The organism is Desulfuromonas sp. (assembly GCF_002868845.1).
Classification (GTDB): domain Bacteria; phylum Desulfobacterota; class Desulfuromonadia; order Desulfuromonadales; family BM501; genus BM501.
The window spans coordinates 1-53,634 of record NZ_PKUB01000046.1; the positions used below are offsets into that span (position 1 = coordinate 1).

Genomic DNA, 53,634 nt, shown 5'->3' on the forward strand with positions numbered 1-53,634 from the left:
TAAGATTAAGTAAACGCATGGCGTTTTGCAAGAATTAATTTGTGCCGCGGCCGCAGCGCACTTTTGGCTCCTCATCCATCGCGGTTCTGCTATAATACGGATCTTTCATTATGCACTGAAACCTTACAGGAGGATCCTTCCATGCAAAAATCCTGGAAAATCGAAACCCAGGCGGTCCAGGGAACCTACGCGCCGAAACCGACCGAGCCGCGCATCCCGACGATCTGCCAGAGCACCACCTACAAGTACGACAGCGCAGACCACCTCGCCAAGCTCTTCGACCTCGACCTGCCCGACCACATGTACACCCGCCTCAGCAACCCGACCAACGACGCCTTCGAGCAGAAGATCGCCCTGATGGAAGGGGGCGTTGGGGCCCTTGCGACCTCCTCCGGGCAGGCTGCAACGACCCTGGCGATCCTCAACATCGCCCGCGCCGGGCAGCATGTGGTCGCCGCCAGCACCCTCTACGGCGGGACCTACTCCCTCTTCGCCAACACCCTGCCGAAGCTCGGCGTCGAGGTCACCTTCGTCGACCCCGAGGCGCCCCTGGAGGAGCTGAAACAGGTCTTCCGCCCCGAGACCCGCTGCCTCTTCGCCGAGACGATCGGCAACCCGGGGCTGAACGTCCTCGACTTCGAGAAGTTATCCGCCCTGGCCAGGGAGATGGGGGTGCCGCTGATCNGCTGAACGTCCTCGACTTCGAGAAGTTCTCCGCCCTGGCCAGGGAGATGGGGGTGCCGCTGATCGTGGACAACACCTTCCCCACCCCCTACCTGTGCCGTCCCCTGGAGCACGGCGCCGACATCGTGATCCACTCGGCCACCAAGTACATCGACGGCCACGCCACCAGCGTCGGCGGGGTCATCGTCGACGGCGGCAAGTTCGACTGGACGGGGGGCAAGTACCCCGAGCTGACCGAACCCGACGCCAGCTACCACGGCCTGCGGTACACGGAGAAGTTCGGCCCGGCCGCCTACATCGTCAAGGCGCGCGCCCAGTACATGCGCGATTTGGGGGCGACCCCGGCGCCGATGAACGCCTTTCTCTTCAACCACGGCCTGACCACCCTGCCCCTGCGCATGGAGCGCCACAGCGCCAACGCCCTGGCGATTGCCAAGTTCCTCGAGGGCCATCCCCTGGTCACGTGGGCCAACTACCCGGGCCTGGAGAGCCACCCGAGCTACGCCCTGGCGCAGAAGTACCTGCCCCTCGGGCAGAGCGGCGTGCTCTCCTTCGGCATCAAGGGAGGCCGCGAGGCCGGCGTCAAGTTCATGGAGGCGACCGAACTCATCGCCCTCGTGGTCCACGTCGGCGACGCCCGCAGCTGCGTGCTGCACCCGGCCAGCACCACCCACCGCCAGCTCACCGACGAGCAGCAGGTCGCCTCGGGGGTCACCCCCGACCTGATCCGGCTGTCGGTCGGGATCGAGAACGTCGACGACCTCATCGCAGACATCGAGCAGGCTTTGCAGGCGAGTCAGGGGTAATTGCCCGCCGACAACTTGAACAAACGGACGGCCTCCTTCTCGGGGGCCGTTTTTTTTGTTCAAGCGATACCCTGGAAGGCGGTCTCACGCCCGTTCGCTTCGCTCACTCAAGACGCAAAGCCGCAAAGGAAGTCCTGAAACCGTCTCACGCCCGCTCGCTATGCTCGCTCATGGCCGCAAAGGTCGCTAAGGATATCCAAGGCCAAAAGCCTCTTTTCTGTTAAAGGCCAAATGCTGTCCCCCCTCTCGCCGCCGCCGGAGCGGAGCGGATGAATTTGGGGCTAAGCGGACGATTGTCCGAAGCCGCAGGCGAGTTCTCGTCCGCGCCCAATTCATCTGCGCAGCAGAGGGAACCCGCTGTCGCCGAAGGCGATGGCGGGCAAGACGTCGGGGGCGCCCCGGGGTCCAGGGGATGGGGCGGTCAATCCCCTGGTCGCCTGCGGGGGCGAGTCCCCGCGGTTGGTCGGTTATGGTTCACCACAATCGCAACCCACCCCGAAAAACCCTGCCTCACGCCCGTTCGCTTCGCTCTCTCAAGACGCAAAGCCGCAAAGGGAATCCTCAAATCGGCCTCACGCCCGCTCGCTATGCTCGCTCATGGCCGCAAAGGTCGTTAAGGAAACCGGAAACCAAACGCTGCTCTTTTCCCCTGGGCCTCCGCGCGCCTACGGTGCTAATCCTTCGACAGGAGGCCTGTCCCCCTGCATATATCCCCCCCAAGACCCGATTCGCTCAACCTCTCTGGTATAATTTTGGGGAACAAAAACTTATTCTTGACTCGGGGGATATGGTTTACTAATATCTTTTTCCACACTTCCTGGATCATAAGGAGACATCCATGTCCGACGACACCCCGAAAGGCCTCGGCACCCAGGCCGTGCACGCCGGCCAGTTCCCCGACCCGACGACCGGCTCGCGGGCGGTCCCCATCTACCAGACCACCTCCTACGTCTTCAATTCCACGGAGCACGCCGCCGACCTCTTCGCGCTGAAGGAGATGGGGAACATCTACACCCGCCTCATGAACCCCACCACCGACGTGCTCGAGAAGCGCCTCGCGGAGATGGACGGCGGGGCCGCCGCCCTGGCGCTGGCCTCGGGATCGGCGGCGATCACCCTGGCGATCCTCAACCTGGCCCGCTGCGGCGACAACATCGTCTCCTCGAGCGGCCTGTACGGCGGCACCTACAACCTCTTCCACCACACCTTCGCCCGCATGGGGATCACGGTGAAGTTCGTCGATTCGGGGGATCCGGCCGCCGTCGCCGCGGCCATCGACGACGACACGAAGGCGGTCTACACCGAGACGATCGGCAACCCGAAGAACAACGTCGACGACTTCGAGGCCGTCGCCAAGGTCGCCCACGACCACGGCCTGCCCCTGATCGTCGACAACACGGTCGCCACCCCGGCTCTGTTCCGCCCCATCGAGCACGGCGCCGACATCGTCTGCTACTCGCTGACCAAGTTCATCGGCGGCCACGGCACGAGCATCGGCGGCGCGGTGGTCGACGCCGGCACCTTCGACTGGTCGAGCGGCCGCTTCCCCGAGTACACCGAACCCGCCCCCTCGTACCACGGCCTGGTCTACCACGAGGCCCTCGGCAACCTCGCCTACATCCTGAAGATGCGCATCACCCTGCTGCGGGACATGGGGCCCTGCCTTTCCCCCTTCAACGCCTTCCAGTTCCTGCAGGGCCTGGAGACCCTTCACGTGCGCATGCCCCGCCACTGCGAGAACGCCCTTGCGGTGTCCCGCTTTCTCCAGGAGCACCCCTGCGTGGAGTGGGTCAACTATCCCGGCCTTCCGAGCCACCCCGACTTTGATCGGGCCCGGAAGTACCTGCCCGCCGGGGCCGGCGCGATCCTCGGCTTCGGCATCAAGGGGGGCGCACAGGCGGGGGCCCGCTTCATCAACGGAGTGAAGCTGGCCAGCCACCTCGCCAACATCGGCGACGCCAAGACCCTGGTGATCCACCCGGCGACCACCACCCACCAGCAGCTCTCCGCCGAGGAGCAGCTCGCCGCCGGGGTCACCCCCGACTACATTCGGGTCTCGGTCGGCATCGAGGACGCCGCCGACATCATCGCGGACCTCGACCAGGCATTGAGGGGGAGTCAGGGCTGAGGCTTTTACGGGGGATGAAACGACAAAAGCGGATCCTGCAACGGATCCGCTTTTGTATTGGGGCCGGCGACCCCTTGTTTGTCCGCGAGGGCACGACCTCCCCTTCATGAAAAGCCTTTTTATTGCCCTGCCGGACCCCTCATGGTAATGTTCCGTGGTCGATTCGAAAAGACTCACTCGCCCAGGACCCACCTCCCATGCCGAAACGCTTTCTGAAAAACATCGCCGAGTACGGAATGTTCCTCGTTCTGGCCCTGGTTGTCCGGGCCCTGCCGCGAGGGGCCGCCTTCCGCCTCGGCACCCTCCTCGGCCACCTCTCCCGGCACCTGCAGCCGGGCAGGCGCCGCACCGCGGCGGAAAACCTGCGCCTGGCCTTCCCCGACATGCCGGAGAACGAGGTGCGCGAGACGCTCCGCAAAATCTTCGTTCACCTCGGAACGAGCGGGGTGGAGATGCTGCGGCTCGACCTGTTCAAGGGAAAGGCGGACCTGGAGAAGTATTTTTCCTTCGAGGGGATGGAGCACCTGGAGGAGGCCTTCGCCATGGGCAAGGGAGTCTTCCTGCTGAGCGGTCACGTCGGTTTCTGGGAGGTGGGGACCTTCTTCATGCCGACCCTCGGCTTTCCCGTCGACTTCGTCGCCAAGAAGATGAAAAACCCCTACGTGGACCGTTTCTTCACCCGGGTGCGGGAAGCGGCCGGGGGGCGCTGCATCGACAGCAAGAAGGGGGCGCGCAGAATCGTCCGTTCCCTGGCCGAGAACCGCGCGGTCGCGGTTTTGATCGACCAGCACGCCCGGCCGAAGGAGGCGGTGGTGGTCGATTTCTTCAACCGCCCGGCGCACACCACCCCGATCATCGCCCGCATCGCCATGAAAAACGGCACCCCGATCGTCCCCGTCTTCGTCCACCGCACACAGGACAACCACTACCGGGTCACCATCGAGCCGATGATCCTCCTGGAGAAAAAGTCCGACGAAGAGGCCGTCACCCGCGGGACCTCCCTGCTGACCGGGGTCATCGAGGCGGCGGTCCGCGAGGACATCAGCCAATGGTTCTGGGTCCACCGCCGCTGGCGGGCGCAGAAACCGCCGAAAAAGACGGCCGCCTGAGGCCCGCCCCCCTTTCCCACCAGGAATCCCGCCGGCCATGCCGTCAGAGACCCCCTTTCACATCGTCCTCATCGAACCGGAGATCCCCCCAAACACGGGGAACATCGCCCGGCTGTGCGCGGCGACCGGAACCGCCCTGCACCTGGTCGGCCCCCTCGGGTTTTCCCTCGACGACCGCTACCTGCGCCGCGCGGGCCTCGACTACTGGCCGGCGGTGAAGCTGCAGCGCTGGGACAGCTTCGACGAGCTGGCCCGGGCCCACCCGGACGGCCGCTTCTGGTACGCCACGAAACGGGCGAAGATCTCTTACGCCGATGCGGCCTTCGAAGAGGGCGACTTCCTCGTCTTCGGCAAGGAGACGGCCGGGCTTCCGGAGGCGCTGCTGGAGAAGAACCCCGGACGGGCGATCCGCATCCCCATCTTCACCGAGGCGGTGCGCAGCCTCAACCTCTCCACCGCGGCCGGCATCGTCCTCTACGAGGCGCTGCGCCAGGCCGGACGCCTGAGCGACTAGGCGCCTCCCTTCCTTTCGAAATCGAGCAGCCACGCCTTGGTGGCGATCCCCTCCCCGGCCGAATAGCCTGTCAGCTTCCCCCCGGCCCCCATCACCCTGTGGCAGGGAATCGCCAGGGGGTAAGGGTTGGCGGCCATGACCCGGCCCACGGCCCGGGCCGCGCCGGGACGGCCCGCCAGAGAGGCCAGTTTCCCGTAGGCGACGGTTTCGCCGTAGGGTACGTTCGCCAGGGCCAGGGAGACCTGTCGGGCGAAAGGACTGAGCCGCGCCAGGTCGAGGGGGAGGTCGAAGGAGCGCCGCTCCCCGGCAAAGTACTCCTCCAACTGCTCCGCGGCCGCGTCGAGGACGCCGCCGGCGCCCGGCACGGCATTCGGGTGGCGTTCAGCGATCTCTTCTTCGGCGTCCGCCCTGTTTCCCCGGAGAAGGAGCTCCACGAGGGTCCCCTCCCGGGCGACCAGGCCGACCCACCCGACCGGGACCCGGCAGAGGGCGTAGGCCGTCCCTTTCCCGACATCCCCCCTGTTCATCCTCTTCCCCCGAGCCGGCCCCGAACCATAGACAGCGCCTCGCGCGCCTCGGGAATCCCCAGCGCCAGGCACCCCAGCCCGTAGACGAGCACCCCGGCGGCGAGGCCGCCTCCGAGAACCGCCCCCTTCGCCAGGGCGGCGCCGGGAACCGCCCAGGCGCCGTAATCGAGGATATGCCGCACGACGAGGACCATGAGGGCGGTGACGACCCCGACCCGGGCGAGGCTCCAGGCCAGGGGACGAAGCCCGAGGGGGCCGACCTTGCGGCGCAGCGCCACAAGGAGGGCCAGGCCGTTGAAGGCCGAGGCGAGGGTCAGGGCGACGGCCAGGCCGACGTGTCCCAGCGGCCCCATGAGGGCGAGGCCGAGGCCAGCGTTGACCAGCAGGGTCCAGAAGGAAATCACCACCGGGGTGCGGGTATCCTTGCGGGCGTAGAAGGCCGGCACCACAACCCGGCTGACCCCGACGAAGAAGAGACCCGGGGCGAAGGCGGCCAGTGCCGCGGCGGTCTGCTCCACGTCGCCGAAGGAGAAGGCCCCCTTCATGAAGAAGAGGCTGTAGACCGGCTCCGCGCAGAGGACCAGCCCCGCGGCGGCCGGGACCGTCACCAGGGCGATCAGGCCGAGGGCGAAGCGCAGCGATTCCTTCACCCCCTCCCCTTCCCCGAGGGCGGCCTGCCGGCTCATGGCCGGGAGGACGGCCTGGGCGAGGGCGGCGACGAAGATGCCGTTCGGAAACTCGAAGAGGCGCTGGCCGTAATACAGGTAGGAGACGCTCCCCTCCGGAAGGAAGGAGGCGAGCAGGCGGGTCACCACGACATTGATCTGGTAGATCGCCACACCGGCGATCCCGGGAAGCATGAGGCGGGCGATCTTGCCCACGGCGGGATGGGCGAAGCTGAAGTCGAGGCGCAGCCGGATCCCCTTGCGCCGCAGGACCGGGAACTGGGCCAGGAGCTGGACCGCTCCGCCGATCACCACCCCGATCGCCAGGGCGGAGATCGGAATCTCCATGACGGGAGCGAGAAACCAGGCGGTCGCGATCATGCACAGGTTCAGAAAGAGGGGCGAGAGGGCGGGCAGGAAGTAGTGCCCCAGCACGTTGAGCACGCCGGTGACGAGGGCGAGGAGGCTGACGAAGAAGATATACGGGAACATGATCCGGTTGAGCAGGTCGGTAAGGGCGAGCTTCCCCTCGACGGCCCCGAATCCGAAACCGATCCCCCGAACGATCCAGGGAGAACCGACAATGCCGAGCAGGGTCACGACCGCCATCACCAGCAGGAGCAGGGTCCAGCAGACCCGGGCCACCCTCTCGGCCTCCTCCCTGCCCTGCCGGTGGTAGACGTCGGCGAAGGTGGGGACGAAGGCGGCGGTCAGGGTGCCCTCGGCGAAGAAGCGCCGCAGCAGGTTGGGGATCGTGAAGGCCATGAAGAAGGCGTCGGTGCCGAAGCCGGCTCCGAACCAGGCGGCCACCACCATGTCCCTGACCAGGCCCACGACGCGGCTCAGGGCGGTCGCCGCTCCCATGACTCCGGTAGCGCGCGATATTTCCTTCTTCTCGGACATGGCCAGACGTATCTCTCCGGACTGCAGGAAGGCCGGCCGAGGCCGGTCCGATTCGACCGAGAGGGATTATTTTTTTATAATCCCTACACCTAGGTCTCTATCTACCTGAATAACATACCATTTAAGACAAACATTGGACTTATTTTATCTTGACTCCAGTCCTCCCGGGTGGTATAAATCTTCGCGTCGGGGGATGACCCGTCACCATTCCAAAACACTTCCAAAAGGAGACAAACCTTGGCCAACCATAAGTCAGCGATCAAAAGGATCAAGCAAAACGCCAAACGCCAGGCCCGCAACAGCCATATCCGATCGACCATGCGCACCTTCGTCAAGCAGCTTCGCACCGCCGTTGCCGGCGGCGACGTCGAAGCCGCCAAGGTCGCCCTGGAGCGGGTCGTGCCCTATATCGACAAGGCTGCCACCAAGGGGGTCATTCACAAATCGACCGCCAGCCGCAAGATTTCCCGCCTGACCCGCCTGGTGAACACCATCCAGGCTTAGTTCCGACACAGCAAAGCATTTTAAAAAAGGGGCCCTCGAGGCCCCTTTTTTTCGTTCAACGCCCGCCCCCCTGACCCACCAGACCGTACAGGAGCCTGTCGAGCAGGGCCCCTGGACTGCCGCCGCTCGACTTGAGAGCGAGGTCGGTTTCGAGAAAAAGGTTGAAGGCTTCCCGATACTGGGCCGCGTTAAAGCGGCTCGCCTGCTCGGCAATATCCTTCATGAAATAGGGGTTAACCCCGATCCGCCGCGAAAGTTCTTTAAAAGGCACCCCCTGATCCTGCAGTGACCGTGTCTTCCAGAGCTGACGGAAATGACGCACGAGCATCGACAGGACCACGAGCGGAGCGACCCCCTCTTCGAGGAGTCTGCGCAGCAGCCTCGTCGCCTCCCCGAGCTTTCGCCTGCCGAGGGCGTTGGTCAGATCGAAGATGCTGTCTGCCCGGGTGTCGGAGACGATGGCCGCCACGTCCCCCTCTTCGGCCAGGGTCTTTTCCCCCATGTACTGAAAAAGCTTGGAGAGTTCGCCGTGGACTTCCTGCAGGTTGGTCCCGACCCGCCGGCAGAACAGGGCCATGGCCTCTTCGGTCAAGGAGCGCCCGGCCTGCCGCGCCTGTTCCTTGACAAAGGCGGGGATCTGGTTGTCGTAGAGCTTTTTGAACTCGACCAGGGCGCCTCGCTTGCGGAACTCCTGGTAGAACTTGCGGCGCCCGTCGATCTTATCGGCAACGAGGACGAGAACGGTTTCGGGAACGGGGTCCTTCAGGTAGGGGAGCAGGGCGTCGAGTTCGGCGGCCTTGAGGTGCTGGGCGCCCCTGACGATCACCAGTCGCTGCCGAGCGAAAACGGGCAGGGTGCGCACTTCGTCGAGCAGGGCTCCGGCGGTCGCCTCGCGGCCGTCGAAGCTGGTCAGGTTGAAGTCCCTCTCCGCGGGGGGGACGGTGGCGTCCCGGACCCTTCCGAGGGCCTCTTCGAGGGAGAACGTCTCCTCCCCGTAGAGCAGGAGCAGCCCCGGGACCTTGTGCTCATTGAGGGCGCGATTGAGTTCACCGACTGTCATGGTCTACCCGGAGGTGGTTCAGAAACGGTTCACGACGCGAAAGTAAAGTTCTTCGGCAATCCGCTCGGCGGCGAGGGCGGTGGCGGTGGCCTCGTTGTCCTCCTGAAGGGCCTTGTCGTCGGCAGCGGGATACTCTTCGCTCCAGGCGACCTTCCCCTTCCAAAGGACCTTGCCGTCCCGGCCGCGCCGCATGACGGCGTTGATCGTCACTTCAGAGCGGTACTCGGTGATCTCGTCGAGGGCGTCGTAGGAGATCGGCAGAGTGGTGTACGACTGGACGGTGCCGGACAGGACCGCGTCGGCCGCCTTCGCATCCTCGCTCAGGCGCCACCCGCCGCGCCGGGAGAATTGCTCCACCACACGGTTGGTCACGGTGTTCTCGAGAAACGGCTCGGTGGAGCGGTTGGCGAACATGTCCACGTAAACCGTCTCCAGGCCCTCGGGACGGGAGGCGCCGTCCCAGCCGAACCGGTAGCCGCAGCCGCCGAGCAGAAACAGCGCAAGGGCCAGGAGCAGGAACCGGCGCATCAGCCGACCACGACGTTGACCAGCCGGCCGGGCACGACGATCACCTTGCGCAGGGTTTTGCCATCGACGAAACGGGCCACGTTGGAATCGGCCAGGGCGGTCTTCCTGACGGTCTCCTCGTCGGCATCTGCGGGAACCGTCACCTTGCCCCGCATCTTTCCGTTGACCTGGACCACGATGGTCTTTTCCTGCTCGGCCAGAGCCTCTTCGACCCAGGCGGGCCATCCCGCCTTTTCGAGTCCTCCTTCATGCCCGAGGCAGCTCCAGAGCTCCTCGCTCACGTGGGGAACGAAGGGCGCCAGTAGCCGAACGACGGTCTCGAGGGCTTCTCGCAGGGTCGCCGGGCACTCCGCCTTCGCCTCGAAACCGTAGATGGCGTTGACAAGCTCCATGACCGCGGCGATGGCGGTGTTGAAGTGAAAGCGCCCGTCAACGTCCTCGGTCACCTTCTTGATGGTCCGGTGGGTCTGCCGGCGCAGGGCCCGGCCCGCCTCTTCGAAGGGGGCCGTGGAGCCGGCTTCGGGCAGGGCGTCGAGGTTTTCGGAGACGGCCCGCCAGACCCGGTTAAGAAAGCGGTAGCAGCCCTCCACCCCCTGCTCGTTCCATTCCAGATCCTTCTCGGGGGGAGCGGCGAAGAGGGAGAAGAGCCGGGCCGTGTCGGCGCCGTAGCGCTCGATGAGGCTGTCGGGGTCGACGACGTTCTTTTTCGACTTGCTCATCTTCTCGTTGCGGCCGGTCTCGGCCTCGCTGCCGCAACGGGCGCACTTATCGTCCCGCACCTCCTCAGGCAGCAGCCAGCCGTGCTCGGGGCAGGAGCGGGTCTACATGCAGACCATCCCCTGGGTGAGAAGGTTCTTGAACGGTTCGTCGACCTCCATCATCCCCAGGTCCCGCATCACCTTGGTGAAGAAGCGGGCGTAGAGCAGGTGCATGACCGCGTGCTCGATCCCCCCGATGTACTGATCGACGGGCAGCCAGTACTCGGCGGCCTTCCGGTCGACGGGCCCGGAGGCGAAACCGGGGCAAGCGTAGCGGGCGAAATACCACGAGCTCTCGACGAAGGTGTCGAAGGTGTCGGTCTCGCGCCGGGCGCTCTGCCCGCAACGGGGGCAGTCGACCTTGTAGAACGATTCGTTGGCGGCCAGGGGGCTGCCCCCCTCGCCGCTGAACTCCACGTCGTGGGGCAGGACGACCGGCAGGTCCTGCTCGGGGACCGGGATCACGCCGCAGGCGTCGCAGTAGATCACCGGGATCGGGGTTCCCCAGTAGCGCTGCCGGGAGACGCCCCAATCCCGCAGGCGGAAATTAACGGTCTTCTTGCCGAGTCCCTTCTCATCGAGGAAGGCGGCAATGCGTTCCTTGGCCTCGTCGTTGCCGAGCCCGTCGAACTGCCCGGAATGGACCATGGTCCCGGGGCCGGTCCAGGCCTCTTCCATCTGCTCCGGGTCGAGGAGGTCCCCCTCGGGCTGGATCACGACGGTCATGGGAAGGTCGTACTTGCGGGCGAAATCGAAATCGCGCTGGTCGTGGGTCGGAACCGCCATGACCGCGCCGGTGCCGTAGTCCATGAGGACGAAGTTGGCCAGGAAGACCGGCATCCGTTGCCCCGTCACCGGGTTGATGCAGTAGGAGCCGGTGAACACGCCCTCCTTTTCCAGCTCGTCACTGGTCCGCTTGAGCTTGTCCTGTTTCTTGACCCGGGCGATGAAGGCCTCGACCTCGGCGCGGCGCTCATCGGTGGCGAGGGCGAGGGCCATGGGGTGCTCCGGCGCCAGGCTCATGAACGTGGCCCCGAAGAGGGTGTCCTGCCGGGTGGTGAAGACCCGGATCGTCTCTGCGGAACCTTCCCGGGGAAAGTCGATCTCACAGCCGAAGCTCTTGCCGATCCAGTTGCGCTGCATGGTCAGAACAGGCTCGGGCCAGCCGGTCAGGTTGTGCGTTTCCTGAATCAGCTCCTCGGCATAGTCGGTGATCTTGAAAAACCACTGCTCGAGTTCCTTCTGCTCGACCCCTGTATCACAGCGCCAGCAGCAGTCATCCTCGACCTGTTCGTTGGCCAGGACGGTCTGGCAGGCCGGGCACCAGTTCACGAAGGAACTCTTCTTGTAGGCCAGCCCCCGTTCCAGCATGCGAAGGAAGATCAGCTGCTCCCATCGGTAGTAGTCGACGTCACAGGTGGCAAGCTCGCGGTCCCAGTCATATGAAAAGCCCATCTTCTTGAGCTGGACGCGCATGTTGTCGATGTTTTCGTAGGTCCACTTGGCCGGGTGGGTGCCGTGCTGAATGGCTGCGTTTTCTGCGGGCATCCCGAAAGCGTCCCACCCCATGGGGTGGAGCACGTTATAGCCTTGCAGGCGCTTGAAGCGGGCCACGACATCGCCGATGGAGTAGTTCCGGACATGCCCCATGTGAATCCGCCCCGAGGGATAAGGAAACATCTCGAGAAGGTAGAATTTCCGGCGGTCCTCCTCTTCGGAGACCTTGAAGGTCTGGTTCTTGACCCAGATATCTTGCCACTTGCACTCAATGGCAGCGGCATCGTATCGATCTTGCATGTTTCCTCCACGGTAGTGTGGGAAGGGCGGCTCGTGTGGCGACGCGGGCGGCGGGACCGGTTGTATCTCGAAACAAACAGGAAAACCGGCCGAAGCCGGTATCTATCGGAAGGAGTCCCCGAGGGGAAGGGGCGCCAATAGCCGTCCCCTCTTCCTGCCCCCCTGCCCCCGAATCTTCTCTTTACCGGGCAGCGCCGGGAGGGCTCGTTTCGGAGGGAGGGTTATGGAAGGCTCAGGGCCCTTACTTTTCCCGGTAGGTGATGCGCCCCCGGGTCAGATCGTAGGGGGAGAGCTCGACCGTCACCCGGTCCCCGGGAAGGATGCGAATGTAGAACTTGCGCATCTTGCCAGAGATGTGGGCCAGGACCACGTGTCCGTTGTCGAGTTCGACCCGGAACATGGCGTTGGGAAGGGGCTCGATAACCTTCCCTTCGACTTCTATCGCTTCTTCCTTTGCCAACACAGCCTCCTTGCGTGTTCGATAAATGAAAATCCTTGAATCGATTGAAAAACCGGGGCCATTAAACATGAACGCCCCCCCGGTTGTCAAGCCCCTGACTGTCCCGCCTCTGTCCCCCCCGGGGGAGCTCAACCGGGCAGGTTCAACAGCCTTCTGGCCGTCTCCAGGATCCGGGCGGTCTGAATCGGCTTGGTGATGTAGTCGTTGGCGCCGAGGGCCAGCGCCCGTTCCCGGTCTTCTTCCGCCCCCTCTGTGGTGATAATAACAATAGTGACGTCCTTGTAAAGAGGATCGTTGCGGGCCAGGCTGACCAGTTTCAGGCCATCCATGATGGGCATGTTGATATCGGTGAAAATCATGTCGAACTTCTCGTTGGACAGCTTTTTCAGGCCATCCACCCCGTCGCACGCCTCGGTGATGTCCAGCCCTCGAATCCGCTTGAGGGCGAAGAGAATAAGCTGGCGCATGGTGGGCGAGTCTTCGACGACCAGTACTTTGTATGCGGACATGGAATTCCTCCCAGAATCCTACTTGGTCAACATTTCAATAAAACCCTGGATGGTGGACAGCTTCCGCTCGGACTCCGAATAGAGCTTGGAGGAAAAAATGGCGGTCGCGGCATGTCCGGCCAGCAGGGTGAAGAGTTCATAATCGAGTTCGGCAAACTTGTTTTTCTGCACGAGAAGCTTGTAGATGACGATGACCCCGATGACATGCTCCTTGATCTTGAGGGGGATGCAGACCAAGGGGTGCTGGAAGTCCCGGACGTAACCCTCCATATCGTCGATGAAGTAGTTATCCCCGGTCTCCGCCATCTGACCGATGAGCCCTTCGCCGAGATGAATGGTCGGGATTTCGGAGGACTCGATTCCTTCGCTGGCCACGGCCTGAAGGATGTTGGTCTTTTCGTCGAGGAGCATGATCGAGAACTCCTCGGCCCCGACCAGGTTGATGACGATTTCGGTGATCACCTGCAGCACTTCGCGGAAATCGAGGGTCGAATGGAGCTGGTAGGACGCTATGTAGAGATTGGCCAGGCTGTTGTTCTCGGTCTCGACCTCCAGGTAGCGGTTGGCGAAATCGAGGTTCTCGGCCTCGACATGCTTGATCCGGTCGAGTATCTCCTTCTTTTCAGACTCCAGCACGGCGAGGCGCTCGCGCATTTTTTCGAATTCATCGTCGGACGAACTGCCTACGTCCCCACTTTTCTTCGCCGCTTCGTTCAGGTCCAGGACCTGAAAGCGCAGGCGCTCGTTTTCCTTGAGGAGGTCCTGAGTGAACTCTGCCCCCTTCTTGAACATGTGCAGAAATTCCTCGGCCCGCGAGGCCGTCCCCCTATTATCGTCCTGATCGCTCATTCCAGCTCTCCTCAAGCGGAAAAGATTGAACCGCTGGCGGGCATCCTATCAGCCTGCCAGAAAAATTGCCAGTTTAGAAAATCCCCCTTCGCGCCGTTCCACCAGCGCCGAAGGTCACCTCCGGCGGCCAGCCTCGCACCAGCGAAGGATCTCTTCGCCCATCCGCGGCAAGGCCACGACCTGGTCGACCTTTCCTGTCGCGATGGCCTCCTTGGGCATCCCGAACACCACACTGCTCTCCTCGGCCTCGGCCAGGGTCGCGCCGCCGGCATCCTTGATGGCGATGATCCCCTTGGCCCCGTCGTTGCCCATTCCGGTCAGGACCACCCCGAGAATACTCGGCCCGAAGGCCTCGCTGGCCGAGGCGAACATGACGTCAACCGAAGGGACATAACGCTGGTCGGGACCGGGGGACACCACCGAGGCCACGACCTTGTCCCCCCTGGAGCGGAAGAGAAGGTTCTTTCCCCCGGGGGAAATGAGCACCCGCCCGGGTTTCATGACATCGCCGGAGCGCGCCTCTCGAACCTCCAGGGCGCAGACCTTGTCAAGCCTCTCGGCGAAGGCCCGGGTAAAGCCGGGCGGCATGTGTTGAGATATGGCGATGCCGACCGGGATCGGCCCCTTGATGGCAGAAAGGATCTGCTGCAACGCGGGGGGACCACCCGTGGAGGCGCCGATGACGATCTGCCTGAAAGGCCCCTCCCCGCCGACCTCCCATTTCCGACGACTGCGGCCTGCCACGACCTGATCGGCGCCGAGGGCCGAAAGGGACCGGGCGAGAATTTTATTCATGTCGGTGCAGGCGATCTGGCGGACCTTGCGCACCAGGTCATCACGAATATTGGCCAGTGCGGGGGAGATCTTCCCCGGAGGCTTGGTCACGAATTCGACTGCACCGAGTTCCAGGGCCTTGAATACGCTGGAATCCTCGCTCCGGGCCGAAACCACGATCACCGGGGTGTGCCGTTTCTGCATAACCACGCGCAGGAAGGTGAACCCATCCATGCGGGGCATCTCCAGATCGAGGGTAACCAGGTCCGGCTCCAGGTCGAAGAACTTCCGCAGCCCCTCCTCTCCGTCGCAGGCATAGCCGACGACCTCGATCCCGGGAACGACCTCGAGCATTTTCACGATGGTTCTGCGGTTGTAGGCCGAGTCGTCGACCACCAGGACCCGCACCTTCTTGCTCATGCCCGGCCTCCCGCAGTCTGCCCGAGGCCCGGACGCTGGTAAACCATGTCATGAGTGTAGTGCCGCAGCACAAAGGCGTTGCTGATGTTCATAAGCGATTCGGAATGCCCCAGCAAAAGGAAGCCCTCGGGCCGGAGCCGGTTGTGAAAACCTTCGACCACGCGGCGCTTGGCCGCGAGGTCGAAATAGATAATGACGTTCCGGCAGAAGACCACGTCCATGGTTCCGAGAAGGGCGACCCGGGAAGAGTAAAAGAGGTTGAGATGGCTGATGCTGACCAAATTCTTGACCCGGTCCGCTATCTGGAACTTGCCATTGACTTCGGTGAAAAAGCGCCGCTTGTAGGAGGGCTCGGTACTCCGGAAGGAGGAATCGCCGTACTCACCCTTGCGGGCGAGCTGAAGCACGCGTTGGCTGATATCGGTTCCGACGATCTCGATCTGCCAATCGTGAAAGGAGGGGTCATCCAGCAGGAGCATGGCGATGGTGTAGGGTTCTTCGCCCGTGGAGCACCCCGCGCTCCAGATCCTGAGCCGCTTTTCCCCGAGGGTTTCTTTGCGCCTGCGGATTTCGGGAAGGATCTCGTCCGTGAAGGTCTTGAGCTGAAAATCTTCACGGAAAAAGTACGTCTCGTTGGTGGTCAGAACGTTGATGACCTCGGTGAACTCCTGATCCTTGTCCTGGTTGTAACGCAGCAGGTAATAATATTCCTTGAAATTCTTCAACCGGTGGTGCCGGACCCTTTTGCCGAGGCGTTTTTCAAGCAGGTACTTGGAGTCCTCGGTAAAGTGGAGCCCGCAATGCTGATACACCAGGTCCCTGAGCAGTCGGAACTCCTCTTGGTCCATGGGGATTTCGGGGGCAAACAGCATAATGGAAGGATTACCCCTGTGAAATGGGCCACTGGGCCAGAAAATCGCGGATCTCCGCCTGAACCAGGTCATCGTCCTCGACCCGCAGGCGGCGTTCGAGGTGGGGCCTGCTCGCCGGCCCTTCCAGGAATCCGAGGATGCGGATAAAGGTACTTCGCACTTCCCGGTGACGATGGTTGAGCAGTCCGTCCAAAGACGCGGAGATCCAGTCCCGGAATCCCCGCTCTCCAAGCATTTTCAGGGCCGCGTTCACAACCTCCACATCTTCGTGGCCAAGAGCATGAACGAAATGGAGGGAATACTTTTCGAAATCGAGAACTGCAAGAGTCTCCAGGGCGGCAATGACCACCAGGCCGACGGGGTCGTGCAGGGCTTTTTCGATCACGGGAACAGGCGCCTGTGCGCCGAGCAGGCCGAGGGACCTCACCGCCGCTGTGCGCACCCAGGGATCTTCGTCCTGAAGGGCCAGTTCGAGGGGGCGGCTCGCCTGAATATCGCCGGCGCTTCCGAGCACCTCGGCGGCCAGCCGCCTCACCTCCTTGTCCTCATCGGTCAGGGCCAGCATCAGTACCGGCAGGTGTCCCGCGATCGGTTTTCCCTCCAGGGCGCAAATCGCGGCCCGTCGCACCGTCTGTGAGTGGTCCTTGATGGCTAAAGCCAAAAAACCGTCGATCTCTTCGCCCTCGAGACGGCCCAGGACCCGAACGGCCAGAGTCCTCAGGGATGGGTCATCGTGTTCGAGGAGATCCTTCAGGGCGGTCACCGTCTGGGCGGGAAAACTTGCACCAAGCAGGGAGAGTGACTGAAGAGCCGATTCACGAACTTCGTCGGACGGGTCCTCAAGGGCGGTGAGAAGACCGGCAAAGCTCGCCGGATCATCGAGCTTTCCAAGGGCCCGGGCGGAAATTGCCCGAACGTCCTGGTCATCGTCGGACAGCCCTTTCAGCAGGACCGCTGTCCCTTCCCGGCAACCCGTCTCCCCGACCGTGTAGGCCGTCATAACCCTGGCGAAGCTCTCCAGGCCGTCCCAGGCGGGCAGCAGCGTCCGGGCCGCATGGGGACCGAGGGCGACCAAGGCCCGGGCCGCCTCTTCCCTCAGTTCCTCGTCGTCGGCCAGTTCGAGCAGGCGACGGCTGTGGCGTTCATCGCCCAACAGGCCCATGAGCCGGACCGCTGCCAGGCGGACGCGGGGGTCGCCGCTGCCCAGAAGCTCCCCGGGGTCGAGCGCCGCGGCGGCTCCCCCCTCCGGGCGCAGAGAAGAGAAGGCGTCGTGGGAAATCCGCTGTGAAAGACTCTCCAGGGCCACGGCGGCGGCCTCGCGAACCGTGCGCATTTCGTCCCCCAAACCGCCGGCCAGGGACGCGACGGCGTCGGCTCCGCCGACCCGGCCAAGGCACTCGAAGAGGGCCTTTCGCAGCAGGGGCTCTTCCTGAAGGGGAAGGAGTTTTTTGACATCGACCGGGGCGCCGATGCGGCCCAGGGCGTCGAGAATGGTGTACCGGAACCAGAGATCGGCCGTGTCCATGACGTCCACAAGGTGGGGGACCGCCTCGGGCAGTCCGAGCTTGCCGAGGTTCTCCGCGGCCGCCTGGCGCACGTTCTGGTCGGCATCGGCAAGAGCGTCGATCATCGTCTGCAGGCAGCTTCCGTCCCCGATCTCCCCGAGGATGTCGAGAACGAACTTGCGCACGTCCTGCTCGTCGCTGAGAACCTCCTTGAACAGCAGGGGCAGGACAGGCTGGCCGAGGCGGACAAGGATTTCGACGGCTGCGTTGCGCTGGCCGGCATTGTCGTGCTCGTAGAGCAGCCGGGCGACCTCTCCGGCAAACCTCTCGGGAGCGGGCCGGGAGAGGAAAATCTCCGTCGCCTCCTTGCGCACCCGCCAACTGGAGTCTCCCATGGCGCGGTACAGGCAGGGACGGACCTCTTCCTCCGGAGCGTTGCATATCTCGTTGAGAATCCCGAGCCGCTCTTCCTCCTGCCCCGACTCCAGGATTTCAAGAATCTTATCGACCTTCTTCACCGTTTCACCTATACCGTGGAGGCCAGCTGAAGCTCCCGCTGCTGCCGCTCAATAAGGGCGCTGAAGGCGTTGCCCAGGAAATCCTCCTGCCGGGCAAGTTCGGGAGCGACCCGTTGGTTGAAGAGGCGACGCCCCTCTTCAATCTCTTCGGACAGCAATTCAAAAAACGTGCCACCACGGACCCCCTCCTCGACCCGGTCCTGATTATACAGGACAATATCAGAGACGATGATGTGAGCGAGACGGCGGGCCTTGTCTTCCTCACCGGTCAGTTCCGTGGCCGATTCGCCCCCTTCGGTCCTGCGCAGAGCCTCATCGAGTTCCTGGCGCTCTTCAGCCACGGCAGTGCCCTCCCCGGCTGCAACGGGCGGCGCTGGGGCTGGGGCCTCGACCCCGATCCCGACCAGTTCGCGAATCTTCGGAACCAGATCGCCGGGGATGTGGTGCTTCTCCAGGTAATCGTCGGCGCCGTAGAGGGTCTCGGGCCTGCGTTTGTAGGCCGTTTTGTTGTAAATAGACGACAAGAGGATGATTTTAACTTTTTCGAGTCCGGGGGTGTGACGGATCTTGTCGATCACCTCGAAGGCAAAAACCCCTTGCAGACCGACGTCGAGAAGGACCACATTGGGCCCGAGTTCGGCGATGGACCGCAGGGCCTGATGCCCGTCCTGGCAAGCGGTGCAGGCCATCCCCTCCTTATCGAGAAGGCGACCGATGGAGCCGCACAGGTCCAGGTCACTGTGGCACACAACCACCCGCAGGCCGGAAGGGGGTTGGGGCGCAGGGGTGTCGACCTTGAAAACCCTCTGGCAACGGGGGCACTTCAGAGAGACACGTTTGCCTTGAATTCGCCGGGGCTCGATGCGAAAGCGGGTACGACAGGCGGGGCAACTCAGAGTCATCCTGTCCTCGCGGGGTTAGGGGCTTTGAAAGCGGGAAGCGGTTGCTGGAAGGGGTGCTGATGCATCGTTCATCCTTCGGCCGGATTGGGCAGGGGCGGGAGTTTTTCAAGATCGATTTTTTCTTCGCTGGAGAGGATTTTCTCCAGATCGAGGACCATGACCAGGTCGTCCTCCCGGCGGCATACACCGAGAAAAAACTGCGCCCCCCTTCCTTTCAGGAACTGGGGAGCGGGATGGACCTCTTGGCGGCCGTAGCGGCACACCTCGTAGACATCATCGACCAGAAGACCGACGACCTTACCTCTCATGGCGCATATGATGATGCGCGTCTTGCGCCCCGGTTCCGTGACCGACTGTTCGAAACGTTTGCGCAGGTCGACCACCGGGATGACCGCCCCGCGCAGGTTAATGACACCCTCGATAAAGGCGGGAGCCTTCGGCACGGGAGTCAATTTCTGCGGCCGGATGATCTCCTTGATGCGGAGGATGTCCAGTGCGTAGGTCTCCTCGCCCACCCTGAAGCAGGCCAACTGGACCTCCTGGCGCACTTCCCCCGCTTCAATCGGGGACTCAGTGGACGGGCCGGGGGTGAGGATCATTTTCCGACGAACCTCTGAATGGTTTCGATCACCATGGCGGATTTGAAGGGTTTGGTGATGTACCAGTCAGCGCCGACCTTTTCGCCGCGAGCCATGTCCTCACGGCTTTTTTTGGCGGTCAGCATGATCACCGGCAGGTTCTTGGTGGCCTCGGCGGCCTTGATGCGGCGGCAGACTTCAAAGCCGTCGATCTCCGGCAGCATGATGTCGAGCAGCACCAGGTCCGGCACGTCCTCGGCAAGGGAATCTAGGGCGGCTTGACCGCTGGCCACTCCCTTTACTTCATATCCCTTGGAGGTCAACAGGATACTCTCGAGTTTGAGCAGGCTCTCCTCGTCTTCGACGATCAGGATTCTCTTGTTCGACACCTGTTTTCTCCTTTCTCTACCTCAACAAAGTTCTGCATCCAGAACGCTTGGCAAATGCAAAAGAATCATCATCCGTTCCTGATCCCTCCCCACCCCTTCGACCATGTCCCGGTCCAGGCCGGACAGAACGCCCGGTGGCGGTTCGATCTGCGCGGAATGGAGACGAACGACGTGACTGATCCGATCGACCAGCAGGCCCACGTGGCGATCCCCCTGCTGGCATATGACGATGCGGGACATGGGTGTCAATTCTCCGACTCCCAGATTGAGACGTTTCTTCAGGTCGAATACCGGGGTGATGATCCCCCGCAAAGAGATGATCCCCAGAATGAATTCGGGGGCCCGGGGGATATCGGTGATCTCCCGGGGCTTGATGATCTCACCGACATGCTCGATATCGACGGCGTATTCCTCGGCGCCGAGGGTAAATGCCAACCACTGACGCAGGTCCCGGGTCTCCTCCCGACGGTGATCGATCAGGCCTTGAAGGTAGCTCTCCTCGGTGGCCAGGTCGAGTTCGGGTCGCCAGGCGAACAAAGCTTCCAGAGGATCTACTCCATCGGGTTCGTCCGGCTCAACCGTGCCCATGGAGAAGAACTCAGGTTCGTCCCCGACCTGAGGAGCCCCCTGGATGGAGGAAGCGTTGCGCACCGGAGCGGACTTGACCGGTGGCGGCCCTCCGACGTCCCTTGCCTTATCAGGCGCTTGCTTGGCTTTTTTTCGGATTTCGGCGAGATCCATCGATCCTTCCCCTCATTAGCCCAGATTCAATTCACCCATGACCGCGTCCATGACCTCCGGGCCGATGCGGTGCGCTTCTCGCCCGAACCCTTCGAGCAGGGCCAAAGAGGCTGCATGGTTGATTTTTCGCGGGATGCCGCCGGAATAGTCAAAAATCCGTCCCACGGCCCCGGGCAGAAAGAGACCGGGTTCCCCCCCTGCGACCTGCAGGCGATGATCAAGGTAGTCGCCGGTCTCGTCGAGGGTCAACGGTTTAATATCAAATTGCATGCCAATGCGCTGACGCAAAGGTTAGTAGACCCGGTGCGCCAGCCTCTTCCTCAATTCGGGCTGCCCCATCAGGACGACGCTCATCAGGTTGCGGTCGTCGAGTTGAAAATTGGTCAGCAACCGGATTTCGTCGAAAGTCTCCTTGTGAGGAACGAGCTGCGCCTCGTCGATGACCAGCACCGGACAAACCCCCTCTTGGTACAGACCGTAAAGCTCTCCACCGATCTGCTCCAGCAGATCGGTCTTTAACCGTGACGGTTCCTGAATCCCGAGGCGCCGGGCCAGGGTTCTGAGGAACTCCAGGGGCGTCAGACGCGGGTTGATAAAGAGGATGATCTTGTAGCCGTCCTCCAGCTGATCCATCAAGGCCCTGGAGAGGGTGGTCTTGCCGCAGCCGATCTCCCCGGTAAGGAGAATCAGATCGCGCTCCTCGACGGCGTAAAGCAGCCTCGACAGACCTTCGCGATGCATTCGGCTTCCGAACAGAAAGCGCGGGTCGGGGGTTTTGCTGAAAGGCCTTTCGGCCAACCGGTAGAACCCCTTATACATAAAAGGCCGTATCTCCGCGCAGGGTCTCGCTCATCAGGCCACCGACATCGAGGACCAGGATGGTCTTCTGGTTGCCGAGGTCCGCCGCGCCGGCGATCCCCTTCACGAAGGAGAGGGAGCTGCCGAGAGACTTGATAACCACGTCCTGTTGGCCGAGCAACTCGTCGACAACGATTCCCATGCGTTTCTCGGCCAACCCGACCACTGCGACGAAACATCGCTGATCGCCCCTTTTGCTGCCCGCCAGCTGGAAAACCTCCCCGAGACGCAGCAGGGGCAGTGTGCTTTCCCTGAGCTGAATCACCTCCCGGCGCTCGATGGTTCGAATTTCCCCGGGCTCGACCATGAGGGTCTCCATGACCGCGTTAATGGGGACCGCGTAGGTCTTGGTGCTGACGCGGATGATCAGCGCCTTGATGATTGCCAGGGTGATGGGAAGAGTGATGGTGATCGCGGTGCCTTGCCCCACCTTGCTGTCGATCTCGATCATCCCGGAGAGGGCGGAAATATTATTTTTGACCACGTCCATGCCGACCCCTCGGCCCGACAGGTCACTCACCTCTTCGCAGGTGGAGAACCCGGGCAGGAAGATGAGGTCATAGATGTCCTCCCGGCTCAGCTCGGTTCCCTCTTCGATAAGCTCCTTCTCCAGGGCCTTGCCGCGAACCTTGTCGGGATCGATGCCGCGGCCGTCGTCGTTGACCTCGATCACCACGTGATTGCCCTTTTGGGACGCGTTCAGACGGATGGTCCCTTTTTCGGGCTTCCCTCTGGATTGCCGCTCCGCGGCGCTCTCGATGCCGTGATCGATGGCATTGCGGATAATATGCATGAGGGGATCAGAGAGGTCTTCGACGATAAGCTTGTCCAGCTCGGTTTCCGCACCGTGAATTTCGAGGGCGACCTTCTTGTCGTGTTCATGGGCCACCCGCCGCACGATTCGTGTCATCTTTTCGAAAAGCTGCCCGACGGGAACCATGCGCACCTCGAGAACCCCCTTCTGCAGCTCCTCCAATCGTCGCTCCAGGGTTCGGGTCGCTTTCTGCAGTTCGCCTGCAAGATCGCCGTTGCCGTCGAACTTGAGACGCTCGTTGATGGAGGCGATAGCCCCTTTGGAAAGGACCAGCTCGCCGACGATATTCATCAGGGAATCGAGCTTTTCGATGTCCACCCGCACCGTGCGGCTGATCGAACGCAGGGACTCACTGCCTGCGCGATCGTCCTCGTCAGCTACACTGGCGGAAGGGGGAGTTTCCTGGGCCGGCTCTTCCTTTGCCCCGGTTTTCTTTCCCTGGATCACCGCCTCCACCGAGAGGCCGTCACGGTCCAGACGGCTGGAAATCTGCTCGGGAGAGCAGGACGTCCCGATGAGTATCTGAAAGGCGATCTGGTCGCTGAGGTCTTCGGCGAGGGGAAGGGTGCTGATGACCTCCCATTCCTTCTTGAGAGTATCGGTGATTTCGGCCAACTCCACATCGAAGCTGCCAAGGTCGAAGGCGGCCTTGACCCGGACCAGGTTGCGACCGTTTTTGACGTTCTCCCAGAGCCGGTGCTCCTCGTACTCGGTCAGGACCTTGAGCAGCTCCGGATCGATTTCCTGCTCTGTCCCGCCGGGGCCGCCGGCTCCACCGCCGCCGAGAATGCTCTCGATGCGCCCGACGAGCGGTCCAAGATCGAGGGTAAAATCCTCATCCTCCCCCTTGCCCTGGACGATGCGGGTCAAGGTGTCGAGGGCCGCGAAAAGGGTCTCCATCACTTAGGCGGTGAGGGGAACCTTGCCGAGACGCAAGCTGTCGAGGAGATTTTCCTTGTAGTGGGCCAGCTGGGAAATATCGTCGAAACCGAACATCCCGGAGAGTCCCTTGATGGAATGGGCCCCACGAAAGATGCTGTTGAGCAGATCGGGGTCGGTCTCACCTCCGGCCGCCTGATCGCCAAGGGCCATTAGATCGAGGTTGAGCTTTTCAATGATTTCCTCGGCCTCGCCCAAGAATTCCCGGACTGCTTGACCTGAAACCTTGTCCGCCATCGATTCTCCTACCCGAGGTACTGCCTGACGAGGGTCTGAAGCTCGTCAGGGGAAAAGGGCTTGACCAGGTAAGCGTCGGCACCGAGCTTCAGGCCCTTTTCCCGGTCCCGTTCGCTTCCCTCGGTGCTGATAATGAACAAAGGAGTGTTTTTGTAATTGGGATGGTTCTTGATAAAGCTGACGAGTTCCAGGCCGTTGATATCCGGCATATTGATATCGGTGATCACCAGATCGACCTTCTCCCTGGGGAGAATACGCAGGGCTTCGAAACCGTTGGCGGCCTCGACAAAGGAATAGTCGTCCATGGTCGCCATGGTGGAAACGATCAGCGAGCGCATGGTCGGTGAATCTTCAGCGATCAGGATCTTCTTCGGCACGCAGGTCCTCCATCGAAAAATCAGGGGCTTGTCTCAGGGGTCAGACCCGCCCCCCCACAAGGCGCCGCTCGATAATGGCCCTCTCCATAGCCAGGCCGGCCTGGGAAAGAAAAATCTCGAACGCCTCGGTGTCCCCGATCGGTTTTTTCTCAGGGAGGTTGTCCCCGTAAATCAGGGCCACGACACGGCCTTCGCTGAGGATGGGCCCGAGGAAAATCTCTTCCGGAACCCCGCCGCCCAGTTGTTTCTGCAGATAGGCATCCCAGGGGCTGTCCCCCGGTCGAACCCTGCAGGGAGAAAACTCCCGAACTGCCTCGGTGAGCCTCGAGGGCTCCTCCCGGGGAATCTTCATGCCCCGGATCCGGACGTCCGCCATCTCCCGATCGAATTCTATACCGAACTGCCCTAATCCTACAATCTCATTTTCCTTGACCGAGAAGATCACCGCCCGATTCATCACCTCGCTGGCGAAGCGAAGAATCAGCAGAACGACCCCACCACCAAGAGAAGGGTTGCTGAGTTCCTGCAGCATCCCCTTGAGCAGGTGAAGTCCGGGGGACTTGGAGCCTTTGCCGGAAAGCGACACCTGATCGAGTTCACCCATTTCGCTGAGCAGTTCCGCACCGATATTAACGAGGGACGGAGACGGGGACGGGACCGGGGCCTGCATCGGCGGCGCAGAATCCGCCCCCTCGGCCAAGAGAGCCTCGAGGTTCAGGGTCGGCTCCTCCCTTACCGCAAGCGGTTCGCCGCGATGTCTCTTCTCGTCGAGAAGACGGCTTCCCTCCATGGCGAGCCATTGGGGATTGAGCCCCTCCTCAACGAAGAAAACAGGGGGATCGATCCCGGCGCCCCCCTCTTCAGCGAACCCGCAGGCTTCGTCGAGCCCGCCCAACTCAAAGGCGAAGGTCCCCTCCGCCCATCCGAAGAAGCTGAAGACAATCTTCTCGACCTGCTCTCTTGCGACCTGCTCTATGGCGTCCTTGGGGACCCCGAAACTCTCGCCGAGAATGGCCCCGAGGGACTGGCGGGTGGTGCCCCGTCTCTGCAGGTGCAGGGCGCCCTTGAGGGTCTCAAGGTCCACGACACCTTTGCGCACCAGGATGTCCCCGAGACCAGCCATGAAGAGACTCGACGTTGCCCGCGTCACCTGGCCGTCCTGGAAGAACATTTTTCCCTGCAGGCCGGGGCCCTCCAGAATCAGAGCCCCCGACTTGCGGCTGAGACTGACGATCTGAAGAATATCCCCCAACCCGAGATCTTCGAGGTTGCCGACAAGACTCATGAATATTCGACCTGATCGTCCCCGCGACCCGGAGTACCGATCATAACAGGTTAAAATTAAACGGAAAAATTAATATATCTCAGGTCAGTAGGGTTGTAAAGGATTTTTCCAGCGCCAGCCCGTTGCCTCCGCGGTCGGCGCTGGCTCATTCCCCGGCGAAAGAGGACTAGAGCCAATCGTCCCTACAAAAAAGGCGCCCAGGTTGCCCTGAACGCCCCAATTCTGCCGGAGAGCAATTACCGCTCCCTATCTTTGAAAACGAGGCGAATCGGCGTCCCCTCGAATCCGAAGACATCTCGAAACTGGTTGACCAGGTAGCGCTGATAAGAAAAATGGACCCCGTCGGCGCGATTGACAAAAATGACAAAGGTGGGGGGACGAACCGCCGTCTGGGTGGCATAAAAGAACTTGAGCCGCTTGCCCTGGAACATGGGGGGCGGGTGGGTCCGCTCGGCGTTGGCCAGGACCTTGTTGAGCGCCGAAGTGGACACCTTCCGGTTGTGCTCCGCTGCGACCCTCTCCACAAGGTTCATCGTCTTGGAAACGCGCTGTCCACTGAGGGCGGAGACGAAGAGAATGGGAGACGTCGGCAGGAACTTGAAGGCGAGACTGAGCCTCTCGACGAACTCACCCATGGTGTTCTTGTCCTTTTCCACCAGGTCCCACTTGTTGACCAGCAGGACAACGGCCCTTCCCTTTTCGTGCGCATAACCGGCAACGGTCAGGTCCTGGTCGGTAACCCCCTCTTCGGCGTCGATGACCACGAGCACCACATGGGCGCGGTCCATGGCCTTGAGGGCCTGGATGACGCTGTATTTCTCGAGGCGCTGGCTGACCCTTCCCTTGCGCCGGATCCCGGCCGTATCGATGAGCAGGTAAGGTTTGCCGTTGTAGGTGAAGGGGGTGTCTATGCTGTCGCGGGTCGTCCCGGCGGCGGCGTTGGCCACAACCCGCTCGTAGCCGACCATCCGGTTGACGAGGGAGGATTTGCCGACATTGGGCCGACCGACAATCGCCAGGCGAACCTCCTCGTTCCTGTCCCTGGGGGCCTGGCCCTTCGGAAGCAGGCGCAGCAGGGCCTCGATCAGGTCACCGATGCCGCGGCCGTGCTCCGCGGAAATCGAAAAAATCTGATCCACGCCGAGCCCGTAGAACTCGGCGACGCCCAGCTCCTGCTTCTCGCCGTCGACCTTGTTGACCACGAAGAGAACCGGCTTCTCGGCCTGGCGCAGCAACTGGGCCACCTCCTCGTCCGACGGGGTCAACCCCTCCTTGCCGTCCATGACGAACAGGATCACGTCGGCATCCTCGACCGCCAACTGGGACTGCTCCCGCATCTGCACCAGCAGGCGCTCCTGGCTGACGGGCTCGAAACCGCCCGTGTCTATAAGGGTGAAGGGAGACTCGAAGCGGGTCACTTCGGCGTAGTTTCGATCGCGGGTCACGCCGGGAAAATCCTCGACGATAGCCCGGCGCCGGCCGAGTATCCGGTTAAACAGGGTCGACTTTCCGACATTGGGTCGGCCGACGATAGCGACAATGGACATGGTAATCTCTTTCCCCGCCGGGCCCTCGGCCCGGCCAAAACAAGCTGTCTATTCGTAGCCGAGTTCGCGGATCAGGCGCTCGGATTCGGTCCAATCCTTCTTCACCTTGACGAAAAGCTCCAGAAAAACGCGGCAACCGAGAAACCGCTCGATTTCCCCGCGGGCGTCGATGCCGATCTCCCGGATCGCCCCGCCCTGCTTGCCGAGGAGAATACCCTTATGGCCCTCCCGGGGCACAAGGATCGCGGCCTGGATCACCACGAGGTTCTTTTCGGGCTTTTCTTCGAAGTTCTCAACCTGAACCCCGACCCCGTAGGGGATCTCCTGGCGAGTGCGCCGGAAGACCTTCTCCCGGATCATCTCGGCGGCGATGAACCGCTCGGGCAGGTCGGTGACCATGTCTTCAGAGTAGTAGCGGGGGCCTTCCGGCAAAAGCGAAAGGGCCTCCTTCACGAGATCATCTACCCCCTGCCCCTTGATCGCGGAGACGGGAACGATGGCGCGAAAATCGAAGAGCTTGGAGTAAGCGTCAATCTGGGCAAGAAGACATGACTTTTCTACCGTGTCGATCTTGTTGATGACAAGAACGACCGGTGCCTTGCCGGCGGAAAGGGTTTTCAGGATGAACTCGTCCCCGCCGCCGACGCTGTCGCCGGCCTCCACCAGGAAAAAGACCGCATCGACGTCCTTGCACGCCCCCAGGGCCTGCTCCACCATGTACCTGTTGAGCCGCCCCTTGGCCTTGTGGATGCCCGGGGTGTCGAGAAAAAGGACCTGGGCGGAGGGCAGGTTGTGAATCCCGAGGATCCGGTTGCGGGTCGTCTGAGGCTTGTTCGAGGTGATGGCGATCTTCTGCCCGAGAATGCGGTTGAGCAGGGTCGACTTGCCCACGTTGGGCCGCCCTACAATGGCGATGAAGCCTGAACGAAACGATTTTTCCAAAGTTCCTCCCGCCCCTTAGTGGGCCAGTTCGGCAAAATGGTAATTGCGCCCAGCGAACGCTACGTGCTCGCGGGACAGGTTGCGGTCTGCCCGGATCTCCCCGCCGGCGAAGCGGCGGAGGAAAACATCCCGGTTGTCCCTGCGGTGCCCGAGGGCATCGGAGAGGTCCGCCGGGTGGACCCGGACCCGGGCCGATCCGGTCAATTCAGCCCCCCGCAGCAGGGCCCGCCGCCACAGGCGGGAACGGACCAGTTGACCGAAGGCCGGATGGTAGGGGCCGGCGACAAGGACGCCTCCGCCGGAGAGCGCCGGCGTCCCCTGCAGACCGAGACGGATCACCGGGACCCCGGCCCGCCGGCAGCGCAGCGCCATGTCGGCGCAGACCTCCACGGCCTCCTCGACCGTCCAGGGCCGGTACTGGCCGCCGCCGAAGAGCCCCTCCAGAGGCGTCCCGCGGACCACCAGGGTCGGATAGATGCGCAGAAAGTCGGGTTTCAGAGCCAGGGCGGTCTCAAGAGAGGCGATCGCCTCGGCCCGGTCCCCGCCGGGCAAGCCCGGCATCAACTGAAGCCCGACCCCCAGCCCGCGGACCCGCAGGCGATCGACCGCCCCCCGAGCCTCCGAGGGGCCATGCCCGCGCATCGCCGCTGCAAGCACCCGGGGCGAGAAGGATTGGCAGCCGATCTCCACCGTCGTCACCCCGCAGCGGGCCAGGCCGTCCACAACCCCCTCGTCCAGGGCGTCCGGACGGGTCGAAACCCGGATCCCGGCGGCCCTGCCGGCGCGCAGGCAGGTTTGGGCCACGGACAGGTAGTCTTCCCGGAGGCCGCCCGGAAGCATGGTAAAGGTCCCGCCGTAAAAGGCGATCTCCCCCTCTCCCCGAGCGGGGAGCATCTCGTGAAGCATGCCCGCGACTTCTTCGGGTTCGGGCCGGGAGGCCTGTCCTGAGTAACTTCGCTGGTCGCAATAGACGCAGCGCAGGGGGCACCCGGCCAGGGGAAGAAAAATGGGGTAAATTGGCGCGGCCATCAACCATCCAGCCGCTCAAGGGCCCGTAGGGCTGCCTCCTGCTCGGCGGCCTTTTTGGTCCTTCCCCGGCCTTCACCGACGGCCCGGCCCTCGAAACGGGCCTCTATCGTGTAACGGCGCTGATGATCGGGACCCTCGGCGTGGAGGAGGACGTAATCGGGAGCCTTTCCATACCGTCCCTGCAGGTGTTCCTGAAGACGGCTTTTGAAATCGACCCCGCTCTTGCGCTGGGCCGAAAAGCGGATCGGTTCGCCGAATAGGTCCTCAATGATCGGCCTCACTCTCTCCAGGCCTCCGTCGCAGAAAATCGCTCCGAGCAGAGCCTCCAAGGCGTCGGCGATGAGGCTGTCCTTGTCGCGTCCCCCGCTTCGAGCCTCTCCCTTGCCAAGAAGCAGCCCCCCCCCGAGGTCGAGGCCGCGCCCGAGCAGAGCCAGACTCTTTTCGCTCACCACCTCGGCCCGCACCCGGCTCAACTCCCCTTCGTTCCGATCCGGCAAGGCATCGAAAAGGGCGTGACTGACCACCAGGTCGAGGACCGCATCCCCCAGGAATTCCAGCCTCTCGTTGTGGGCGACGGAGCGCCCGGGCTGTTCGTTGCTGAACGATTTGTGGGTCAAAGACTCCCTGAGCAGTCCATGATCGCTGAAACGATACCCGACCTTCTCCTCGAGAAGCCTTTCGCATTCTCTTCGATCCAAAGCCTTCTCCGTGAACTCGTCTGAAAACCGTGCGAAACCCCGCGTGGCGCCGAGTATATCTGAAACGCCCACCTGCGGCAACGCTTCTCGACACCGAACCGGCTTTTTCCTTGCTTCTTCCCGGGGCCCTACCTATAATGACGCGATTATTTCCCGGCGGCCAATTCATGTCTTTATTTATAACTTTTGAAGGAATCGAAGGCAGCGGCAAGTCAACCCAGATTGCCCTTCTGGCCGAGCGCCTGCGGGCCAGGGAGCGAACTGTCCTGACCACCAGGGAACCGGGCGGATGCACCATCGCCGACGCCGTCCGGACTATCCTGCTCGATGCCCGAAACACCGCCATGGTCCCCCGAGCCGAGCTGTTGCTCTACGCCGCGGCCCGGGCCCAGCACATCGAGGAGGTCATCCGGCCGGCCCTCGATTCCGGAACCACCGTGCTGTGCGACCGCTTTGCCGACGCCACCCTCGCCTACCAGGGGTTCGGCCGGGGCCTGGACATGAAGGTTATCGAGGAGCTGAACGGCCTCGCTACGGGGGGCCTCGCTCCGGACCTGACCCTGCTCCTCGACTTCCCCCCGGAAGAGGGTGTGCAGAGGGCCCTGCGCCGCAACGACTCCCGAAGCGGGCCGAACGAAGACCGCTTCGAACTGGAGAGCATCGCCTTTCACCGGCGGATCAGGGAGGGGTACCTGGAGCTGGCCCGCAGGGAAGACCGGTTTCGGGTGGTCGATGCCCGGGGCTCGATCGACGAGGTTGCCGGGAGGATCGCCCGGGCGGTCGATCCCGTCCTGGCTGCTGGAGTACGGCAATGACCTTCACCCAAATTCTCGGCCACCAACGCCAGAAGTACATCCTCCGCAGGGCCGTCGCCAGCGGCCGCCTGGCCCATGCCTACATGTTCGAAGGCGCCGAGGGAATCGGCAAGCGACTGATGGCCCTGGCCCTCGTGAGAGCCGTCTTCTGCCTGAAAGGTACCGGCTGCGGTGACTGCACCGCCTGCCGCAAGGTGGATCACCACAACCACCCCGACCTGCACATCCTTGAACCGGACGGGGCGGCCATCAAGATCGACCAGGTTCGCGCCCTGCAGAAGGAGCTCTCCTTCCGCCCCCTGGAAGCTACCAAAAAGACCTGTCTCATCGACGGCGCAGAAAAGCTCAACCCGGCCGCAGGCAACGCCCTGCTCAAGACCCTTGAGGAACCGCCGGGCGACACCCTGCTGATCCTCATGACCCCCCAGCCCGAGGGGGTCCTGAGCACGATCCGTTCGCGCTGCCAGCGCCTCCCCTTCTCCCGGTTGGGCCGTGAGCATCTCAAGGAAGCCCTCGCTGAGCGGCTGGGGGTGGACGAGACGGAGGCGCACGTGCTGGCTGCGCTCTCCGAGGGTAGTTTCAAAAAGGCCCTGGGCAAACACCGCGATCTGTTCCTGGAGAGGCGCAAGGACCTCCTTAAAACCCTTACGGGCCTCAGCCAAGGGAGCATACTGCCACTTTTCGACCTGGCCGAGGCCCTGGCCAAGGAGAAGGAGAGCCTCCCGGACATTCTGGAAATTTTCCAGGCCTTCTTCCGGGACCTTCTCCTCTTTCACCACGGCCGCCCGGAACAGGAATTGGTCAACATCGACCTCCTGGAAACGATACACCGCAGGGCCGGCAGGGAGACCTATTCCTCCCTGCTGCGCAAGTTGGGGGCCATCAATGCCAGTCGCCAGCAACTCGACAGGAACGTCAACCGCCAACTTGCTCTTGACGTCCTGCTGATGCAGCTGGCAGCCTAGGCCCCGCCGCCCCGGACCCAGTGAGGACAACCCCATGCACCCGATGTTCGCCCCCCGGGGGCCTTTTTCTCCCTACGGGCGAACCTCGTAACGACTCTGACGGGAATTTGATGCGCATTGTCACCATAAAGTTCCGCGACGCCGGCCGTCGCTACGATTTCAACGCTCAGGACCTGGAGCTTGCAAACGGCGACCAGATCGTGGTCGAGACCGACCGGGGCAGGGCCCTCGGTACGGTTGTATCCCCTCCCCGCGAAGTGCCCGACTCGGAAATCGGCAAGGAAATGAAAAACGTCCTGCGCATCGCGCTGGACGAAGACCGGGAGATGGCGGACAACAACACTGCCCGCGAGACTGCCGCCTTCCGTTTCTGCATGGATCGTATCCACCAGCGCAAGATGGATATGAAGCTGGTCCGGGCCGAATACCTGTTCGACGGCTCAAAAATCATTTTCTATTTCACTGCCGACGGGCGGGTCGATTTTCGCGAGCTGGTCAAGTACCTGGCCCACCACTTCCACACCCGCATCGAAATGCGCCAGATCGGCGTTCGGGACGAAGCCAAACTCACCGGCGGGATCGGCATCTGCGGCCGCGAACTGTGCTGCTGCACCTTTCTTACCGAGTTCTCCCCCGTATCGGTCAAAATGGCCAAGGAACAAGGTCTGGCCCTCAATCCCAACAAGATCTCCGGTCAGTGCGGACGCCTTCTCTGCTGCCTCGGCTACGAATTCGAAACCTACTGCACGATGAAAAAGAAACTCCCCAAGTGCGGTCGCCGAGTCGAAGTGGAAGGCCGAGAGGGTGAGGTCATCAATCAAAAGGTCCTCGCTCAGAAGGTCGTGGTGCGGTTCGGCGACGGGCACACAGAAGAAGCCGCGGCTGACAGCCTGGGAGAGGCCAAGCCCAAGGACTCCCAGCGCCCAGGCGCCCAGTCCCGCCAGGGAGAGAACAAGGGGGAGACTGCTCAACCCCGGCGCCGGAAATCCGGCGGGGGTCAGCGACCGCAGCAGCGCAAGCAGCAGGGCGAAAGCTCCTCGCAGAAGCCTCAGACCAAGAAAGAAAGCCCCGCCCGCCCGGAAGACCGTCCCCAGGGAGACGGCACCGCCGGGAAAGACGGCAGGCGAAGAAGCCGTCGCCGGCCCCGGCGCAATTAATCCCAGGAGAGAACGCATGCCGAAGCGATTCTATGTCAGCACCCCTATTTACTACGTCAATGACGTGCCCCACATCGGCCACGCCTACACCACCCTCGCCTGCGATGTGCTCGCCCGCTACAAAAGAGCCTGCGGCCTCGAGGTCTTCTTTCTCACCGGTACCGACGAGCACGGCCAGAAGGTGGAAAAAGCCGCCCAGGCCGGGGGCGAAACCCCCCTCGAACTGGCCGACCGCGTGGTCAAGCGCTTCCAGGCCCTGTGGGACAAGCTCGACATATCGAACACGGATTTTATCCGCACCACCCAGGAGCGCCACAAAAAGGGCGTCTCCGAGCTGTTCAAGATCATCGAGGCCAAAGGCGACATCTACCTGGGGGAGTACGAGGACTGGTACTGCACGCCCTGCGAAACCTTCTGGACCGAAACCCAACTGCTCGACGGCTGCTGCCCCGACTGCGGCCGCCCGACGGACCGGCTAAAGGAGGAGTCCTTCTTTTTCCGCATGAGCAAATACCAGGACGCCTTGGTCAAGCACATCGAAGAGCATCCGGACTTCATCCAGCCCAAGAGCCGCCGCAACGAGATCCTCAACTTCATCAAGGAGGGGCTGAGGGATCTTTCCATCTCCCGCACCACCTTCTCCTGGGGCATACCGGTCCCCAGCAAGGAAGGACACGTCCTCTACGTCTGGTTCGACGCCCTGACCAACTACATTACGGCCCTTGGCTACCCCGAAGACCAGGAAGGGCACTTCGCCGACTTCTGGCCCGGGGACGTCCATGTTATCGGCAAGGACATCCTGCGCTTCCATACCGTCTACTGGCCCACGTTCCTGATGGCGGCCGGGCTGCCCCTGCCCAAGAGGGTCTTCGCCCACGGATGGTGGACGGTGGAGGGGCAGAAGATGAGCAAGAGCCTGCGCAACGTGGTCGAGCCGAATATGCTCATCGACAAGTACGGGGTCGACCCGATCCGCTACTTCCTGCTGCGGGAAGTCCCCTTCGGCCTGGACGGCGACTTTTCCCACAGCGCCCTCGTGCACCGGATCAATTCCGACCTGGCCAACGACCTGGGCAACCTGGTCAGCCGCAGCACCGCGATGATCGGCAAGTACTTCAAGGGGGTCCTGCCCTCTCCGGTGGAAAATGCGGACACGGACGAGGCCTTCATCGGCCGCTTCCCCAAAGCGCTGAAGAGCGTTGACACCCAGATGAACGACTTGTCCTTCCACAAGGCCCTCCAGTCCATCTGGGAGTTGATCAGAGCCGCCAACAAATACATCGACGACACCGCTCCCTGGACCCTGGCCAAGGATCCGGAGCAGGCCGAACGCCTCGGCACCGTCATGTACAACCTTCTGGAGGCCCAGCGCCTCATCGCGCTGCTGATCTCCCCCTTCCTGCCCGGCACCGCCCAGAGCATCCTCTCTATTCTCGGCGCCCAGACCGGGGAGGCTCCCCTGGTCAGCGACACGGCCTGGGGAGGCCTGAAGCCCGGCACGGTCATCGAGAAGGCGCCCCCCCTCTTCCCCCGCATCGAAACCGATTGACCCGGCCCGGACAGTTGACCGTTTCGAGGGGCGCCGCGGCGCCCCTTACTTTTGGAGCCAGCCATGACCGAAACAGCGCCCCTGGTCGATACTCACGCCCATCTGGACAGCAACCAGTTTCGCGATGACCGCGAGGAGGTGATCGCCCGCGCGATCGAAGGCGGAATCAGCCACATCCTGACCATCGGATGCGACCTGGAGAGTTCCCGGGCCAGCGTGGAGATCGCCCGCAGCCATCCCAGGGTCTATGCCGCCGTCGGCATTCACCCCCACGATGCGGCCCAGGCCGACCCGGCGGGACTGCAGGAAATTGCCAGCCTGGTAGCCGAAAACGACAAAGTGGTCGCCGTCGGGGAAATCGGTCTCGATTTCTACCGCGACCGCAGCCCCCGCCCTCTGCAGCGGGAGGCCTTTCGCCGGCAGATCCGCCTCGCCCGTGAAGCCGGCAAGCCGATAATCGTCCACGACCGGGATTCACACGGGGAGGTGCTGCAGATTCTCCAGGAGGAGAACGCCGCCGAGGTCGGGGGAGTCCTGCATTGTTTCAGCGGCGACATCGCCCTGGCAAGGGCCTGCATCGGGATGGGCTTCTACATCTCCTTCGCCGGACCCCTGACCTACCCCAGGAACGAGGCCCTGCGCGAGGTCGCCCGGGCGATCCCCGCCGACCACATGCTTGTTGAAACGGACTGCCCCTACCTCGCCCCCCAGCCCCTGCGGGGCAAGCGCAACGAACCGGCCCACGTACGCCATACCGCCAGGACCCTGGCCGAGGTCAAGGGCCTGACGGTGGCCGACATCGCCCGGATCACAAACCTCAACGCCCACTACCTGTTCGGCATCGGCGCGGTGGACCAGACCGCCCAGATCGCCTATCCCATCCGCAACGCCCTTTACCTCAACATCACCAACCGCTGCACCAACGCCTGTACCTTCTGCGCAAAGTTCAAGGACTACACCGTAAAGGGGCACCATCTCCGCCTGGAGAAGGAGCCCACGGTCCAGGAGATAAAGCGGGCCATCGGCGAACCGGGCGACTGGGAAGAAATCGTCTTCTGCGGATACGGCGAGCCCCTGCTGCGCCTGGAACTGGTCAAAGAACTGGCGGCGTGGCTCAAGGAGCGGGGGGTCCGGGTGCGGGTCAACACCGACGGGCAAGCCAACCTGGTCCACGGCCGCAACATCCTGCCCGAACTGGCCGGCCTGGTCGATGCCGTCTCCGTCTCCCTGAACGCGCCAGACGGGGAAACCTACCAGAGATGGTGCCGATCGCGTTTCGGAGTACCGGCGTACGAAGCCGTCAAGGAATTCCTGCGCCTCGCCGGGAAGCACATCCCCTCGGTGACCGCCACCGCGGTAACCCTGCCGGGGCTCGATATCGAGGCCTGCCGCTCGGTGGCAAAGGAACTGGGCGTGGAGTTTCGCGAGCGCGAATACAACGAGGTCGGCTAATGTACCGCCCGATGAGTCCTGACCATAAAGTCAGAGGAGTTCTGGCTGTTCACAGGCCCGCCAGGAACTCGGCCGGGAAGACGGAAGGCGGACGGCAATAAAAACTGCCTGAATCAGCACACGGGCAAACCGCCCGAGGCACTCGGGAGATCACTCCCCGATGATTTTGACCAGGACGCGCTTTTTCCGGCGGCCGTCGAACTCGCCGTAGAAAATCTGCTCCCAGGGACCGAAATCGAGCGCCCCTTCGGTCACCGCCACCACCGCCTCCCGCCCCATGACCTGCCTCTTCAGGTGGCCGTCAGCGTTATCCTCGCCCACGTTGTGGCGATAGCCGGATACGGGCTCATGGGGGGCGAGTTTCTCCAGCCAGAGATCAAAGTCGTGATGCAGGCCCGGCTCGTCGTCGTTGACGAATACCGATGCGGTGATGTGCATGGCATTGACCAGGACCAGCCCCTCACGAATCCCGCTTTCGGCCAGGCAGCGCCCCACGTCGGGAGTTATGTTGAGATAGGCCCTGCGCGTCGGCACCTGAAACCACAACTCTTTGCGATACGATTTCATCCCCGCCTCCCCCCGGCAAAGCCGGGCCGCCCTTTAATTAGATGTTGAATTAAAATACATTCCGTGATATGCATGCTTGGTTTGAAGGCCTCGCTCACCCGACAGGGCCTTTTTTCAGTCCATCGGGGGCCTGCCCCGACGACAGGATCCGACGGGGCCAGCTTGACAAGCGGGTGATCCCCATCATACTCAGAAGGAGACCCGAACACCCGCGACCCGGGGCCACCGCTCGCCCTGCACCAGCCTTATCCTTAATATGTTATCGCATCTGAAAAACATAGTATTGGCTCTTCTGGCGCTCCTTTCACTGCCCATGGTCGGCTGTACCGAAGCCCCCCCCGCGCAGGCCGAGGTGGCCGCCGAACAGGTTGCGGAGAGGCCCGTTCCCGCGCCCCCGGCGAGTGTCTCGCCGGCCGACCACCGTGAATTGAAAAAATTCCTCGCCTCCCACGGTTACGACTGGGACACGCTGGCCAACGGCGTTCCCGCCTTCATCCTGGAAATCCTGCCCGCCGATCTCGACCGCATCCCCCAGCTCAGCGAAAAGAAAAGGATCTTCTTCCTCTCCCTGCTTCCCATGGTGCTCATGGCCAACGAGGAAATTCTTTCCCAGCGAGAGGAGTTGATCCGCCTCCTTGAGCTTCACCAGGAGACGGGGGACCTCTCCGCAGAGCAGCGCGCCTGGATCGAATCCCTGGCCCGGTCCTACCGGGTCTCCGGAGATCCGTTGAACGCCCCCGGAGCCAGGAAGAGGCTGTTGAAAAGGGTGGACATCATTCCTCCGTCCATGGCCCTGGCCCAGGCCGCCAATGAATCGGGCTACGGCACTTCGCGCTTCGCGCGCCTGGCCAACAACCTGTTCGGCGAATGGACCTTCTCCCCGGGAACCGGACTGGTCCCGAAGGACCGCCCCGCCGGCAGCATCTACGAAGTGCGCCGCTTCGCCACTCTCTACGATTCGGTCAGGTCCTATTTCCGCAACATCAACACCCACCGGGCCTACTCCTCCCTGCGCAAACACCGAGCCGAAGCCCGTGCCGCCGGCCTGCCCCTGCGCGGCATCGACCTCGCCGAGGGCCTGACCCTCTACTCGGCGCGGAAGGAGGCCTATGTGGAAGAGATCCGGGCCATCATCCGCAGCAACGACCTGCACTCCCTGGCCACCGCCGCCCTGCGCAATTCCTGATCTCCCCGATCACCGCTCCACCGTCCCCCTGCGAACCCACAACTGGCTGAACCAGTACCACCGCCTGCCGTCCAGGGACGGTGCAGTCAGGGTGTACTTGTTGCGCCTTCCAGAGAGAAGTTGCAGGGCCTGGACGCGAAACCTCCCCGGTGCGGCCGGATCCCGACTTATGCGTGCCTCGCCCTGCCCCTGAACGAAACAGCGCAGCCGGCTGAGATCGACCTCCCCGACGGGGATCTCCACGATCAGGACCGGCGGGTCCTCAGCCCCGATGATCGGGCTGACCGGAGAGACGACCTTCACCGCCAGGTGCCTCATGGCGAGTTTGTCCCGGAACCCCTCCAGGGTGGCATACGCTCCGCCCATGGGAAAGCGTGGGAGGGTGAAAAGATCCGCCCCATGGGCCGCAACCCCGGACTGCTGTGCCGCTGCGCCGGAGAACCCCAGGTCCCTGACCACCTCGAGCAGCCCGGGTGAATACTCCCCATAGGGGTAAGCGAAGAGCCGTGACGTCCCTCCGAGCTCCCGCTCCAGTTGCCGCTGGGCGCGGATCAAATCCCCCCCCACCCGCTCCCGCCATGCTTTGTCGTCCTCTCCGGGGAGATTTTCCACCAGGTAGGCATGGGAGGCCGAGTGATTCCCGATTTCGACCCCCTCCCGGGCCAGCGCCCGCAGCTCATCCCAATCGAGGTAGCCGGGAGTCCCGACGGCATCGGTGTTCACGAAGAGGGTCACGGGGAAGCCATGGCGCCGCAGCAGAGGCATGGCCCCCGAAAGGAAGCTCCGAAAAGCGTCGTCCACGGTCAGGCAGGCGCAGCGTTCCGGCAGGGGGTCTCCGGAGCGCAACCGATCCACAACCTCTCCGAGGGGCAGAACGGAATAGTCCCCCTCCCGAAGCTCCCGTAGCTGGGCGGAAAAGACATCGAGGGCAATGTTGGTCGAGGGGTAGCGGGCCTCGCCGAAGCGGTGGTATATGAAGATGTTGGCCTGACCTGCTGTTGCAGATGCGGCGAAGGCCTGGAGATATAGGGCCAGAAAAAGCCCGAGGCAGGCCAGGGTGCGGAAAATGGCCACAAAGGAGATCGGGAATCGCAAGGTCTCTTTCCGAAGCGAGGCAGGTCCCTGCCCTACGGCTTTTTCCGGACCCGACTGCGGAGATAGCGGCGGATGGCGTTGCGAGCCTTCGGGGTGACCGCCCATTCGAGCCATTTGGGAAGAACCTGGGGGGAGTCCGCCCGTTCAATGGCAACCTGGTCGCCGTCCATCAGGCGGGATTTGAGCAGCCGGGTCTGGCCATTGATGCGGGCCCGGATGGCGCGCAGACCGAGTTGCTCGTGAATGTCGAAGGCGAAATCGAGGGCGCTGCTCCCCTCGGGAAGGGTGCGCGTTTCTCCTTGCGGGGTATAGACCTGGATGGAGGCGGAGGCCAGGCGCAGGCTCTCGGTATCGAAGGCCGACTCCCCCTCCAGAAGGGACCGCATCAACTCCTGGAAATTGTTCTTGCGGAACTCGAAGCCCGGCGCGAGAACCCCGGCCTCGTTGAACCGGGCCAACTTGCGGGTCGTCACCTCAACGCGCATGCGGTACTTGCCCGCCTGGACCGTCGTCTTGAGGGCCTGGTAGCCGAACTGGGAGGGGACGTTGAGGTGGTCGCGCAACTTCCCGGGGATGGGCGGGAAGAGGCTGTGCAGAAGCCCGAGTGCCAGATAGGCGTCCATGGTCCGGTCGACCTGGATCTCCAGAGTGTAAAGGGAGGAAAAACCGCGGTTCATCGATTGGGCTGCGGCGACGGCGAAGGGGCGCCAGCGGTCCTTCAGCAACCCGGGTAGCTTTTGCTGCTCGAAGGCGCCATGGATCTTGGAGCGAATCCTCCTCAAGGGGGCTTCGACTTCCTTCATGAGCGCCTTGACGGCATTTTGGTAGCGGGCAGCCCGGTGAGGGTAGAGAACGGTGAGAGAAAGGGCGTCGAGCCGAGAGGCGACCAGGCCCATGCCGAGGTGGCGGGCCAGCGGAACGTAGACAGCGCGGGTCTCTTCGGCAATAAGCGACTGTTTTTCGGGATTGAGGGCGCTGATCGTCTGGAGGTTGTCGGTCCGGTCCCAGAACTTGAGGCAAAGGACCCGAACGTCCTCGATGGCCACCAGAAGCTGTTTGCGGTACGTCTCCGCCTTCAGGTCTTCCCGGCTGAGTTCGGCCCCGATGGCCTTGGTCAGCCCGTTCACCAGAAGGGCCACCTCGTCGCCGAAATCCGATACCACGTCGGCCAGGGTGACCGGGGTATCCTCCACCACGTCGTGCAGAAGAGCCGCGTTGACCGAAGCGAAATCCATCCAATGCCGGGCCGCCAGGTGGGCCACCCGCAGGGGATGGAAAAAGTACGGCTCCCCTGATTTGCGCAACTGTCCGGAGTGGGAGGCGCGGGCCAGTTGAATGACCCGGTGAAGACCGTCGATGCCCCGGTCGAGCTCTTCCTCGCTCAGCCCCCCCCCCATAGTGGGTGACCAGCAACTCCATGATCTCGTTGACCAGGCGCTGCTCATGTCGCGCGTCATGGGTGGGCAATCGTTCCTCCGCTGCGTCCATTCACGTCCCCCTGCAAAACCTACCTGCCTGACTCTGCCCTTATCTTAATGGAGAACGGAGACCCCTTCAAGACCGTTTTACGGGCAGGTTGACTCTTTCTCTTCGTCCTGGCTGCCTGTGACAAGGAAAACGATTAACTGTCTCTCCGGCCCCCCCGCCGAAAGCGAAGCCCGCCCCGAAAAGGAATGAACATGGGAACCTCTCTCTGGTAAATGCGGTATTCCTCGCCGAACTCGTCCACCAGCCTTTTCTCCTCCAGATGGGCGCCGATTACGAGGTAAAGGCTGAACACCACCGAGGTCACCAGGGCGGCCGGGTCAAGATCCCTCGCCCAGAGCAGGATCAGCCCGGCCAGGTACCAGGGATGCCGGACCATCCGGAGGACGCCGGCTTTTTCCAGCCGGTTCTCGCTCGCCCGGGCTCCCGCCCCCAGGGATCTCTGGTTTCCCAGGCCGAGAAACTCCCTCACGGGGTAGGCCCTCGCCCCGCCCCAGAACAAGACGGCTGCGGCGCCCCAGAGGATCGCCTGGACAATAGTGAACGGCCAACTCCAGGACAGCAGGTTCCTCCCCTGCAGGCTCAGGCTCCAGAGGCCGAGAGGTATGAGGGTTGCCAGGGCAAAAAGGTTGTAGCAGAGGCGGTAGAGGCCTTCCCTCCTCCCCAGAAGCCTTCCGAGACGGGCCTTGACCCTCGGCGAGGCGAGCAGGGAATGGAGTGCGCACCAGATGCACCAGAGAAGGGCAAGAAGAGCAAGCGTCCCGTTCACACCTTCTCTCCGATCGGGTGGGGGCCGTATCCCTTGGCGGAGAAGACGCTACCCGGGGGGCCAGCTCAGGTCGCGACCGCCGAGCAGGTGGAAATGAATGTGCCAGACCGACTGCCCGGCACCTTCGTTGCAATTATTCACCACCCGAAATCCCCTCTCGGCAAAACCGTGATCCCTGGCCAGCTTGGCGGCGACCCGGAAGACGTGCCCGACCAACTGGTCGTCGCCCTCAGTCAGGTCGAGGGTCGTGGGCAGATGCTTGCGGGGAAAGATGAGGTAGTGGTGAGGCGCCTGAGGGTCGATGTCCTCGACCGCCACCACCATCGGATCCTCGTAGACGACCTTGCCGGGCAGTTCGCCGGCGATGATTTTACAGAAGATGCAGTTGTCCAACGTCCTCACTCCTTTCCTGAACCGGAATGCGCGGTGCCGTCGATGGTTCCAAGGATATCACGTTCCAGCGCCTTTGAGCTGCGTACTTGAGGAGCCTCTCCTCGTGGGAGAAGAAAAGGATCTGGTGTTCGCGGCCGAGTCTCTCCAGGACCTTGAAAGTCTCGCCGAGCCTGGAGCTGTCCATGTTCACCAGGGTATCGTCAAGGAATAGAGGCAGGGCACGGTCGCGGGAAAGGTGCCGGGTCAGGGCAATGCGCACCGCGAAGTACACGGCGTCGACCGTGCCGCAACTGAAGCGATCGACCGGCTGCCAGTCGCCGCTCTTGGTTTTGAGCGCCAGAGAGAAGTCATCGCCGACCTTGATCTTGTCGTAGCGGCCGAGGGTCGCTCCCTTGAGTTGCCGCCCCACATCTTGAGCGAATTTGTCCAGGTAATTTTTTCGAAAATCCTCCACCGCCTCGGACAGCAGATCGTACCCAAGGGCGAGAGCCCTTTGCCGCTTGGCCAGAAGAGCCTCCCTTTCCCGGAGCCTGCCTCCCTCTTCCTCGATCCTCTTGCGATCCGTCACCCGCCCCTGAAGACGGCCTTCCTGCTGAGAAATTTCGACCAACCGCTCTTCGCGCTCCCTGATGCTATCGCCCAGGGCCCGAAGTTTCTCTTCGGCCCCGGGCAGATCTTCGAGGGGCATGACCTCTGCGCTGCGCAACGGCTTGTCCTGTTCCAGGCGCTCGTCAAGAACCGCCAACTCCCGAGTAAGGTCCTCCCGATCCCGGCTCAGTTCCTCTCCCTCCTCCAGAACCTTCAGCGCGCTTTCCACCTCGCTGAGCTGCCTGGAGAGGTCGCGGCTGCGATCGAGGTTCTTCTGCATCTTGACGATTTCGACGGCCGATGGGGACATGCCGAGCAGCTCGAAGCGCTCGTCGAGACCGGCCAGCCTGGCCTGGGCCTCCTCGCGTTTGCGCTCGAGGACTAGCACCTGCCCCTGGATGCGGCCCCGCTCAGCCCGCTTGCGTCCCGCCTGCAGCAGATAGGCGACAAGGACCAGGAGAATCGCGATTCCCGCGCAGGCCAGAGCCGAGACCAGCCAACCCGGACGGATCCAGGCCAACCCTCCGCCAATGACGAGGAACAAAAACGAAAGCCCCGTCGGTGGTCCCCACGGCGGGCCCCGATGGGCAAGCAGCTTTTCCCTCAGGGAAGCGGCCTCCCCCTGCAGGCTGATCAGTTCCTTGCGGACCTCCTCCGCCTCCGCGAGCAGGACCGGCAGGTCACCGGGTATCTGCCGGGGCAGCCCGGTCTTACCCAGGGCACCCTCCAGTTCCTGGCGCTGCCGCTTGAGCTCGGAGACCTTTTCAGTCTGCCTGTTGACCCGGTTGAAGTCCCTGCGGAGAATCTCCTCCTTCTCCTCCAGCTGCCACTGCTTGCGCACCCAGGCGAGATACCGCTCGCCCTTGGCGTATTCCTCCCGGTCGGCCTCGATAGACGCGCGCAATTCCTCGATGCTGGCGCGCTGCCCTTCGAGTTCCCGGGCGGTCTCATCCCCTGCGAACCACTCTTTCTCCAGCCCCCCGAGACGCTCTCGAACCTTTTCGATCTCCCGGTCCTTGGTCTTGTCCTTTCCCCAAGGGTTGTGACGAGTGATGGCGAAGTGGTCCTCCTGCAGGGAAGCGAGGACCTTATCGTAATCTACTTCGACAAAACCGGATAAGAGCGATTTGATTTTCCCGGGAATCCCCCCCCGTCTTCCCGGCTCCAGGCTGCCCTGCCCGAAAAAAAGCGACGCCCGGAACACTTCGTCCTCGGCGATGCCAAGCAGGCGACAGAGCTGGGAGAGGTATTCGGCACGCTCGGAGGAACGCCCCCCCGGAGCGACCTTCCCCTCGAAATGATAAAGGGTCTGGTAAAGATCGTCCCGCTCGGTCAACTGAACATGGTCGCTTTGGATGTCCCGTTCGATCCGCACAGTGCGGCCGTTGCCTTCCAGGACCAGGGCGACCCCGGTCCCGCCATGACGCCCCCAGGGAAGGAACCGGCTCTTGTCGCGAACGCCGAACAGGGCCGCGGGAATGGCCTCCATCAAGGTCGATTTTCCGGCCTCGTTGGGTCCGGCGACCAGGTTCATGCCCTTCCGAAATTCGAAGGTGCGCTGTCCGAATTTCCCGAAGTGATTCAGTTCCAGGCTGCGAAGGATCATGCCTGCCTCCCACCAAACGACTGAAAGCGGACCAGAACCTCACGAAAAGCGGCCTCGACCTCTTCCCTCTCGTTGGATGGAATCTGTTCCATAAATTCCCGGACCTTGCGCACGAAGACCCCCCTCACCGTCTCTTCTTCCTCGATCTGCTGGACAAACCGGCTGTCGAACATCCGGGTCCGGTCGCGGATCTCAAGATGAAAAAAGCCGTCGCGGCACCGTTCGAGCAGACGTTCGGTCTCGATGGGGGTTTCGACGATCCCGGTCAGACTGAGGCGCAGCAAGAGGTCGGGGGAGGCCAGGTCGTCGATCGCACCGACGACCCCCTCCTGGCCGCCGCATGCACCCAGGTCAATGGTGCCCTTCTCCAGGCGGCGCCGGCCGACCTCCACCCTCTCGACCGAGGCCCCTGTCCCATCGAGGGAGACAATGGCGCACCAGCGCTGTCCTTCCTCACCGAACCGTTTTGCTTCCGGGGAACCGGGGTAGCAGCCGAGAACCCGGCCATCCTCTTCGAGAATTTCGAAGTTGTGATAGTGCCCCAGCGCCAGGTAGTCCAGCTCCCACCCCCGGAGTTCCTCCATGGTGAAGGGAAGGTCCTTTTGCCGGTAGTCCCATTCCGGACTACCCTGCCGAGAGCCGTGCAACAGGCCGATGTGAAGGGCTTCCCGGTCGCGCCGGACCATGGTGCCCAGGGCTCCCTCGGAGGCATGGGCCCGAAAAGCGAAGCCGTAAAGGAGCACGTCCTGTCCCCGGACCGAAAGGACGGCTGGTTCATCCACCCGGGGCCCGTCGAGAAGAACCGCGCCGGGAAAAGCGGTCTTCCGGTAGACGGACTCCTCGGTGGTGACGCAGTCGTGGGTGCCGGGAAGCAGGACCGGGACGACCCCCTCTTCGACGAGACTCTGGAGCCCGGCCTGAACCCTTTCAACGGCAGGGAGCGAAGGTTGCCACGAGTCGAACAGGTCACCGGCCACAAGGAACAGATCGACCTCCCTCTCCAGGGCCAGGTCGACGAGTCGGTCAAAGGTGACGAGAAAATCGTCCCGACGGGCCTCTTCCCGATCCCCAAGGGAAGGAAAAGCCGCGTCAAGATGCAGATCGGCGGTATGCAAAAGGCGAATCACGGAAATCCCCCAAAACGTGTTTTCATGAACGGGACCCGGAGGCGGGTTCCCCGGCGGGCAATTCTCCCCCTTCCCCGGCGGTCCCCTTGCGCAGGTGGACCAGGAACTCGCGGTTCCCCTTGGGCCCGAGGATCGGACTGTCGGTCGTCCCCAGCACCTCGCAGCCGAGGGCGCAAGCGGCCTCCCGAACCTTCTCCAACACCTCCCGGTGCTGCTCCTCGTCCCGCACCACACCCCCCTTGCCGACCTTTCCCTTGCCGACCTCAAACTGGGGCTTGACCAGGGCGACGACCTCTGCGCCATCGGCGAGCAGGGAGAGGGTGTTGGGGAGAACCTTTTCGAGGGAGATGAAGGAGGCGTCGATCACCGCCAGGTCTGGACTTTGATCGAGTCGACCTGCGTCCAGGTCGCGGATGTTGGTCCGCTCCAGGTTGACCACCCGCGGGTCGTTGCGCAGCTTCCAGGCCAATTGTCCGTAGCCGACGTCGACCGCGTAGACCCGGGCCGCGCCGCGCTGAAGCAGGCAGTCGGTAAAACCGCCCGTGGAGGCTCCGACATCGAGGGCCGCCCTCCCCGAAACCTTCACCCCGAAGGCCTCCAGGCCCTTCTCGAGCTTCAGGCCTCCCCGGGAAACGTAGGGGAGGTCTTCCCCCTTCAGGCGCAGGCGGGCATCGACTGGAAACCTGGTGCCGGCCTTGTCGACGGCATGGTCTTCAACGACGACCTTGCCCGCAAGGATGATGGCGCGGGCCCGCTCCCGGGATTGGACAAGACCCCGTTCCACCAACAGTTTGTCGAGCCGTTCTCTTCTCAATCTCCGGGTCCACAGGGAGGATGCGGCCGGCGTGCCGGCCCTTGGCCAAAATGGACTTCAAGGTAGCACAGGGGGGGGGCAGGAGCAACCGTTTTGCCCCTATCGAAGGGGCCTGAATTGTCTCTCATGGCGTGTATACTGAAAAGTGCCGGCGGACCGACGTCCCCTCTCGAAATGCCGGCTCCCGAATCGGGTTTTCTCCGTCTCGAAAGGAAGGGTCCCATGGCAAGGCCCCCCGCGACAGGACGGCCGGAGGCGGCCCTGCCGCCAAGGCTTTGGAGTTGCATCGTCCTCGCACTCCTGACCGGGTTGGTGCTCCCTCCGCCCTGCCCCGATGCCGCCGCAACGCCTGGACCGGACAAGTTCCAGCGTTCCCGGGCGCGCATGGCGGAGCGACAGATCCGTGACAGGGGCATCACGGACCCGGCCACCCTGCGGGCCATGGCCGAGGTCCCCCGCCATCTCTTCGTTCCCCCGAAACTTGCGGCCAGGGCCTACGAAGACCTCCCCCTGCCCATCGGCTTCGGCCAGACCATCTCCCAGCCCTTCATCGTCGCATTCATGACCGAGCAGGTCCGCCCCCGTCCCGGAGTGCGCATCCTGGAAATCGGCACCGGTTCGGGGTACCAGGCGGCGGTACTGGCCGCGGCGGGCGCCGAAGTCTTTTCCCTGGAAATCATCCCCGAACTGGCGCAGAGCGCAGCGAGCCGACTGAAAAACCTAGGTTACACAGGGATCCGGCTGCGCGAGGGGGACGGCTACCACGGCTGGGCGCAGGAGGCCCCCTTCGACGCCATCGTGGTCACAGCGGCAGCGGAATTCGTCCCTCCGCCCCTTCTGGAGCAACTCGCCGATGGCGGTCGGATGGTCATCCCCGTCGGCTCCCCATTCTTCGTGCAACGGCTCCTGCTGGTGGAGAAGGAAGGAGGGAAGACGAGCACCCGGGTCCTGCTGCCGGTTCGCTTCGTCCCCCTGCGGAGGCCCCGGTGAGGCTGCCTGCGACGTTCCTCCTGGGAACCGCAGTGGCCCTTCACTCGGTGGCGATCATCTCCTTTCAGCTGGCCCTGATGCAGATCCTTTCCCTAACCCAGTGGCACCATTTCGCCGCCATGGTCATCTCCGTGGCGCTCCTCGGCTTCGGAGCATCGGGAACGCTCCTGGCCCTCGCCAGAAAAGCGCTCCTGAAACGGATCGAATGGCTGCTCCCCCTGTGCCTGTTCGCCAGCGGGGCCGCCCAGCCTCTCGGGGTGAGCCTCTCCCACGGTGCCATGGGGGGATTCGACACCTACCTGCTCTTCGCAGAGCCCGCCCAGGCCGGACGCCTGGCCCTGGTCAACCTCCTTGCGGGGGTCCCCTTCTTCCTCGGGGCGCTGGCCCTCGGCCTCGTCTTCGTGCGCCACGTCGAGAGGATCGGGACCTTGTATTTCGCCAATCTCCTTGGCTCGGGCCTGGGAGGCGCGGTCGCCCTGCTGCTCCTCGGCGCCCTGGAACCCGAGAGGCTGGCCCCGGTCACGGCTCTGTTCAGCATCGCCGCCGGCTGGCTGGTCCTTCCTCGCAAGGGGGCCGTCCCCCTCGCCGCGGCCGGGCTGTCAGCTCTGGCCGCGGCCCTGTTCCTGCTGGCCTGTCCCTCCCCCCTGCCCCTTTCCCCTTACAAGGATCTGAGTCGAGCCATGGACCTGCCCGGGGCGCACGTCGACGCCCAGCGCCCCAGCCCCATGGGACTGGTCCAACTCGTCTCCGCCCCGGCCCTGCGCCATGCGCCCGGCCTGAGCCTCGCCTTCACCGGGGAAATCCCGACCACGGCGGCCCTTTTTGTCAACGGAGACTGGTTCGGGGCGGTGCCCCGGAAGGGCCGGAAAGGCCGCCCCCATCTGCTCGACTTTACCACCTCAGCGCTCCCCTATGCCCTCAACGCCCCGAAAAGGGTCCTCGTCCTCCATGCCGGTACCGGCATGGAGGTAGCTCAAGCCCTTTCCCGGGGAGCGAAACATGTGGTTGCCGTGGAGCCCCATCGTGCGGTCCTTGAAACCTTGGCGGAACTGTCAGCCGAGTCTCCCTACGGCGGCCCTGCGGTGACCGTCGCCGCGGTCGAGCCGCGCAGCTGGCTGGCAACGGACAACCAGCGGTACGACCTCGTCGTTCTGCCTTCGATCGGCAGCTTCGGCGGCGGGGTCGGGATGGCCGCCCTCCGCGAACAGAACATCCTCACCCTGGAGGCGTTCGGACAGATGTGGGACCACCTGACCCCCGAGGGGATCCTCTGCGCCAGCGCCTGGATCGACTACCCTGCCCGCGCCCCGCTTCGCCTGGCTGCAACCCTCGCCGAAGCCCTGGCTCTTCGAGGGACGGAAAGCCCTGCGGACCATCTGGCCGCGATTCGCTCCTGGGGCACAATCACCTTCTGCGCAAGCCGCTCGCCCCTGACCGATGACCAACTGCGGAGAATCCGCATCCTTTGCGACGCCCTCCTCTTCGACCCGGCGCTTCTCCCCGGCCTATCGCCCATCGAAAGAGAACGCCATCACCGCCTGGAGGACCGGCGGTTCTTCTCCCTGCTCGAGTGGCTGATCGATCCTAACAGGGCCGGCCCCGAAACCGGCTCCCCCTTCCGCCTGAGCCCACCCGTGGACGACCGCCCCTTCTTTTCCCAGTTCGTGCGCCTGGCCCGTCTACCCGGCCTGGCCCGTCAGTTCGGCGACCGCTCGATTCCCTTTCTGGAGATGGGCTACTTTCTTGCCGTGGCCACCTTTATCCAGCTGGCACTATCGGCGGGAGCGCTGATTATTCTTCCCCTGGCGCGCATCGGCTGGCGCAGGGGGAAACGGCTGCGGATCTTTTTCTATTTCGGGGGGCTCGGCACGGGATACATGCTCGTGGAGATGGCCCTCATCCATCATTTCGTCCTTTATCTCGGCCACCCGATTCTCGCCGCCGCCGCGGTCATCACAACGGTCCTGACCTTTTCCGGCCTAGGCAGCCTGGCTTCCTCCCGGTCCGGGAAAACACCCTGCAGCCCGACCCGCGCCGCCGCCAGGGTCGCCGCCCTGCTCCTCATCTTCTCTTTCATTCTGAAGCCCCTGCTGGCCGAAACCCTTTCCTTTCCCCTGGAAGCCAGACTCTTTTGCACCCTCATCCTTCTGGCTCCGCCTGCCTTCGCCATGGGCTTCCCCTTCCCCCTTGGCCTGAAACACCTCGCCGGTCTACGCGAAGCGGATCTGCCCTGGGCCTGGGGGGTCAACGGCTGCCTCTCNCCGATCCTCGCCGTGGAATTCGGGTTTTCCTCAATCCTGCTGAGCGCGGCTCTCGCCTACGCCGCAGCCTCCTTGGCAGGATGGCGAAGCTAACTCTATAGGACGCGGGGGGAGTAGATATATCTGTCTTGTGATGCAGCTGGAGCGAGGCAAGCCTTTTGGGAATTCGGCGGGTTGGGAAGTTCCAGACACCATGTCGGGCAAAACGCGGGCCCCGCAATTCACGGATGATTCCCCAAAAAACGGCCCGCCCCCGGAAAGGGACGGGCCGAGCAAGAGCGATTCGTGGGACTCTGATCCGGCTATGCCAGGGGATTCTGGGTCAGGAGACTGTCTTTCCGGCACCGGGGTTTTTGCGGGCAAAGTGTTTCCGGAAATAGCCTTCGAGGGCAACTTTGTGCTTCTCGTCCTCCTGCCCAAGGGCGGCGAACATGCGGCGCAGCGAGTCCTCGGCGAACTCGGCCGCAGACTCGATGTGAACATGAAGAAAATCCTGCTCCAGTTTCATGGCGATGCGCAGCGCGTCTTCCACCCGGGGAGGGGAGCTTCGGACTCCCTCTAGGATCGAGCGGGCCCGGTTGAGAAGCTGTTCCATTTGAGCCATGGAGACCTTCTGCCCACGAAAGGCCTCCTTGATGGGCAGACGCAAGGCGAGGCGAATCTGGGCGGCATGATCGTCCTCTTCACCGGCCATGCGAAGCCAGATCGTCTTCAGCTCCTCGTCGCAGGGAACCGTCTCCAGGAACCCCCGATAGATGGCGGCGACGGTTTCCTCGATGGAGACGCATTTCTGGAGAAAGGTGCGGCTCAAGCCAGGGCTGTCCTGGCCCGTGGTGTTTTCCATCGTGTTGCCTCCCAAGGTCGATTCGTTGCGCCCGGTCCGTTGCCCCGCAAGAAGGAAAAGTCTCCGCACGCGTTTCGCCTCATGATAGGAAAAACCCGCCGGCCACGCCAGAAAAAAGTGGCCGCCGTCACATTTGGATCGTTGGGCCGGCATCCTGTGCAATGCCGCACACGGCAACTTCCCTTCCACCGGTCAGATCGAGAAGCATCTCGAAGCTGATCGCCGCGGCCGAATGGTCGTCTCCGGCGGCCGGGTAAACGGTGGTAAAACGGCGCAGGGAGGTGTCGAGGAGAATCTCAAGTCCCTCGGGCAGGAGAAAGGGACAGACCCCGCCGGGGACGTAGCCGGTCAGTTCATAGACCTCGTCGGCCGCGGGGAAGAGGACCTTCCCTTTCCGTCCAACGGCCTTTTTGAGCTGTGAACTCCTGACCTTGGCATCCCCGGACGTCACCACGAGGCAGGGGTGCCCGCCGACGAACAGGAGCATGCTTTTGGCGATCTCCGCCACGGAGCACCCCACGGCACGGGCCGCCATCTCGGCGTTGGGAGTGGACTGCTCGAAATGCCGGACCGGAATGCCCCGTTCGCAAAGGTGCCGCCGCACGTCGTCGAAGGTGGGCATGTCGCCTCCCCGAAAGTAAAAACCCCAGGACCGACAGGTCCTGGGGTTCGTGTTTTTTGGAGCGGGAAACGGGATTCGAACCCGCGACTTCAACCTTGGCAAGGTTGCACTCTACCACTGAGTTATTCCCGCTCATTCTGGGTGCCCGCCGCGGCGAGCGAGGTAATTAATAGCAAAAGGCCCCGGGCAAGTCAACAAAAAATTCGCCCCTTTTTCAGCCGCGCCTAAAAGACCTTACTTGGCGATAACTTTGGAGAATTTGAACAGGTAATCGGCTCCCGACCAGATCGTCAGGGCGAAGGCGATGTAAAAATAAAAGATTCCGAAGTTGTGCATGTTGACGTGGAACAGTTCCCACTCGATCCCGAACAGCCAGTAGTAGTCGTAATGAAGGAGCAGGCCGGGCAACGCGGTCATCTGGATAATGGTCTTGTATTTGCCCAGGTTGCTCGCGTCGATGACGATCCCCTCGGAGGAGGCGATGGAGCGCAGCCCTGTGACCAGCATCTCCCTGGCGAGAATGCAGAAAACCGCCCAGGCCGGCACGCGGTCCAGGGGAATGAGCATGATCATGGCCGCCATGACGAGCAGCTTGTCGGCGAGCGGGTCGAGAAACTTCCCCAGCACCGTAACGACCTGCCAGCGGCGGGCCAGCCATCCGTCGAGCCAGTCTGTAATGGCGGCGACTCCGAACACGGCGGCCGCCCAAATGCAGTTGCTCCGGCTTTCGAAAAGGAGCAGCACCACCAGGAGGGGCACAGCGGCGATGCGCCCCAGGGTCAGCAGGTTGGGTAGATTCAAAAGGCCGGAGCGCAGGCTCATAAAAGGGTGTCCTTGTCCTGTCGGTAGCGTTCGAAGTACTTGAGCACCCGGTCCACGTAGGTGCGCGTCTCCCGGTAGGGGGGAATGCCGCCGTGGCGGCGCACGGCGCCCGGTCCGGCGTTGTAGGCGGCCAGAGCGAGGGTCAGGTCGCCCTGGAACTGATCGAGCATCTGGCGCAGGTAGCGGCTGCCGCCGCGGATGTTCTCCTCGGCGTTCAAGGGGTTGCCAACGTCCATCTCCCGGGCCGTTTCGGGAAGGAGCTGCATCAGTCCGAGGGCCCCCTTGCTGGAGACGGCCCTCGGGTCGAAATCGGACTCGGCCTTGATGACCGCCCGCACCAAGTTCTCGTCAAGGGCAAACATGGCGGCGTAGTGGCCGATAATGTCTTCGAGCCTGCTCCCGGAGCTGCTCTCCTTCATGTAGAAGCTGTACTGGCTGACGGTGGGCGTGTTGGTGAAGTGGAGGACCCCGTCGGCATCCACATACCGGTAGACGTCCCCCCTCGCCTGTCCGAACGCCACGCCGAGCATGAACAAGGTCAAGCAAGCGATCGTCCCGGGCCTGGTCTTCTGAAGCATCGTCCCTCCCGCCGTTTCGTCTTGGACTATAGCCCAGAAGGCATTGTATTTCAACCTATTTACCCCCACCAAAGGCCTTGACAGCCCCTCTGCGGGCAAGGATAATGTCAACTTCGTTCCGGCCCCCATGAGGGTTTCGGCCGCGACCCGTCGCCCCCTTCGATTCTCCGGGCCGACTCCCCATATCATGAGGATTCCCATGAAGATTACCTCCGACTTCCTGGTCATCGGCAGCGGCATCGCCGGGCTTTCCTACGCCCTGAAAGTTGCCGATCGCGGCACGGTCGCCGTGGTCACCAAGCGGGACATGTCCGAGACCGCCACGAACCTCGCCCAGGGAGGCATCGCCGCGGTCCTCTCCGAACACGACTCTTTCGATGCCCACGCCGAGGACACCATGGTGGCCGGTGCCTTCCTCTCCCACGAGGACGTCGTGCGCATGGTCGTGGAGAGCGGCCCCGAGGCGATCCGGGACCTCATCGACTGGGGGGTCGAGTTCACACGGGGGGAGGACGACAACTACGACCTCACCCGTGAGGGGGGCCACAGCCACCGGCGCATCCTTCACTCCAAGGACATCACCGGGAGGGAGATCGAGCGAGCCCTGGTGGAGGCGGTCCGCAAGCACCCCAACATCACCCTCTACGAAAACCACATCGCCATCGACCTGATCACCGAGGCCAAGACAGCCAACCGGCAGATCCTGCCCAACCGCTGCCTCGGCGCCTACGTCCTCGACATCCCCGGCAACGATGTGATCACCTTCGGCGCCCGATTCACCGTCCTCGCCACCGGCGGGGCCGGCAAGGTCTACCTCTACACCTGCAACCCCGACGTGGCCACCGGAGACGGGGTCGCCATGGCCTACCGGGCCGGGGCCTCCATCGCCAATATGGAGTTCATGCAGTTCCATCCGACCACCCTCTTCCACCCCCACGCCAAGCGGTTTCTCATCTCCGAGGCGGTACGGGGCGAGGGGGCGATCCTCAAGCGCAGAGACGGCACGGCCTTCATGGGCGAATACCACAAGCTGAAGGACCTCGCCCCCCGGGACGTCGTCGCCCGCGCCATCGACAACGAGATGAAGGTCCACGGCGACGACTGCGTTTTCCTCGACATCACGCACAAGGGCCCCGACTACATAAAAGAGCGCTTTCCCAACATCTACGAGACCTGCCTCTCCTTCGGCATCGACATGACCGTCGATCCCCTTCCCGTCGTCCCCGCGGCCCACTACCTGTGCGGCGGGGTCGTGGTCGACACCTGGGGCGAGACCAACATCGGCAACCTCTTCGCCATCGGGGAGACCTCCTGCACCGGCCTTCACGGCGCCAACCGCCTCGCCAGCAACAGCCTTCTCGAGGGCGTGGTCTACGGAAACCGCGCCGCGATCCGCTGCATCGAACGCGTGACCGACCACCTCCCCCCCTTCCCCTCCATCGAACCCTGGGACTGCGGCAGCGCCACCTGCAGCGACGAAGAGGTGGTGGTCGCCCACAACTGGGACGAGATACGCCGCTCCATGTGGAACTATGTCGGCATCGTGCGCTCCAACAAGCGCCTGGTGCGAGCCCTGCGGCGCATCACCATGATTCAAGAGGAGATCACCGACTACTACTGGGACTTCCTCATCACCTCCGACCTCATCGAACTGCGCAACATCGCCACCATCGCCGAGCTCATCGTTCGCTGCGCCCTTGAACGCCACGAAAGCCGGGGTCTGCACTACACCATCGACTACCCCGACACGGACGACGGCAACTGGAAACGCGACACAGTGGTGAGCAAGGGACTCTAGGCGGAACCGGCTTCGGGGACGAGGCGCGCCACAGACGGGAGAGCATTTTGGACATCGACACCATCCGCAAAGAGATCGACCGCCTCGACGGCGAACTTCTGCGCATCTTCAACGAACGGGCCTCACTGGCCCTGGCCATCGGGAAGATCAAGAAGGAGCTCGATATCCCGGTTTACGACCCGAAGCGGGAAAAGCTTATTTTCGAGAAGATGAAGGCGGTCAACCCCGGCCCCCTCGAGGACGAGGCCATCGTGCGCCTCTTCGAAAGGGTTATCGACGAGTCGCGCCGCCTCGAACGCATCCGGACGAAAGGAAAGTAACGACCATGCTCGTGATCATGAAGAATAGCGTCACCGAGGAGCAGCTCCAGGGGGTCAAGCAGTACCTCGTGGACAACGACTTCGACTTTCACCAGTCCACCGGCGCCAACCGGGTCATCATCGGGGTCATCGGCGACACCCAAAACTTCGACCCGGCCAGGCTCAAGGCGCAGGCGGGGGTCCTGGAGGTGTTCAAGATCCCCGAGGAGGAGTAGCACCCTCTCCTCCGAATCCCCCCGGTGGCTTGCGGCGGGTGGGACCCGCACAACAAAGACCCCGCCAGCGCCCCCAAGAGCCTCCAAGTCATTGAAACTAGGAGGCTCTTGCTTTAGCAGCCGGCAATCCCAGTGGAGCAGGGTGGGTCGCTGCCGTCTGCTATGGTCTGGAACAGACCTGGAAGACCCTGACCTGAGTTGTCTCTCGACTTTCGGAACAGGAATTTCAGGCTTCCCTGGGGGCGGTTTGCCGTTCGGCCCCAGTTGTGTTAAGGTGTCTGTGTTGATGGTGGCGTCCCCTCAGGACGTTCCGACCATAGACCCGCAAACGAGGTGGACCGTTCGTGCTCCGGCACGTTCGGGACGAACCCTCTCTCTTCAGGGCAGCAC

General features: G+C 63.0%; 52 protein-coding genes, 1 tRNA gene and 2 pseudogenes. 16 read left to right on the plus strand and 39 right to left on the minus strand.

The window, feature by feature from the left end; all coding sequences use genetic code 11:
• Positions 1 to 141 precede the first annotated feature (141 nt).
• The 5 genes and pseudogenes from C0617_RS13950 to C0617_RS13970 all read left to right on the plus strand — a co-directional run.
• Positions 142 to 684 (plus strand): PLP-dependent transferase (locus C0617_RS13950; protein WP_291317650.1); only part of this gene is annotated, 543 nt, incomplete at its 3' end.
• Between the two features lies 1 nt (position 685).
• A pseudogene (locus C0617_RS13955) lies at positions 686 to 1,490 on the plus strand (PLP-dependent transferase); the annotation flags it as partial.
• 838 nt (positions 1,491 to 2,328) lie between these two features.
• On the plus strand, positions 2,329 to 3,618 hold the full coding sequence (locus C0617_RS13960; protein ID WP_291317651.1) for an O-acetylhomoserine aminocarboxypropyltransferase/cysteine synthase family protein: 1,290 nt from the start codon (positions 2,329 to 2,331) through the stop codon (positions 3,616 to 3,618).
• A gap of 197 nt (positions 3,619 to 3,815) precedes the next feature.
• Positions 3,816 to 4,727 carry a lysophospholipid acyltransferase family protein gene (locus tag C0617_RS13965; protein WP_291317652.1) on the plus strand — a complete coding sequence of 304 codons (912 nt, stop codon included), beginning with the start codon at positions 3,816 to 3,818 and terminating at the stop codon, positions 4,725 to 4,727.
• A gap of 37 nt (positions 4,728 to 4,764) precedes the next feature.
• Positions 4,765 to 5,241 carry a tRNA (cytidine(34)-2'-O)-methyltransferase gene (locus C0617_RS13970; RefSeq protein WP_291317653.1) on the plus strand — a complete coding sequence of 159 codons (477 nt, stop codon included), beginning with the start codon at positions 4,765 to 4,767 and terminating at the stop codon, positions 5,239 to 5,241.
• Here C0617_RS13970 and C0617_RS13975 read toward each other — a convergent pair.
• Both C0617_RS13975 and murJ read right to left on the minus strand, forming a co-directional pair.
• Positions 5,238 to 5,768, minus strand: coding sequence for a methylated-DNA--[protein]-cysteine S-methyltransferase (locus tag C0617_RS13975; protein ID WP_291317654.1), 531 nt, complete (start codon positions 5,766 to 5,768; stop codon positions 5,238 to 5,240). The genes C0617_RS13970 and C0617_RS13975 overlap by 4 nt on opposite strands.
• On the minus strand, positions 5,765 to 7,336 hold the full coding sequence (murJ, locus tag C0617_RS13980; RefSeq protein WP_291317655.1) for a murein biosynthesis integral membrane protein MurJ: 1,572 nt from the start codon (positions 7,334 to 7,336) through the stop codon (positions 5,765 to 5,767). Before murJ ends, C0617_RS13975 begins: the two co-directional genes overlap by 4 nt.
• Before the next feature lie 237 nt (positions 7,337 to 7,573).
• On the opposite strand from murJ, the gene rpsT reads away from it, so the two are divergent.
• On the plus strand, positions 7,574 to 7,840 hold the full coding sequence (gene rpsT / locus C0617_RS13985; RefSeq protein WP_291317656.1) for a 30S ribosomal protein S20: 267 nt from the start codon (positions 7,574 to 7,576) through the stop codon (positions 7,838 to 7,840).
• Positions 7,841 to 7,895: 55 nt separating this feature from the next.
• Here rpsT and holA read toward each other — a convergent pair whose 3' ends face one another.
• From holA to rnc, 24 genes and pseudogenes are all read right to left on the minus strand, one after another.
• Positions 7,896 to 8,900, minus strand: coding sequence for a DNA polymerase III subunit delta (holA, locus tag C0617_RS13990; protein ID WP_291317657.1), 1,005 nt, complete (start codon positions 8,898 to 8,900; stop codon positions 7,896 to 7,898).
• Between the two features lie 18 nt (positions 8,901 to 8,918).
• Complete coding sequence (locus C0617_RS13995; protein ID WP_291317658.1) at positions 8,919 to 9,428, minus strand: LptE family protein; 510 nt, start codon at positions 9,426 to 9,428, stop codon at positions 8,919 to 8,921.
• Complete coding sequence (locus tag C0617_RS14000; protein WP_291317702.1) at positions 9,428 to 10,018, minus strand: class I tRNA ligase family protein; 591 nt, start codon at positions 10,016 to 10,018, stop codon at positions 9,428 to 9,430. Before C0617_RS14000 ends, C0617_RS13995 begins: the two co-directional genes overlap by 1 nt.
• Positions 10,019 to 10,033: 15 nt before the next feature.
• A pseudogene (leuS, locus tag C0617_RS14005) lies at positions 10,034 to 11,983 on the minus strand (leucine--tRNA ligase); the annotation flags it as partial.
• Between the two features lie 241 nt (positions 11,984 to 12,224).
• Positions 12,225 to 12,443: a translation initiation factor IF-1 gene (gene infA, locus C0617_RS14010; RefSeq protein ID WP_291317659.1), complete on the minus strand. Its 219-nt coding sequence runs from the start codon at positions 12,441 to 12,443 to the stop codon at positions 12,225 to 12,227.
• 128 nt (positions 12,444 to 12,571) lie between these two features.
• On the minus strand, positions 12,572 to 12,952 hold the full coding sequence (locus C0617_RS14015; protein WP_291317660.1) for a response regulator: 381 nt from the start codon (positions 12,950 to 12,952) through the stop codon (positions 12,572 to 12,574).
• 18 nt (positions 12,953 to 12,970) lie between these two features.
• Positions 12,971 to 13,801, minus strand: coding sequence for a GAF domain-containing protein (locus C0617_RS14020; protein WP_291317661.1), 831 nt, complete (start codon positions 13,799 to 13,801; stop codon positions 12,971 to 12,973).
• Positions 13,802 to 13,915: 114 nt separating this feature from the next.
• A complete protein-coding gene (locus C0617_RS14025; RefSeq protein WP_291317662.1) occupies positions 13,916 to 14,995 on the minus strand; it encodes a chemotaxis response regulator protein-glutamate methylesterase in 1,080 nt (359 codons plus the stop codon).
• Positions 14,992 to 15,870 carry a protein-glutamate O-methyltransferase CheR gene (locus C0617_RS14030; protein ID WP_365889359.1) on the minus strand — a complete coding sequence of 293 codons (879 nt, stop codon included), beginning with the start codon at positions 15,868 to 15,870 and terminating at the stop codon, positions 14,992 to 14,994. The genes C0617_RS14025 and C0617_RS14030 overlap by 4 nt, the downstream gene beginning before the upstream one ends.
• Positions 15,871 to 15,877: 7 nt before the next feature.
• Complete coding sequence (locus C0617_RS14035; protein ID WP_291317664.1) at positions 15,878 to 17,890, minus strand: HEAT repeat domain-containing protein; 2,013 nt, start codon at positions 17,888 to 17,890, stop codon at positions 15,878 to 15,880.
• Positions 17,891 to 17,898: 8 nt separating this feature from the next.
• On the minus strand, positions 17,899 to 18,792 hold the full coding sequence (locus tag C0617_RS14040) for a response regulator (protein WP_291317665.1): 894 nt from the start codon (positions 18,790 to 18,792) through the stop codon (positions 17,899 to 17,901).
• A gap of 68 nt (positions 18,793 to 18,860) precedes the next feature.
• Positions 18,861 to 19,322: a chemotaxis protein CheW gene (locus tag C0617_RS14045; RefSeq protein WP_291317666.1), complete on the minus strand. Its 462-nt coding sequence runs from the start codon at positions 19,320 to 19,322 to the stop codon at positions 18,861 to 18,863.
• Between the two features lie 65 nt (positions 19,323 to 19,387).
• Complete coding sequence (locus C0617_RS14050) at positions 19,388 to 19,759, minus strand: response regulator (RefSeq protein ID WP_291317667.1); 372 nt, start codon at positions 19,757 to 19,759, stop codon at positions 19,388 to 19,390.
• Between the two features lie 21 nt (positions 19,760 to 19,780).
• The gene (locus tag C0617_RS14055; protein WP_291317668.1) at positions 19,781 to 20,500 is read right to left on the minus strand and encodes a chemotaxis protein CheW; all 720 of its coding nucleotides are present in this window, start codon (positions 20,498 to 20,500) and stop codon (positions 19,781 to 19,783) included.
• Positions 20,501 to 20,515: 15 nt separating this feature from the next.
• Entirely contained in the window at positions 20,516 to 20,770 is a 255-nt protein-coding gene (locus C0617_RS14060; RefSeq protein WP_291317669.1) for a hypothetical protein, read from the minus strand.
• Positions 20,771 to 20,791: 21 nt separating this feature from the next.
• Complete coding sequence (locus tag C0617_RS14065) at positions 20,792 to 21,241, minus strand: ATP-binding protein (RefSeq protein ID WP_291317670.1); 450 nt, start codon at positions 21,239 to 21,241, stop codon at positions 20,792 to 20,794.
• Positions 21,242 to 21,311: 70 nt separating this feature from the next.
• Positions 21,312 to 23,072: a chemotaxis protein CheA gene (locus tag C0617_RS14070; protein WP_291317671.1), complete on the minus strand. Its 1,761-nt coding sequence runs from the start codon at positions 23,070 to 23,072 to the stop codon at positions 21,312 to 21,314.
• Positions 23,073 to 23,075: 3 nt separating this feature from the next.
• Positions 23,076 to 23,348 (minus strand): Hpt domain-containing protein, encoded by a 273-nt coding sequence (locus C0617_RS14075; RefSeq protein WP_291317672.1) that lies wholly within the window; start codon positions 23,346 to 23,348, stop codon positions 23,076 to 23,078.
• Positions 23,349 to 23,356: 8 nt separating this feature from the next.
• The gene (locus C0617_RS14080) at positions 23,357 to 23,725 is read right to left on the minus strand and encodes a response regulator (protein ID WP_291317673.1); all 369 of its coding nucleotides are present in this window, start codon (positions 23,723 to 23,725) and stop codon (positions 23,357 to 23,359) included.
• Between the two features lie 40 nt (positions 23,726 to 23,765).
• Entirely contained in the window at positions 23,766 to 25,010 is a 1,245-nt protein-coding gene (locus C0617_RS14085) for a DUF4388 domain-containing protein (protein WP_291317674.1), read from the minus strand.
• Positions 25,011 to 25,246: 236 nt separating this feature from the next.
• The gene (gene der, locus C0617_RS14090; RefSeq protein WP_291317675.1) at positions 25,247 to 26,557 is read right to left on the minus strand and encodes a ribosome biogenesis GTPase Der; all 1,311 of its coding nucleotides are present in this window, start codon (positions 26,555 to 26,557) and stop codon (positions 25,247 to 25,249) included.
• Between the two features lie 48 nt (positions 26,558 to 26,605).
• Positions 26,606 to 27,499: a GTPase Era gene (gene era, locus C0617_RS14095; RefSeq protein WP_291317676.1), complete on the minus strand. Its 894-nt coding sequence runs from the start codon at positions 27,497 to 27,499 to the stop codon at positions 26,606 to 26,608.
• A 15-nt stretch (positions 27,500 to 27,514) separates the two neighbouring features.
• Positions 27,515 to 28,528, minus strand: a complete 1,014-nt coding sequence (locus C0617_RS14100) for a radical SAM protein (protein WP_291317677.1) — start codon at positions 28,526 to 28,528, stop codon at positions 27,515 to 27,517.
• Positions 28,528 to 29,226 carry a ribonuclease III gene (gene rnc / locus C0617_RS14105; RefSeq protein ID WP_291317678.1) on the minus strand — a complete coding sequence of 233 codons (699 nt, stop codon included), beginning with the start codon at positions 29,224 to 29,226 and terminating at the stop codon, positions 28,528 to 28,530. Before rnc ends, C0617_RS14100 begins: the two co-directional genes overlap by 1 nt.
• Before the next feature lie 167 nt (positions 29,227 to 29,393).
• Between rnc and tmk the strand changes: the two genes are divergently transcribed.
• From tmk to C0617_RS14130, 5 genes are all read left to right on the plus strand, one after another.
• A complete protein-coding gene (tmk, locus tag C0617_RS14110; RefSeq protein WP_291317679.1) occupies positions 29,394 to 30,041 on the plus strand; it encodes a dTMP kinase in 648 nt (215 codons plus the stop codon).
• Positions 30,038 to 31,006 (plus strand): DNA polymerase III subunit delta', encoded by a 969-nt coding sequence (holB, locus tag C0617_RS14115; protein WP_291317680.1) that lies wholly within the window; start codon positions 30,038 to 30,040, stop codon positions 31,004 to 31,006. The genes tmk and holB overlap by 4 nt, the downstream gene beginning before the upstream one ends.
• A gap of 107 nt (positions 31,007 to 31,113) precedes the next feature.
• Entirely contained in the window at positions 31,114 to 32,163 is a 1,050-nt protein-coding gene (locus C0617_RS14120; protein WP_365889355.1) for a stage 0 sporulation family protein, read from the plus strand.
• Between the two features lie 16 nt (positions 32,164 to 32,179).
• A complete protein-coding gene (gene metG / locus C0617_RS14125; RefSeq protein ID WP_291317682.1) occupies positions 32,180 to 33,712 on the plus strand; it encodes a methionine--tRNA ligase in 1,533 nt (510 codons plus the stop codon).
• A 63-nt stretch (positions 33,713 to 33,775) separates the two neighbouring features.
• Positions 33,776 to 35,164, plus strand: a complete 1,389-nt coding sequence (locus tag C0617_RS14130; RefSeq protein WP_291317683.1) for a TatD family hydrolase — start codon at positions 33,776 to 33,778, stop codon at positions 35,162 to 35,164.
• 150 nt (positions 35,165 to 35,314) lie between these two features.
• Here C0617_RS14130 and C0617_RS14135 read toward each other — a convergent pair whose 3' ends face one another.
• Entirely contained in the window at positions 35,315 to 35,731 is a 417-nt protein-coding gene (locus tag C0617_RS14135) for a secondary thiamine-phosphate synthase enzyme YjbQ (RefSeq protein ID WP_291317684.1), read from the minus strand.
• A gap of 283 nt (positions 35,732 to 36,014) precedes the next feature.
• Between C0617_RS14135 and C0617_RS14140 the strand changes: the two genes are divergently transcribed.
• On the plus strand, positions 36,015 to 36,917 hold the full coding sequence (locus C0617_RS14140; RefSeq protein WP_291317685.1) for a glucosaminidase domain-containing protein: 903 nt from the start codon (positions 36,015 to 36,017) through the stop codon (positions 36,915 to 36,917).
• A gap of 9 nt (positions 36,918 to 36,926) precedes the next feature.
• Here the strand turns inward: C0617_RS14140 and C0617_RS14145 are convergent, their stop codons facing one another.
• The 7 genes from C0617_RS14145 to C0617_RS14175 form a co-directional block, all read right to left on the minus strand.
• Entirely contained in the window at positions 36,927 to 38,012 is a 1,086-nt protein-coding gene (locus tag C0617_RS14145) for a polysaccharide deacetylase family protein (RefSeq protein ID WP_291317686.1), read from the minus strand.
• Between the two features lie 32 nt (positions 38,013 to 38,044).
• Positions 38,045 to 39,469: an HD domain-containing protein gene (locus C0617_RS14150; RefSeq protein ID WP_291317687.1), complete on the minus strand. Its 1,425-nt coding sequence runs from the start codon at positions 39,467 to 39,469 to the stop codon at positions 38,045 to 38,047.
• Positions 39,470 to 39,633: 164 nt separating this feature from the next.
• Positions 39,634 to 40,266 (minus strand): NnrU family protein, encoded by a 633-nt coding sequence (locus C0617_RS14155; RefSeq protein ID WP_291317688.1) that lies wholly within the window; start codon positions 40,264 to 40,266, stop codon positions 39,634 to 39,636.
• Positions 40,267 to 40,314: 48 nt separating this feature from the next.
• Positions 40,315 to 40,659 carry a histidine triad nucleotide-binding protein gene (locus tag C0617_RS14160; protein WP_291317689.1) on the minus strand — a complete coding sequence of 115 codons (345 nt, stop codon included), beginning with the start codon at positions 40,657 to 40,659 and terminating at the stop codon, positions 40,315 to 40,317.
• Complete coding sequence (locus C0617_RS14165) at positions 40,637 to 42,853, minus strand: AAA family ATPase (RefSeq protein WP_291317690.1); 2,217 nt, start codon at positions 42,851 to 42,853, stop codon at positions 40,637 to 40,639. The genes C0617_RS14160 and C0617_RS14165 overlap by 23 nt, the downstream gene beginning before the upstream one ends.
• Positions 42,850 to 43,980, minus strand: coding sequence for a DNA repair exonuclease (locus C0617_RS14170; protein WP_291317691.1), 1,131 nt, complete (start codon positions 43,978 to 43,980; stop codon positions 42,850 to 42,852). Before C0617_RS14170 ends, C0617_RS14165 begins: the two co-directional genes overlap by 4 nt.
• 22 nt (positions 43,981 to 44,002) lie before the next feature.
• Positions 44,003 to 44,794, minus strand: a complete 792-nt coding sequence (locus C0617_RS14175; protein ID WP_291317692.1) for a TlyA family RNA methyltransferase — start codon at positions 44,792 to 44,794, stop codon at positions 44,003 to 44,005.
• 222 nt (positions 44,795 to 45,016) lie between these two features.
• On the opposite strand from C0617_RS14175, the gene C0617_RS14180 reads away from it, so the two are divergent.
• On the plus strand, positions 45,017 to 45,784 hold the full coding sequence (locus C0617_RS14180) for a protein-L-isoaspartate(D-aspartate) O-methyltransferase (protein WP_291317693.1): 768 nt from the start codon (positions 45,017 to 45,019) through the stop codon (positions 45,782 to 45,784).
• A 2,583-nt stretch (positions 45,785 to 48,367) separates the two neighbouring features.
• On the opposite strand, the gene C0617_RS14185 is transcribed toward C0617_RS14180, so the two are convergent.
• The 5 genes from C0617_RS14185 to C0617_RS14205 form a co-directional block, all read right to left on the minus strand.
• Positions 48,368 to 48,889, minus strand: coding sequence for a ferritin family protein (locus tag C0617_RS14185; protein WP_291317694.1), 522 nt, complete (start codon positions 48,887 to 48,889; stop codon positions 48,368 to 48,370).
• A gap of 127 nt (positions 48,890 to 49,016) precedes the next feature.
• Positions 49,017 to 49,511 (minus strand): YbaK/EbsC family protein, encoded by a 495-nt coding sequence (locus C0617_RS14190; protein ID WP_291317695.1) that lies wholly within the window; start codon positions 49,509 to 49,511, stop codon positions 49,017 to 49,019.
• Between the two features lie 57 nt (positions 49,512 to 49,568).
• Positions 49,569 to 49,643 (minus strand) — tRNA-Gly (locus tag C0617_RS14195).
• A gap of 102 nt (positions 49,644 to 49,745) precedes the next feature.
• Positions 49,746 to 50,333, minus strand: coding sequence for a CDP-diacylglycerol--glycerol-3-phosphate 3-phosphatidyltransferase (gene pgsA / locus C0617_RS14200; protein WP_291317696.1), 588 nt, complete (start codon positions 50,331 to 50,333; stop codon positions 49,746 to 49,748).
• Positions 50,330 to 50,911: a lytic transglycosylase domain-containing protein gene (locus C0617_RS14205; RefSeq protein WP_291317697.1), complete on the minus strand. Its 582-nt coding sequence runs from the start codon at positions 50,909 to 50,911 to the stop codon at positions 50,330 to 50,332. Before C0617_RS14205 ends, pgsA begins: the two co-directional genes overlap by 4 nt.
• Positions 50,912 to 51,110: 199 nt before the next feature.
• Here C0617_RS14205 and nadB point away from each other — a divergent pair, with 199 nt between their 5' ends.
• Genes nadB through C0617_RS14220 form a run of 3 tightly spaced genes read left to right on the plus strand, consistent with a single transcriptional unit; the run spans position 51,111 to position 53,244 of the window.
• Positions 51,111 to 52,709: an L-aspartate oxidase gene (nadB, locus tag C0617_RS14210; protein ID WP_291317698.1), complete on the plus strand. Its 1,599-nt coding sequence runs from the start codon at positions 51,111 to 51,113 to the stop codon at positions 52,707 to 52,709.
• Positions 52,710 to 52,756: 47 nt separating this feature from the next.
• Positions 52,757 to 53,029: a chorismate mutase gene (locus tag C0617_RS14215; protein ID WP_291317699.1), complete on the plus strand. Its 273-nt coding sequence runs from the start codon at positions 52,757 to 52,759 to the stop codon at positions 53,027 to 53,029.
• Positions 53,030 to 53,034: 5 nt separating this feature from the next.
• On the plus strand, positions 53,035 to 53,244 hold the full coding sequence (locus C0617_RS14220; RefSeq protein WP_291317700.1) for a hypothetical protein: 210 nt from the start codon (positions 53,035 to 53,037) through the stop codon (positions 53,242 to 53,244).
• Positions 53,245 to 53,634 lie beyond the last annotated feature (390 nt).

Excerpts from the sequence above, each read along its gene's own strand:
- C0617_RS14085 (WP_291317674.1), bottom strand. The coding sequence starts at position 25,010 with ATGAGTCTTGTCGGCAACCTCGAAGATCTCGGGTTGGGGGATATTCTT.
- C0617_RS14060 (WP_291317669.1), bottom strand. The coding sequence starts at position 20,770 with ATGCAATTTGATATTAAACCGTTGACCCTCGACGAGACCGGCGACTAC.
- C0617_RS13975 (WP_291317654.1), bottom strand. The coding sequence starts at position 5,768 with ATGAACAGGGGGGATGTCGGGAAAGGGACGGCCTACGCCCTCTGCCGG.
- holA (WP_291317657.1), bottom strand. The coding sequence starts at position 8,900 with ATGACAGTCGGTGAACTCAATCGCGCCCTCAATGAGCACAAGGTCCCG.
- C0617_RS13965 (WP_291317652.1), top strand. The coding sequence starts at position 3,816 with ATGCCGAAACGCTTTCTGAAAAACATCGCCGAGTACGGAATGTTCCTC.
- C0617_RS13970 (WP_291317653.1), top strand. The coding sequence starts at position 4,765 with ATGCCGTCAGAGACCCCCTTTCACATCGTCCTCATCGAACCGGAGATC.
- C0617_RS14180 (WP_291317693.1), top strand. The coding sequence starts at position 45,017 with ATGGCAAGGCCCCCCGCGACAGGACGGCCGGAGGCGGCCCTGCCGCCA.
- C0617_RS14020 (WP_291317661.1), bottom strand. The coding sequence starts at position 13,801 with ATGAGCGATCAGGACGATAATAGGGGGACGGCCTCGCGGGCCGAGGAA.
- C0617_RS14055 (WP_291317668.1), bottom strand. The coding sequence starts at position 20,500 with ATGGATCTCGCCGAAATCCGAAAAAAAGCCAAGCAAGCGCCTGATAAG.
- C0617_RS14185 (WP_291317694.1), bottom strand. The coding sequence starts at position 48,889 with ATGGAAAACACCACGGGCCAGGACAGCCCTGGCTTGAGCCGCACCTTT.
- C0617_RS13995 (WP_291317658.1), bottom strand. The coding sequence starts at position 9,428 with ATGCGCCGGTTCCTGCTCCTGGCCCTTGCGCTGTTTCTGCTCGGCGGC.
- C0617_RS14100 (WP_291317677.1), bottom strand. The coding sequence starts at position 28,528 with ATGGCCGCGCCAATTTACCCCATTTTTCTTCCCCTGGCCGGGTGCCCC.
- C0617_RS14220 (WP_291317700.1), top strand. The coding sequence starts at position 53,035 with ATGCTCGTGATCATGAAGAATAGCGTCACCGAGGAGCAGCTCCAGGGG.
- C0617_RS14075 (WP_291317672.1), bottom strand. The coding sequence starts at position 23,348 with ATGGCGGACAAGGTTTCAGGTCAAGCAGTCCGGGAATTCTTGGGCGAG.
- C0617_RS14130 (WP_291317683.1), top strand. The coding sequence starts at position 33,776 with ATGACCGAAACAGCGCCCCTGGTCGATACTCACGCCCATCTGGACAGC.
- C0617_RS14135 (WP_291317684.1), bottom strand. The coding sequence starts at position 35,731 with ATGAAATCGTATCGCAAAGAGTTGTGGTTTCAGGTGCCGACGCGCAGG.
- C0617_RS14165 (WP_291317690.1), bottom strand. The coding sequence starts at position 42,853 with ATGATCCTTCGCAGCCTGGAACTGAATCACTTCGGGAAATTCGGACAG.
- C0617_RS14190 (WP_291317695.1), bottom strand. The coding sequence starts at position 49,511 with ATGCCCACCTTCGACGACGTGCGGCGGCACCTTTGCGAACGGGGCATT.
- metG (WP_291317682.1), top strand. The coding sequence starts at position 32,180 with ATGCCGAAGCGATTCTATGTCAGCACCCCTATTTACTACGTCAATGAC.
- C0617_RS14070 (WP_291317671.1), bottom strand. The coding sequence starts at position 23,072 with ATGGAGACCCTTTTCGCGGCCCTCGACACCTTGACCCGCATCGTCCAG.
- C0617_RS14150 (WP_291317687.1), bottom strand. The coding sequence starts at position 39,469 with ATGACGCGCGACATGAGCAGCGCCTGGTCAACGAGATCATGGAGTTGC.
- C0617_RS14040 (WP_291317665.1), bottom strand. The coding sequence starts at position 18,792 with ATGACTCTGAGTTGCCCCGCCTGTCGTACCCGCTTTCGCATCGAGCCC.
- murJ (WP_291317655.1), bottom strand. The coding sequence starts at position 7,336 with ATGTCCGAGAAGAAGGAAATATCGCGCGCTACCGGAGTCATGGGAGCG.
- C0617_RS14205 (WP_291317697.1), bottom strand. The coding sequence starts at position 50,911 with ATGCTTCAGAAGACCAGGCCCGGGACGATCGCTTGCTTGACCTTGTTC.
- tmk (WP_291317679.1), top strand. The coding sequence starts at position 29,394 with ATGTCTTTATTTATAACTTTTGAAGGAATCGAAGGCAGCGGCAAGTCA.
- C0617_RS14065 (WP_291317670.1), bottom strand. The coding sequence starts at position 21,241 with ATGCATCGCGAAGGTCTGTCGAGGCTGCTTTACGCCGTCGAGGAGCGC.
- nadB (WP_291317698.1), top strand. The coding sequence starts at position 51,111 with ATGAAGATTACCTCCGACTTCCTGGTCATCGGCAGCGGCATCGCCGGG.
- C0617_RS14015 (WP_291317660.1), bottom strand. The coding sequence starts at position 12,952 with ATGTCCGCATACAAAGTACTGGTCGTCGAAGACTCGCCCACCATGCGC.
- C0617_RS13960 (WP_291317651.1), top strand. The coding sequence starts at position 2,329 with ATGTCCGACGACACCCCGAAAGGCCTCGGCACCCAGGCCGTGCACGCC.
- holB (WP_291317680.1), top strand. The coding sequence starts at position 30,038 with ATGACCTTCACCCAAATTCTCGGCCACCAACGCCAGAAGTACATCCTC.
- der (WP_291317675.1), bottom strand. The coding sequence starts at position 26,557 with ATGTCCATTGTCGCTATCGTCGGCCGACCCAATGTCGGAAAGTCGACC.
- C0617_RS14025 (WP_291317662.1), bottom strand. The coding sequence starts at position 14,995 with ATGAGCAAGAAGGTGCGGGTCCTGGTGGTCGACGACTCGGCCTACAAC.
- pgsA (WP_291317696.1), bottom strand. The coding sequence starts at position 50,333 with ATGAGCCTGCGCTCCGGCCTTTTGAATCTACCCAACCTGCTGACCCTG.